The organism is Arthrobacter glacialis (genome assembly GCF_002909415.1).
Taxonomy (GTDB): domain Bacteria; phylum Actinomycetota; class Actinomycetes; order Actinomycetales; family Micrococcaceae; genus Specibacter; species Specibacter glacialis.
Genome location: NZ_PPXB01000010.1, coordinates 1 through 56415, shown reverse-complemented (window position 1 = coordinate 56415; position 56415 = coordinate 1). Strand labels below are relative to the sequence as shown.

Genomic DNA, 56415 nt, shown 5'->3' with positions numbered 1-56415 from the left:
GCTCGATGAACTTGCTGCGCTGATCACCGCCGCCGGTGGCGGAACGTTGGCGTTGTTCTCCTCAAGGCGAGCAGCCGAGGATGCTGCGGAGAAACTGCGCAAGAAGCTTTCCGTCAAGATTCTTTGCCAAGGTGATTCCTCCATGGCCGGGCTCATCAAGGAATTCGCCGATGAACCCGACACCTGCCTGTTTGGCACCATGTCGCTGTGGCAAGGTGTTGACGTTCAGGGTGCCTCCTGCCGGCTGGTTGTCATCGACAGGATTCCGTTCCCGCGACCCGATGACCCCCTGGTGACAGCAAGGGCACGGGCTGTGGCACAAAGCGGCGGCGACGGATTCATCGCCATCTCCGCCACTCACGCAGCCGTGCGCCTGGCACAGGGCGTGGGGCGCCTGATCCGCTCAAGTGCCGACAGGGGAGTGGTGGCTGTACTCGATTCACGCCTGGCCAACGCCAGCTACGGCGGGTTCCTGCGCGCGGCCCTTCCGCCATTCTGGGCCACCAAGGACCGCGCCGTGGCTCTTGCCGCACTGAAGCGGCTCTCCGGGAAATAACGCCAAGGCCCAGGAACGGGTACTTTCCGGCTACGGTCACGCGAAAGGCACAGGCCCGGTATTTTCCGGCTGCTTCCCGACACGTCGGCCGCGGGCTGGGGCCACAAGAGCGAGGGACCCGCTGCGAGCTTGCGAGCGGTGGGAGCGCTTGGGGACTTTGGTGTCTCCTTGACGCAGCCTACGAAAATACCGGCGCCTGGGCCTTTCGCTGGTGTTGCTGGTGCGTGCGATGCGTGCACGCGTTGTTGGGAGCCGTCAGAGGCTGCGCAGTACTGATACAACCTTGCCCATGATGGTCGCGTGGTCGCCCAAGATGGGTTCGTAGCGCGTGTTCTGGGGCAAAAGCCAGGTGTGGCCGTCACGCTGGCGGAAGGTCTTCACCGTGGCTTCGTCCTCCAACAGGGCAGCCACAATGTCGCCGTTGTTGGCGGTGGGCTGTTGACGCACCACCACCCAGTCCCCATCGCAGATTGCCGCGTCGATCATTGAATCGCCTTGCACCTTAAGCATGAACAATTCTCCGCTGCCCACAATCTGGCGTGGCAACGGCATGATGTCATCCACGGACTGGTCGGCCAGTATGGGGCCACCAGCTGCAATGCGTCCCACAAGAGGAACAAATGCGGTGTCCGAGGAACTGCTCAGCTCAGCGAAGTTGAGTCCATTTGAGCTGCGCAACTTCGACGGGGCGCTGACCCCCTCAATCTCCACCTCGCCGTCGTCCAGAACCAGCGGGATCAAAACTTCCATGGCTCGGGGACGTTTGGGGTCACGACGCAAGTAGCCATGGCGCTCAAGCTGGGTCAACTGGTGCGTGACGCTGGAAAGGCTGGCCAGCCCCACGGAGTCGCCGATTTCACGCATGGAGGGTGGGTAGCCCTTGTCGGCAATGGAGCGCTGGATGCACTCGAGAATCTTTTTCTGCCGAACAGTGAGCCCCTTCATGCCAGCGCGACTGGGCGCTTGGGGGATGCGGTGCGGAGGTTCTTGAAGCGCCATGGTTCCGGGTCCTTTCGTGGCTGCCCTGAACAATGTCAGTGCCTGCTGGTGGACTGCATCTAGCGGCCAATCCTTGTAAACCAAGTTTAAGCCACAACAGGGGCAATATCAAACATTTGTTCTATCAACCCTTGGCAAGTGTCGTCTATAGGTGCTAAAACTGTACTAGTAGCAAATTCGAACATACGTTCTATCGAAGATATGAAGCATGGAATTTTGATCCAGTTGGCAGGTGTGGCCAAGGATCCAGATCCACGGTGAAAGGACGAGAAGTCATGAATGCAATGGTTATCTCTGCAGGAACTCTCAGCAGTACACCCAAGGCCTTGTTTGGCGGCGGCAATGTCAGTCCCCGGCACCATCAGGCGCAGCGGCAGGCCGCGCCTGCCAAGCTGACGTTGACGCGTCGAGGCCGGCTGGTGCTCCTTGGTGTCCCGGCCTTGGTGGCATCATCGATCCTGGTGTTCGTCGCCTTGGCGATTGTTTTCAGTACGTTGGCAAGCCCCGCCCATGCGGGCGTGGAACACCTGGCCGTCGACATGGACAGCTACGCCCATTCAGTGACAGTTCTCCAGGGCGACAGTCTGTGGAGCATCGCTGGCACCACCAATCCGAATCGTGACGTTCGTGAAGTGGTTCGGGAAATTGTTGCCCTGAATGAGTTGGGTACTGGTGTGCTTCAGGCAGGCCAGCGACTGTTCGTTCCCATCCCGAAGTAGAACACCTCCGGCTAGCAATCCTGCCAAGCTGGCTCCCGGAGCTCGGGCTGAAGTGTCCGCATGCTGTCACCGTTTCGGGATTTGGCATCCTTGTCAATTAAGCTGGAGCCATGGATCAGTTTGAACGTTTAGGTCAATTGCCACTCCGCGACGATCTGCGTGGACTGCATCCCTACGGCGCCCCGCAACTTGACGTTCCCATACTGTTGAACGTGAATGAAAATACCTTTGGCGTCCCGGCGGATGCCAAGGAAGCCATTCTGGCAGCCGTGGCAGCGGAACTTGAAGGCCTCAACAGGTACCCGGACAGGGAATTCACCACCCTTCGCCAGGAATTGGCGGCGTATTTGGGCCACGGCCTCAACGAAGACAACCTATGGGCCGCAAACGGTTCCAATGAAGTCCTGCAGCAAATCCTTCAGGCCTTTGGCGGTCCGGGACGCACCGCCATGGGATTCCCGCCCACATACTCCATGTACCCCCTGCTGGCCAGTGGCACAGGTACCGGCTATATCGCCGGATTGCGCGATCAGGACTACAGCTTGTCCGCGGCATCGGCGGCGGAACAGGTGAGTGCGGCCGCCCCGAACATCGTTTTCCTCTGTTCGCCGAACAACCCCACAGGAACGGCCCTCGGCCTTGAGGTGGTGGAGGCTGTTTATGAGGCAGGAGAAGCGTCACAGTGCATTGTCATTGTTGATGAAGCGTATGCAGAATTTGCCCACACAGGAACGCCCAGTGCCCTGAGCCTGCTTGAGGGCCGACCGCGCCTGGTGGTTTCACGGACCATGAGCAAGGCGTTTGCTTTGGCCGGCGCCCGCCTTGGCTATCTAGCGGCGGCGCCGGAAGTCGCTGACGCTCTCCGTTTGGTTCGGTTGCCCTATCACTTGTCGGCCATCACCCAGGCGACTGCCGTCGCGGCCCTGCGTACCTCAACATCCCTGTTGGCCAATGTGGAGGCTATTAAAGTCCAACGGGACAGGATAGTGACGGAACTGACAAATCTTGGCCTGACGCCGGCACCCTCGGATTCAAACTTTGTCTTCTTCGGCGGACTGGAAAATCCCCATGCAGTGTGGGAAGCCTTGTTGGCTGAGGGAGTGTTGATTCGCGACGTCGGAATTCCCGGGCACCTGCGCGTGACTGCCGGCACCGAAGCTGAAACAACGGCATTCCTCAGCGGCTTGCGCGCTATCCTGGCCAGCTAGTCACGCGTGAGGACAACGCTGCCAAACCGGGCACCGGAGGATTGGCAGCGGACTGTTTTGGGCATAATCATGCCTTCTCTCCTAAACTGGTGACATACAGTGAAAAGTTCGCGAGCCTAGCCCTGCCCTGCGCCTGCAGGGGCAAGAAGGCGCGGACAAAAACCAAAGGACTTGTGCAATGACTGAGAACAGCCCGCAGCCCGGCCAGGGACGCACAGCCCGTTTGGAGCGAGTAACCAGCGAGTCCAGCGTGCTGGTGGAAATCAACCTAGACGGTACCGGTGTTTCCACGATTGACACCTCAGTCCCGTTCTATGACCACATGCTGACGGCACTGTCCAAGCACTCGCTGATCGACATGAACATCAAGGCCACCGGTGACACGCACATTGACGCCCACCACACGGTGGAAGATGTGGCCATTTCCTTTGGTGAAGTTCTCAAGGAGGCCCTGGGAAACAAGGCGGGCATCCGCCGATTCGGCGAAGCCACCGTCCCGCTTGACGAGGCGTTGGCCAACGCAGTTGTCGATGTTTCCGGCCGCCCGTACCTGGTGCATGGCGGCGAGCCCGCAGGCCAGGAGTACCACTTGATCGGCGGTCACTTCACAGGTTCCCTGACCCGCCACGTCTTTGAAGCCATCACCTTGCACGCGCAAATCTGCCTGCACATGACTGTCATTGCCGGCCGCGATCCGCACCACATTGTTGAGGCACAGTTCAAGGCATTCGCCCGCGCCCTGCGTTCAGCCATTGAATCAGATCCCCGCGTCACAGGAATTCCATCCACGAAGGGCCTTTTGTGAGCTCCCAAGCCACCCCGTCAACAGTAGAAAACCAGCCCACAGTCACGGTCCTGGACTATGGTTCAGGCAATGTGCGCTCCGCCGTGCGGGCCCTTGAACGCGCCGGTGCCACGGTGAAACTCAGCGCCAAGCCCGAGGACGTGTTGACTGCCGATGGCCTGGTGGTTCCAGGCGTGGGTGCCTTTGGGTCTGTCATGAGCGAGCTCAAAAGCGTTGATGCGCTGCGAATGATCGGGCGCCGTGTGGCCGGAGGCCGTGCAGTGCTGGGCATTTGTGTGGGCATGCAGGTCCTTTTTGACGCAGGATTCGAACACGGTGTCCATGAAGAAGGCATGGGGGAGTGGCCCGGAACGGTTGAGCTCCTGCCAGCTCCTGTTGTCCCGCACATGGGCTGGAACACGGTTCAGGCAGCCGAAGGTTCCATGTTGTTTGAAGGTGTTGAAGACGAGCGCTTTTACTTTGTGCACTCCTACGGCGTGCAGAAATGGGACTTTGAGGTTCTCCAGCCCAAGATGCGCCCGCCCATGGTCACCTGGTCCGAGCACGGTGCGCCCTTCATTGCGGCCATTGAAAACGGCCCGCTGTGCGCAACCCAATTCCACCCGGAGAAGTCCGGCGATGCGGGTGCACGCCTGTTGCGCAATTGGGTCCTGTCACTAAACAAGGCGGCAAAATAATGTGGTCCTTGCTTTTGATGGGCCTGGCGGGGTTGCTCATTGGCGGCGCCTACACGTTTTACCAGCAGAAAACCGCTCGATGGATACCCATCAGTTTTGCCGTGTTGGCTGTCATGTCGCTGGTGGCCGCCTACATGTTCACTCAGTGAGTTCCGGCGTCTAGCCCGGCGCGCACACGCTCCACTCCACATTCGCAAGTACTAGTCACGTTGAGGACCCCATGACCACCCCCATTTTGGAATTGCTGCCCGCTGTCGACATTGTAGACGGACAGGCAGTTCGCCTGGTTCAGGGCGAGGCTGGCTCTGAAACCGGCTACGGTTCGCCTCTTGAGGCGGCCCTCAACTGGCAGAACGACGGCGCCGAGTGGGTTCACCTGGTGGACCTGGACGCAGCCTTTGGCCGCGGCTCCAACGTGCACTTGCTGCGCGAAATGGTGGCAGCCCTGGACATCAAGGTTGAGCTTTCCGGCGGACTCCGTGACGACGCCTCCTTGGAAGCTGCCTTGGAACTGGGTGTGGGCCGGGTGAACCTCGGCACGGCAGCACTGGAAAACCCCGAATGGACCGCCAGTGTCATCGAAAAGTTTGGTGACAAGATCGCCGTGGGCCTGGACGTCCGCGGCACCACCTTGGCAGGCCGCGGCTGGACCAGGGAAGGTGGCGACATCTGGGAAGTATTGGCCCGTTTGGAAGACGCCGGCTGTGCCCGGTACGTTGTCACGGACGTCACCAAGGACGGCACCCTGCGCGGCCCCAACGTTGAACTGCTGCGGGAAATGTGCACCCGCACCTCCAAGCCAGTGGTGGCCTCAGGAGGCATTTCCAGCCTTGAAGACCTGCGCGTCCTGCGCGAACTGGTGGGCGAAGGTGTTGAAGGCGCCATCATCGGCAAGGCTCTCTACTCCGGCCAGTTCACCTTGCCGCAGGCCCTAGACGTTGCAGGCCGCCGCTAATTCATGACTGAGATGCCCAAGAAACAGCTGCCTGGCCATATTGCCCAAGCCTTGGCCGGTGCCGGCGGATCCACGGATTCGGCCGGGCAGCCGTGGGCGGGGCGGGACCTGCCGGCGCAGGAAAAGTACCATAATTTTGACACCGACGACGGCGCCATGGACGCTGGTTTCGCCGCCGCCATGGAGGCGCTGGCCGACGGTGAGGGCACCGAGGCGCACGTCATTGCCGCCTTGGCGCAGGCCCGTGTCTTCATCCCCATTGTTGCCCAGCTCGCTGAGCAAACTGTGGGGGAGAACGGCCTGGTGACCGACAAAGAATCGGACATGGCCCTGGTGACCCTGCAAGGACCCGATGGTCGAGTGGTGTTGCCGGCGTTTACGCATGCCGAAGCTCTGACAAAATGGCACCCCGACGCTCGTCCCGTGGCTGTGTATGCAGCCCGCGCAGCGTTGTCAGCTGTGGCTGAGGAAGCACAGTTGATGGTGCTGGACCCCGGCTCGCCACGACCCTTTGTGATCCGCCGCCCGGCCATGTGGGCGCTTGCCCAGCAGCAAACATGGCTGCCCAGTTACGCTGACGCTGCAGTGCAAAACGTCTTGGCGCAATCTGTGTCGGCTCTTGGTAACAGTGCTGTGCTGGACATTTCCGCCAGCGTTGGCCAGGGCATAGAATCCCAGTGGGGCAATAAATCCACATCCCACAGCCAGTTGGTCAAGGGCGGTGGAACCGGCCCGGAACTGTGTGTCACCATCACGCTGCTGCCCGGGCTTGATCAGCATGCGGTGAACAGTCTGTTGGCCCAATTACAGGAGTATTGGGCTGCCAACGAGTACTTTGCCCACGCCGTTGATTCGATCCAAGTTCGTTTGCGCCACCCACACCCATGTACCTAAACCCTCCCAAGGCACCTTGACGCGCTCTTGTGATGGATCACAAGAGAGAAGTCACTACAGTGAATTTTGCCGCCTACCGCGAAGTCCTCGCGGTTGGATCCGTGCGCCGGCTGCTGATTATCGCCATGTTTGCGCGAATTCCCCACGCGGCGGCCGGTGTCCTGCTGACACTGCACGTGGTGCAATCCATGGAGCTCAGCTATGCCGCTGCAGGCTCCGTTGCCGCCGCCATCACCATAGGAATGGCCATCGGGGCGCCGTGGCGTGGCCGACTAGTGGATATTTATGGGCTGCGGCGAGCCCTGATTCCCTCTGTAGTGGCCGAGGCGGTCGTCTGGGGCACGGCGCCGTTCCTCAATTTTCAGCTGCTCGTGGTCGCGGCATTCATCGGCGGGCTCTTCGCTGTCCCCATTTTCTCGGTGGTCCGCCAGGCCCTGAGCGTCATGGTTCCCACCGAGCAGCGCCGCACTGCGTACGCACTTGATTCCATGGGCGGGGAAATTACCTTCATGATCGGTCCCGCCGCCGGCGTCATGTTAGCCACCAACAACACGGTGGTGGGTTTGATTATCATCGGCGTCAGTGCCTCCCTTGCGGGCATCTTCCTCATGTGGTTCAACCCGCCAACCCGGACGGGCCAAAAGGGCTCCTATGTGGCCGTCGACCGCGGCGGTGCCGAGCCGTTTGATGCTGTGGAAGATGCCAAAGCCCCCAATCTTTCCGGCAAGAACTTTGTCCTGCGCTTCTGGGGCACGTCCCGGCACAACCTTCGCTGGGTCAACATCGCCGTACTTGCCATTCTGGGCACCTCACTGGGTGCCGGACTGGTCCTGTCAGGGGTGAACGTGGGCATGGTTGCGCTGATGGAACACAACAACAGCACCAGCGACCTTAGCATTGTGTTCTTGTTCTGGTGCGGCGCCTCGATTCTGGGCGGCATCGTCTACGGTGCCCTCAAGAAATCCGTCAACCCCTTGTGGCTGCTCATGGCCATGGCGGTGCTTGTCATCCCCATGGGTTTCGCCACCAACGCATGGACATTGGGCCTGCTGTCCATCCTGCCAGGCTTGTTGTGCGCTCCGGTGCTGACCTCCAGCGCCGAGCATATTGCGGATCTAGTGACGGAGAAACGGCGCGGCGAGGCCATGGGCATGTACGGCTCCTCAATGACCATTGGCAGCGCCATGGGTTCCCCGTTTGCCGGCGCCATGATCGATGACATTGGCCCCTGGGCAGGTTTTGCGATAGTGGGTTTGATGTGTGCTGTTCTGGCCGTACTTGGCTTGATCGCCATGTCCATCTATCGCCGTCGAAGTGCATGCAGGGTGCGGCCGGTGACCGACGAACCACGCGTTGTCATGGGTGTTGAGCCAAGCCTGGAGAAGGGGGCCCCGGATGGATTGGCTACCGGCCGTCCTGGTAAGGCGACGGACGTTGATGACACACGCGGCCCCAGCAGCCGGGACGACTCCGAGGAACTGCTGGGTGAACCAGATGCCGTCTAGCGTTGAGCGCCCCATTAACGTCGAGCGGGCAGTAGTTGTTGATGTTTTAGAAAAACATCAACAACTACTGCCCGTTCGATGTGTAGAAGGCGTGGGGATTAGTTAACCGCTCCGGTGTACTTTTCGCCCGGACCCTTGCCCGGGGCGTCCTGAATGGTGGAGGCCTCACGGAACGCGAGTTGCAGTGAACGCAGGCCGTCACGCAACGGTCCGGCGTGCTGGCTGCCAATCTCCGGTGCGGCTGCCGTGACAAAACCGGCCAGCGCAGTGATCAGCTTGCGGGCTTCGTCCAGATCCTTGAGTTCTTCGGCGTCAGGTCCTGCTGCCAAGCCGCACTTAACTGCTGCTGCACTCATGAGGTGAACGGCCGCCGTCGTAATGACTTCGATGGCCGGAACTTCGGCGATGTCACGCACCGCGGAGGCAGTCTGTACGTCGTTGAGACCCTCTTCCGGGGCGGGCTGAAAAGTGTTGCGGGTGTCCGAATTATTATCTGAGCTACTCATACTGCTAAGCTTGTCATAGACCGACTCGATGCTGTTATTTCTTCTTGTCCAAACGACGCAAGTCACAGGCCAAAAAGAAGCAGTTGCTTCGAGTTTGCAAGTGGAGTCCTCTCCCACCTTTCGACCCAATTTTGGCGTTGTCTGGTTCAGGTCGGTGCTTCGCCCCTGGGGTGAAGTGAGGCAAACCCCTTTATTGTTGGGTTGCCGCACCGATTATTCGAGGCCTCCATTGCATCAGCAAATTGGGGGCCTTCTCCGTTGCTGATGGTACTCACCTTTTCTTATGCAACAGGAGCTACACATTAGCGAGCCACGCATCAATGATCGAATCCGCGTCCCAGAGGTGCGGTTGGTAGGGCCAGCAGGCGAACAGGTTGGGGTCGTCCGCATTGAGGATGCCCTTCGTCTTGCCGCTGAGTCAGACTTGGATCTGGTTGAGGTAGCGCCGACGGCTAAGCCGCCGGTGTGCAAACTGATGGACTTCGGTAAGTACAAGTACGAGGCCGCCGTCAAGGCCCGTGAAGCACGGAAGAACCAGACGAACACTGTTCTGAAGGAAATCCGCTTCCGCCTCAAGATCGACACCCATGACTACGAGACAAAGCGCGGACATGCGCTGAAGTTCCTCGGTGCCGGTGACAAGGTCAAGGCCATGATCCAGTTCCGTGGACGTGAGCAGCAGCGCCCCGAAATGGGCATCCGCTTGCTCCAGAAGTTCGCCGCAGATGTTGCCGAGGTCGGCATCATCGAGTCGAGCCCGCGCATTGACGGCCGCAACATGGTCATGGTCATTGGTCCGTTGAAGAACAAGGCTGAAGCGAAGGCTGAAGCCCGACGCAACCAGCAGCGTGCCGACGCCAAGGCTCACAACGAGGCAGTGGCCAACGGCACAGCCCGTGTTGATGTAGACCGCGACAACAAGGCACCCATGACTCAGTCCCTGGCTGATCTGCTGCCCGAGGGCCTCCGCTTGAACGAAGAGGTTCCCGCCGCCGAAGCAGTTCAGGCACCTGTTGCCGAAGCCGCTGACGCTGTTGTCGAGACCGCAGCCGTTGTTGAAGCACCGGCCGCAGTGGTGGCCCCCGCAGCAAGTGCGCCTGTAGCTGTGTCAGCTCCCGCCGTCGCACCTGTTGCAAAGGCTCCGGCCAAGTCTGCAGCTCCGAAGGCGGCCGCCGCTAAGGCTCCTGTTGCCAAGGCGCCCGCTGCAAAGGTTGCTGCCAAGGCTCCTGCAGCCAAGCCGACCGTCGCCCCCAAGCCTGTTGCTGCGCCGAAGCCGGTAGTTGCAAGGCCGATTCCGATGCCCAAGCCCATGGCTAAGCCGGTTATCGCCAAGCCTGCAGCCAAGCCTGCCGCGAAGACAGCAACAAAAACGGCCGCAAAGCCCGCCTCTGCAAAGAGCGAGCCTGCAGCCGAAACCCCCAGCTCAGCTGAATAAGGTTCCTCCTTTTCAGCGGTGAATACACCCACACAGTGACCCAACCAGTCGCTGCAAGAGAACCACAGGCAGCGCCGGTGGATACGTAAGGAGACAGGTCCTCATGCCTAAAATGAAGACACACAGTGGTGCAAAGAAGCGATTCAAGCTCACCGGTTCCGGTAAGCTCGTTCGCCAGCAGGCTAACCGCCGCCACTACTTGGAGCACAAGCCTTCCAGCTTGAAGCGTCGCCTGAAGGGTGACCTCCTGGTCGCCAAGGCTGATGTCCGCAACATCAAGAAGATGCTCGGCATCTAATTTCGCAAGTCAATCGGTGTGATTCCCAGTTCCGGGACTAACACCATTCATCAAAGCCTTCCCTGGCATGATTGGCTTGGGATCTTTAAACTTGAAGGAGTACGCACGTGGCACGTGTGAAGAGGGCTGTAAACGCCCACAAAAAGCGTCGGGTTATTCTTGAGCGCGCAAAGGGTTACCGCGGACAGCGTTCACGCTTGTACCGTAAGGCCAAAGAGCAGCTGCTGCACTCGTTTGTGTACAGCTACGGTGACCGCCGCAAGCGTAAGGGTGACTTCCGTCGCCTGTGGATCCAGCGTATCAACGCTGCGTCACGCGCCAACGGCCTGACCTACAACCGTTTGATCCAGGGCCTGAAGGCTGCTGCGATTGAAGTTGACCGTCGTATGCTGGCAGACCTGGCCGTCAACGACGCCGCTGCTTTCGCTGCACTGGTGAACATCGCCAAGGCTGCACTGCCTGCAGATACTTCTGCACCGGTAGCCAAGTAATTCCAGTTTTGCCTCAAGGCACTTTTTGAGTTCCTTGTTCCTGCTCAGTGACTGATAAAGTCCTAAGCATGATTGAATCCGGGCGCCCACCAGTAGAAGCAATGACCAATCCTCGAGCAGATCGGGTGCGGGACGTTGCCAAGCTGGTTGGGCGCTCGGGTCGTTTAAAGCGCCGCCAGTTCCTGGCCGAGGGTCCGCAGAGCGTCCGCGAGGCTTTGAAGGCACACAGTGAATGCCTGGCAGCCGGCGGAAGCCCCGTGGTTGAGGCCCTCTACGCCACGGTTGAATGCCTGAAGCGTTACCCGGAACTCCTGGAGGCGGCTTCCACGCCGGGAACCCGTTTGCAGGTTCGAATTGCCAGCGAAATGGTGCTCTCCGCCATGACAGACACCGTGACCCCGCAGGGCGTTGTGGCTGTTTGCAACTTTGTTGACGTCCCGCTGGACGCAGTGCTGGCGTCCAAGCCGAAGTTGATAGCCATGCTGTGCCAGGTCCGCGACCCGGGCAATGCCGGCACCGTGCTGCGCGCAGCAGACGCCGCCGGCGCCGACGCGGTAATCTTCTCGCACTCAAGTGTTGATATCTACAATCCCAAGGCTGTGCGGGCCACAGCTGGTTCGCTGTTCCACCTTCCCGTGGTGCTGGGTGCCGATGTGGCTGAGGTGGTGGCTGCTGCCAAGGCTGCGGGCGTTGGTGTGCTGGCTGCCGATGGTTACGGCCACCTGAACCTTGACCTGTTGCAGGATGAAAGTGCTGCCCGCGCCTTCGACCAACAAATTCCCGACTCCAGCTACGCCCTAGAGGATCCCACCCTGTGGCTCTTTGGTAATGAAGCCCAGGGCTTGGCAGGGGAGGAGAAGGCACTGGCTGACCACAGAGTGGCTGTGCCCGTGTATGGCGAGGCTGAGTCCTTGAATCTGGGCACGGCGGCAACCGTCTGCTTGTACGCCAGCGCCCGAGCCCAGCGCCGCGCGGGCTAACAGTCGGCGTGGCCCACGTCCGTTGGGGACCGGCGTTCGCCACCTCCAGGTGATGATGGCGGCGGTTGGTCTGGCGTGCAGCGGGCACACTCTGGGCTTTCCCGTAGTGGGCAAGGTGCCCGTGGAGGCTTAAGTTGCAGGCCTGCACGGAGGTGAGGGGAACCCACTGTCTCGCACTAACGTGGTACGAGGGCAATCGCCGCTGCATTAGTGGCCAATTTGTCCATTGCTGGCATGAGGTTCATTGCCCATGGCCGGGAACGCTTCGTCGCCGCCCTTATCGTCGCCATTGCCTTGGCGAGCCGCTCGAAGTATGCGGCCATCGTTCTGGCGTCAGCAAGACCATCCACCTTGAGACCATGCACGTCGGCTCTGAAGAACTGCTTGGCGCGGCGAAAATTGCTGTGGACGCCTCGGAGAACGTGGCTGGAATTGCTATGGCCATTGACGACGCCGAGAAGCGCGTGCGTGCCGCCGTCCCGATTGCGAAGGTCATCTACTTGGAGCCGACATCCACTCCTGCGCTCCCGCGGTGAAGCCCCAAGGTTCTTAAACAACTGGCCCGCAGAAAACGCCGAAAATTCAGCTTTTCAACCTCATTTTCGGCGTTTTCTGCGGGCCAGTTGGATTTGGGTTTGCTAGTTGTCCTTGTGGGCCTTGGCTCCTACTTTGTCCAGCAGGCCGCTGAGGAGGGCGATGGCCAAGCCCAGCACCGCCAATGCGGCACCCACCATGGCCGGGGCCGTGAAGCCCCAACCCCAGGTGATCACCAGGCCGCCCACAAAGGCTCCCAGGGCATTCGCCATGTTCAGGGCTGAGTGGTTCAACGAGGAAGCCAGTGTTGGGGCGCCCGGTGAAACGTCTAGCAAACGGGTTTGCAGGGACGGCACCAGCATGGCCCCGGAGGCGCCGATGACGAAGATCATGACCAAGGCCAGCCACTGAATGTGCACTGTCAGGGAGTAAATCATCAGTACTGCGGCAATGAACGCCATCATGGTGTAGATGCTTCCCATGACCGACCAGTCGGCCAGCCGTCCACCAACGTAGTTGCCAGCCACCATGCCCAGCCCGTACAGGCCAACAATGACCGGCAGGAAGTCGGAGGCGAAACCTGCAACGTCGGTCATGGTGTTGGCAACATAGGTGTACACGGCGAAGAAGCCGCCGAACCCAACAACACCCACTAACAGCGTCAACCACACCTGGCCACGACGCAGGGCGCTGAGTTCGTTGCGGAGGCTGGCGTCGGGATGGGCTTTTTGGTGCGGCACAAACATGGCCATGCAAATCATGGTGATGACACCAATGGCCCCCACCATGACGAAGAGCCAGCGCCACCCAAATTGCTGGCCCACAAACGTGGCCAGCGGCACGCCCAGCACGTTCGCCACGGACAGGCCCATCATGACCATGGAGATGGCGCGGCCGCGCTTGGTGGGTGCCACCAGGGAGGCTGCCAGCACCGCTGCCACACCGAAGAAGGCGCCGTGGGGCAAGCCGGCAATGAAGCGTGTGATCAGCAGTGTCGTGTAGTCCTGGGCCAGCACCGAGAGCAGGTTGCCCACAGTGAACAGGGCCATCAAGCCCAGGGCCAGGGCCTTGCGGGGCATTTTCGCCCCAATGGCCACCAGCACCGGCGCACCCACCACCACGCCCAGGGCGTAGGCGGAAATGACGTGTCCGGCTTCCGGCACACTGACGCCAACTCCTTCGGCAACATCGGGCAGCAGGCCCATCATGGCAAATTCGGTGGTGCCGATGCCAAACCCGCCAATGGCAAGGGAGAGAATGGCCAAAGCCACAGCGTTGGGTGTAATTGCCTTGGGGGGCCGGGCGTTTTTGATCAGTGTCATCTGGTAACTTTCGCAAAGTGGTTTTCCACGATTGCCGCGCTGCGCTGGGCGGCCGGGCCGGCGCCTGGTTGCTTCGGCGGCACGGTGAGGGCAGGTAAATGCCTCCACCAGTCTAGTTCGCCATACACTGGGGCGGTGACGATGAAAAAACAAATAGTAGGCGCAGCAGTGTTGGATTCGCTACGAGCCCCCCGGCAACTTTTGGTGGCCCGGCGCACCGCCCCGCCGGAATTTGCTGGCATGTGGGAGTTCCCTGGCGGCAAGATCGAGCCAGGTGAAAGCCCGCAGCAGGCCTTGCACCGCGAACTGGCTGAAGAGTTGGGTGTCAAGGTGCGCATCGGCGCTCAACTCGAAAGTCCAACGGAGGGTGGCTGGCCTCTGAACGCCAACGCCGCCATGAGAGTGTGGCTCGTTGAGGTGAGCGAAGGCACAGCCGAACCGTTGGAGGACCACGACCAGCTGCTGTGGCTGGAGCTGGATGACCCGCAACTTCTTGAATTGGCCTGGATCCCGGCGGATCTGCCCATTGTCCACGCGCTCCTGGCTTTCACTGCTGCATCCTAAAAGAATGGCTGCGGGTGTTGAATTCCGCCGCTGCTGTGCCAGACTAAGGTCTACCGAAGATCTCAAGGAGGTTGTGCCATGACGAGTGAAAACCACCACGAACCATCGCCCGCCGGTGCCAGTGACGAAACAAAGGAAAAGTTTCGCCAGGCCCTGGAAAACAAAAAGAACAAGCAGCACGGCAGTGTCGAAGCTACCAATGGTTCCAAGATCAGTGCATCCCACGGATCTGCGTCGCATAAACGCGAATTCCGCCGCAAGAGCGGATAAGCCAAGAGTTGCACCCCTGCACCACGCACCTGGTGCGTTTTAGAACAAGGTGGGGGTCAGTTCAGAAAAGGCGGGAGTCCCCACGGGGGCTCCCGTTTTTTTGTTGGACCCAACGCCCCTGAATCCGGTCGCCGGCAGACTGCCCGCCGGGTACTGGGCCTCTTCTTGCCGGGGATCATGAATGAAGCCCTGGGCGACAAAACCATGGCGGGCCTTGGCCTCATTCACACGGCCGGCCAACCACTGGCGGTACTCCTTGGAGGCATAGGCGCCAGAGCCATACAATCGTTGGTACCGGCCTACCAGGGCGGGGTGTTCACGGGCCAGCCAGTGCATGAACCATTCCCTGGTGCCGGGGCGCAAATACAAGGCGCCGGCGCTCAAACCGGTGGCACCAGCTCGGGCCAAGGCCGCAAAGAGGGAATCCAGGGCCTCGTCCGAGTCGGTGAGCCAGGGCAGGATGGGCATGGCCATGACGCCGCACGGCAAACCGGCGTCGCGCAGCTTGCTGATCAGCGCCAACCTGGCTTTGGGGGAGGGGGTCCCGGGCTCCAGAGTGTGGGCAAGGTCCTCATCCAGCAGTGCCAGGGAAATGCCCATGCCCACGCTGACCTGCTGGCCGGCCTCGCGCAGCACGCCAATGTCCCTGGCCAGTAGTGTTCCCTTGGTCAAAATGGAAAAGGGTGTCCCCGAATCAGCCAATGCCTTGATGATCCCGGGCATGAGCTTGTAGCGGCCCTCAGCCCGTTGGTAGGGATCGGTGTTGGTGCCCAGTGCCACATGGTCCCGCTGCCAGCTGGCCTTGGCCAGTTCCTTGCCCAGCACCTGCGCCACGTTGATCTTGACCACCACTTGCGAATCAAAATCCACGCCGGAATCAAAATCCAGGTAGGTGTGGCTCTTGCGCGCAAAGCAGTACACGCAGGCATGCGAACAGCCCCGATAGGGGTTCACTGTCCATTCGAAAGGCATGGAAGAGCTGGGCGGGACCTTATTGAGGGCAGACTTTGAAAGCACCTCGTGAAAAGTAATGCCAGCAAACTCTGGCGTCTGCACGCTTTTGACCAGGCCGGCCAAGGGTAGGAGCGGCTGTGTGCTTGGTGCTTCGCCCAGGGGAAGTGGCTGGTTGAGTTGCTGAGTTGTCCACCGCATGACCCAATTAGAACATATATTCTAATCTGCGGCAATGCCGCAGGCGCGAGGGGATTTGTTACCCGCCGGTAGCTATGTGCTGTGCATCACATTTGAATGGAGCTAGGCTGTCATCGTGGGGCGACGATGCCCCAGCCGGGCAGCTTCACCAAGAACACTGCCCAGCTTCAGTGAGAAGGAGCCGGAATGACCAACCTCGCCACCATTGTGAGTGCCTCAGCGCAGCGCAATCCAGCAGGTGTCGCCATCAAATTGGACGATATTGAGATCTCCTTCGGCGCGCTGGAAGTGCTCAGCGCCAAAGTGGCCGGGCTGCTTGCCGCGCGGGGAGTCAAGCCGGGGGACAGGGTGGCGCTCATCTCGCCGAACCTGCCGCAAATGCCCCCGCTGTATTACGGAATCCTGCGCTACGGGGCGGTGGTGGTTCCCCTGAACCCGCTGCTGAAATCCCGTGAGGTGGAATACCATCTCACCGACTCTGGCGCCACATTTGCCTTCGTCTGGGAAGGCGTCATGGGCGAGGTTCAAACAGCCGCGGCCAACACCGGCACACAGATCGTCCCCATTAACGCTGAACTCATGGGGCTGCTGGCCCAAACGGAGGCCAACTCCGAGATAGCGCCCGCGGACAAGGATGACACTGCCGTTATCCTCTACACCTCCGGCACCACGGGCAAACCCAAGGGTGCGGAATTGACGCACGAGAACCTGCGCAGCAATGCAGAACTGTCGACAAAGCTGTTCAGCATGACGTTCGAGGACGTGATCTTTGGCGGCCTGCCGTTCTTCCACGTATTTGGCCAGACCTGCGCCTTGAATGCTGCCGTCATGGCGGGGGCAACCGTAACCATCCTGCCCAAATTTGATCCGGTAAAGGCCCTGGAAATCATCCAGCGCGACAAGGTGACCATTTTTGAGGGTGTGCCCACCATGTACATCGCCCTGCTGCGGACGGCGGGGCGGGAGAACTATGATGTTTCCAGCCTGCGGGTGGCGGCCTCAGGCGGTTCAGCGCTTCCCATGGAAATCCTGCACGAATTTGAAAACACCTTCAGCGCCACGCTGCTGGAGGGCTATGGCCTCTCGGAGACCTCGCCGGTGATCTGCTTCAACCAAGTGGATGGGATTCGCAAGCCCGGCTCCATCGGCACAGTGGTGGACGGTGCGCAGTTGAAGGTGGTGGACGACGCCGGTCATGAGGTGGAAACAGGGGTTGTGGGCGAGATCGTGGCCTCCGGCGGCTACGTCATGAAAGGGTATTGGCGGAATCCGGAGGCAACGGCTGCAGCCATCAGGGACGGGTGGTTCTTCACGGGGGACTTGGGCCGCAAGGATGAGGACAGCGTGTTTTATATTGTTGACAGGAAAAAGGACATGATCCTGCGCGGCGGCTACAACGTGTATCCCAGAGAAGTGGAAGAAGTCCTCTACGAACACCCTGCCGTGGCCGAGGCTGCAGTGGTGGGCAAGGTCGACGACGTTCACGGCGAAGAGATTTACGCTGCGGTTTCGCTCAAGGACGGCGCCGCAGGTGCCGGTGACCTTGAGGCGCTCGCGGCCGACATCAGGGAATTCGTCAAGGCCCGAGTGGCCGCCTACAAGTATCCGCGCAAGGTGGTCATCATGGATGCCCTGCCCAAGGGGCCCACAGGAAAGATCCTCAAACGTGAGATCGTCATTTCCTAGCGCCAGCTAGCCACCAAAAGATACCTGGCGCGAGCCCTTTCCTAGGTCCGCGCCAGGATCCTTTTTCTCTAGGGGACTGGCCAAGAGTGCTTAGGCGAGCTGCCAGGTCACCTGCACAGCCATGGAAACATTGCTCTGGCCCGGTTCAATGGCCATGGAACTGTCCGTGCTCATGGCCGCGCGGGCCAGCATGGGTCTGGGTGCGCCGTCGTGTATGGCTCCTTCACACACGGAGCTGACAGGGCCCAGGGTCCGCCCGGCCAGCACGGCGTAAAGCTCTGCCGCCCGCAAGGCATCGGCCCAGGCAATGGCCCGGGCGGCGTCCTGCGCCGCTGAGGGGTTTGCCAAGACGGGCGTGAGGCCATTGAGGCGAACGCTGTTGTTGCCTGTATCCACTACGGCCGCGATGATGTCCTGGGCGCCCTGGTCGTAGCGCAAGGCGACGCTCAACGTGCTGGAAACCGTGTAGCCGGTCACCACCGAGCCGGTGCCCTCCTGCCAGCGCGTGTCCACCCGGACATCCAGCGATGAAGAGTTGATGACCTCCCGGGCCACTCCCAGCGACAGCAGCTTGGCGTTGACTGCGTTGAGGGCTTCGCTTGCCTTCGCGTAGGCTTCCCGCACTGTGGACTGCTGCGCTTCAATGCCGATGTTGATGTTGAAAAAGTCCGGCGCGGTTTGCACTGTGCCTTGGCCGGTGACGGTGATGGAGTTGAGGGACTCGGTCATGAGTGGTTCCTGTCCTTGGCGGGGTTGTTGGGGAGTGGTGATTTGAATAACGTAAAGCGTTGCAAATAGTTCCGCAGCGCCGGCAGCCGGGCAATGGTGGGCAGTTCGCGGTAACCGCCGAGTTCCAGCCCGGCGTTGCGCTCAAAGAAATTTCTGCTGCCGGGATCCCCGGTCCGCCACAGCGAGAAGGCGGCGCAGACGGCGTAGAGGGGCAGGAACGGCAGACCCATGCACCAGGCGTACTGGGTGGCGTGGCCGGATTCGTGGGCCAGCAAGTCGGGCCTGGAATTTATGAAGGCCCGGTCCGCGCGGTAGAAAATGACGTTGCCCACGGTAAAGGCGCCGGCCTTGGGTAGTTTGGGTCTGTAGTGGGTGCCCAGTATCAGCCCGTCCGGGCCCGGCTCCAGGGGTGTGCGGCTCAGTCCTGCCAGTAGCAACCCCGTAGCGGTGGACAGGTTCACGGCGTTTGCCAGCGCCCGCAGCCGCAGTGGTGCCCTCATGCGGTGGGATCCTTGTGGCGTGCACTTATTCTTCATGGGGCAAGCCTAACCACCGGGGTTTCGGCTGTCTGCATGATTGACAGGGCGTCCAATGCCGCAGAGACGCCGGGCTTGGCCTTGCCGCAGTGATCAGTGGGCCATTGGACATTCGCAGCTTCCCCAACAGTGTTGACAAGCCACAACTCTGGCGTCATCTCAAGGCGGAGGTTGCAGACCCCTTCTTCGCCGCGTTCACTGGGCTCGGCAAGTGCCGCCAACAAATCGGTGATGTCACCGTCGAGGTGGTCTTCGCGGATCACGTTGTGGACGGGATCCCACGTGCATTGAACCGCACGATAGGGATGGAGTCCCTCGGGCACGCTGCCATGCTTGTCAGGAACTTGTGCTTGTCCGCCCTCGTCAGCAGGGAATGGTGCCGTCGCGGAACAACCGTGGAAGTCCTGCAGGGCTGCCGGGTCCGGTTGGTAGTGGGAGGTGCCACTGCAGGCAGCGAGGAACAACGATGCCGCCAACACTGCGGCAACCATCCATGCGCGGATGAGGGTCCTAGGGCTGGGTGCAGTCCTGCCCAGGCTCACGGGCCACGCTCTGGTGCCGGTCCGGAGTCCGCCGCCAATATTTTGGTGTCGCTGAGGGTGAGTCCCCGCAACGCCTCGCGCAGCTCGGGTTTGGACATACCGCAAACATCCAACGGCCACACCACATTGGCGGCCTGACCTTCGGCGTTGACCAACCAGATTGACGGCAGGATTTCCCCTATGGCCAAACAGGCAATTCCTGCCTGGCTGTCGCTGGGTACTGCCAGGGCCGCCAACACCGCCGCGAAATCACCCGTAAACCACAACTGCTTCACGGTCCACCCAGTCACTTGGCCCTGCGCATCCAAGGCAGGGTCAGGGGGAAAGCACTCCACAAGCTTTACCGGCACAAAACCTGCAGGCACGCTGCCCGCAAGCACCGCAGCCGTGCTGGGGGAGCCCGTTAGGGGTGGGGAAGAGGAGCCGGGGCCATAGGGGACCTTGCTCACGGAGCGCTCGCAGTCCACCGCATCCACAACCGTTGCAGGGGCCGGGGTGTAGTGGGTGACGTCCGCCGGCATGGGGTTGCAGCCACCCAGCAACAGGGCACACAAGACCAGCGAACACAAGACCAGAGCAAGGGGAGGGCGCAGCGACCGGGGAGTGACCGGCCTCGTGCGTCCAGGGGAGAAGGCAAGGCGGAACTGCATGAGCGAAAGCGTAACAAGCGGGGCGCGGCTTTGGGTCTCGGAACGCTAAAGAGTCGGGGCCAATTGAGCAACAGGTGCGCGGCCCGCGCCGAATTCAACACGCGGGCGCAGTCAACTAGACTGGTTGCGGCGGGAGGAGCTACCCCGCCGCTTACTCGCACACGAGCTTAGGTAAAAACTGTAGATGTCAGAGATGCCCCAGAAGACGGCCGAAATGCCCGAATCAACCACCGAACCCACCACGGTCCCGGACCCGCTGGACGAAGCCGCCATTGGCGTTGCCGTTCAGAACGCGCTCGCAGCCATTGCCGCTGCCACCACGCTGGATGAGCTTAAAGCTGCCCGCCTGGCGCACTCAGGGGAGAAATCACCGCTGAGCCTGGCAAACCGCGTCATCGGCGGCCTTGCCAAGGAGTTTAAAGCTGCTGCCGGCAAGATTATGGGCGCCTCGCGCGGCCGTGTCGCCAAGGCCCTCGCCGCCCGCACCGAGGTGCTTGAGGCTGAGGACGCTGCCCGAATCCTGGTCGAGGAAACTGTGGATGTCACAGCAGCCCCGCGCCGCCGCCAGGCAGGTGCCCGCCACCCGCTGTCCACGCTTCAAGACCGCGTCTGCGACATCTTCGTGGGCATGGGCTGGGAGATCGCCGAAGGCCCCGAGTTGGAGTCCGAGTGGTTTAACTTTGACGCCCTGAACTTCAAGCCGGACCACCCGGCGCGCGAAATGCAGGACACCTTCTTTGTGGAGCCGCCCGAGGCCCACCTGCTGCTGCGCACCCACACCTCACCCGTGCAGGTGCGGTCCCTGTTGGAACGCGAACTTCCCGTGTACGTGCTGTGCCCCGGCAAGGTGTTCCGCACCGACGAGCTCGATGCCACGCACACCCCCGTATTCCATCAGTTCGAGGGCCTGGCCATCGACAAGAAGCTGTCCATGGCGGATCTGCGCGGGACGCTGGAGCACTTTGCCCGCCAAATGTTTGGCGAGGAAGCCAGCATCCGTCTGCGCCCGAACTTCTTCCCCTTCACCGAACCGTCGGCGGAACTGGACATTTGGCACCCCGGTGCCAAGGGCGGCCCGCGCTGGATCGAATGGGGCGGCTGCGGCATGGTCAACCCGAACGTGCTGCGTGCTGCCGGAATTGACCCGGATGAGTACTCAGGCTTCGCGTTTGGCATGGGCATTGAACGCACTCTCATGTTCCGCAACGAAGTTGGGGATATGCACGACATGATCGAGGGCGATGTACGTTTCAGCGAACACTTTGGGATGGAGATCTAAGCGGTGCGTATTCCACTGACTTGGCTGCGCGAGTATGCGCAGGTACCGGCAGGAGCAACTGCCGAAGATGTAATGACTGACCTGGTCAAGGTTGGTTTCGAAGAAGAAGACGTGCACCGTCCCCTGGATCAAATCAGCGGCCCCATTGTGGTTGGCCAGGTTTTGACCCTTGAGAAGGAACCGCAGTCCAACGGCAAGACCATCAACTGGTGCACAGTACGTGTGGTTCCCGAAGGTGCCGCACAGACCCTGGACATTGACGGCATCGACCCTTCGGGTGTGCAGGGCATTGTCTGCGGCGCCCACAACTTCGTGGTGGGGGACAAAGTTGTTGTCACCCTGCCCGGCGCCGTGCTGCCCGGAGATTTCCGCATCACCCCGCGGAACACCTACGGCCACGTCTCCGCCGGCATGATCGCCTCCGTGCGCGAGCTGGGCATTGGCGATGACCATGACGGCATCCTGGTGCTGTCCACCCTGGGCCTCGACCCGGAACTGGGCACCGACGCGCTGGCACTGCTGGGTCTTGATGATGAGGCCGCCGAGATCAATGTGACACCGGACCGCGGCTACGCGTTCAGCATCCGCGGCGTTGCCCGCGAATACGCGCACGCCACGGACAGCGTCTTCACCGACCCCGCCTCACTGGTTTCGGTCACCGCCTCCACAGGCGCCGGCCAGGCCGTTGCCATTGACGACGCTGCACCCATCTACGGCAAGCCCGGCTGCGATCGTTTTGTAGCGCGCACCGTGCGCGGCATCAACGCCGCTGCGCCCACCCCGCCGTGGATGTCGTCGCGCCTGCGCCTGGCAGGGATCCGCTCCATCTCGCTGCCCGTGGACATTTCCAACTACGTCATGCTGGAACTGGGGCAGCCGCTGCACTTCTACGACGCCGAAAAGGTTGCCGGCCAGATTGTAGTGCGCCGCGCAGCAGCCGGCGAAACGCTGGAGACCCTTGACGGCAAGGTCCGCAAGCTCGACGCCGAGGACCTGCTCATCACGGATGCATCCGGTCCTATCGGCATTGCCGGCGTCATGGGCGGAGCCTCCACCGAGGTCTCCTCCGGAACCAGCACCGTGCTGATTGAGGCTGCGCACTTCGAGGAAGTCTCCATTGCCCGCTCGCGCCGCCGCCACAAGCTGCCCTCCGAGGCATCCAAGCGTTTTGAACGCGGCGTTGACGTGGCCGTTGCCGACGTGGCAGCCCAGCGTGCAGTGAACCTGCTGGTTGAATTGGCTGGCGGCACGGAGGAGACCACTTCCACCGATGTGGCCACCTTCGCGGCCCCGGCGCCGGTGTTCCTGCCGTCCGGATTCACCTCGGCCCGCATCGGCATCGACTTCAGCCAGGCCCAGATCATCGGCTCGCTGAGCGACTTGGGCGCCGATGTGGAGAAGGTCGACGGCGGCTACGCCGTCACTGCCCCCACGTGGCGCTACGACCTGGTCACCAAAGAGGACCTGACCGAGGAAGTGGCCCGCCTGGTGGGCTATGACCTGATCCCGGCAACCCTGCCCACGGCACCTCCCGGACGTGGCTACTCACGCACGCAGCAGCAGCGCCGCCGCGTGGTCCAGGCCTTGGCGGACTCCGGCCTGACAGAGATTCTGGCATACCCGTTTGTGTCGAAGACGTCCAACGACACCTTCGGTGTGGCTGAAGCGGGTGCTGTTCGCGCGGCCGTGAAGCTGGCAAACCCGTTGAGCGAGGAGTTCGGCTTCCTGCGGACCTCGATCCTGCCGGGCTTGATTGAGATTGCCAAGCGCAACCACTCACGCGGTTTCCACGACGTGGCCTTGTTCGAGTCTGGCTTGGTATTCCTGCCTGGCAAGACCTTCGGCACCCCGTCCATCCCACCGCTGGGCGTCAGGCCCTCCGAGGACGTCCTGGATGCCCTCTACGACGGAATTCCGTACCAGCCGTTGACCATGGCCGCCATCTTCACCGGCAAGGACTCCCCGGCAGCTCCCGGCCACACTCCGCGGCACTGGGACTGGGCGGACGCACTTGATGCTGCCCGCCTGGTGGCCGACGTCGTTGGTGTGGAGCTTGTGGTTTCCCAAGGATCACACCAGGCGTTCCACCCGGGTCGTGCGGCTGTTTTGAGCCTGCGCAATGGCGACGTGGTGGGTTATGCCGGCGAGCTTCACCCGAAGCTGCTGGCCGAGCTGAACATGCCTGCCCGTTCCGTGGCCATGGAAATTAACGCCGAGATGGTCTTCGCGGCCGCGGCCGACGTCATTGTGGCCAAGCACATTTCCACGTTCCCCGTCGCAACGCAGGACGTTGCCTTGGTGGTTCCCGTGGAGGTTCCGGCACAGGCTGTGCTGGAAACCCTGCGCGAAGGCGCCGGCGAACTGCTGGAAGACGTTGCCTTGTTTGATGAGTACCAGGGCGCAGGCATTCCCGAAGGCAGCAAGTCCCTGGCCTTCGGCCTGCGGTTCCGCGCAGCCGACAGGACACTGACAGCCGATGAAGCCTCGGCTGCCCGTGCGGCTGCCGTGGAATTGGCTGCAGAGCGGTTCGGCGCCACCCAGCGCTAGTCCCCTCAGCAACTGACCCGCAGAAATCGACGAAAATCGCGTCAAAAACGCGCTTTTTCGTCGATTTCTGCGGGTCAGTTGCTTAATGCGCTGGGTGGGACGAGCAGATCATTTATCCGTGGTGCGCTGTCCAGCACCCCAGAATAGTGGTGGCCATTTCATAGGCGAAGCTGCTGGCTGTGACCTTGTGAGGTCCCACCGTTGCAGGGAACGCCGTGGCGTCAACGTGCAACGTCATATTGTCCTTGGCGAAAACCACGTTTCCGTCCTTAGCTTGGTAACCCGGCAGGCCCAGATTGGCCAATCCCTCAAGAGGAGGGGCATCAAGGGATCCTGCCAGCTGCTTGGCCAGGGCTGCGGCGTCGGCGTCGTTGGCGGATTCAGTCACGGTCATGACAAAACTGCCAACATCGAGTGGGTAAGTGCAGGAATAAGTGGTGCCGTCCCAATTTTCAGTCGTTGTGGGAATGGCCGGGAGCCCCAGTATCTCCATGACATTTTGTTTGGCTTCATCGGCGCACACCATGGTTGCTGCCACCGACGGCGCACCGGCCGTCACGGTCAGAACGCCTCGCATGTCCCCATCACCGCTATGGAATGGGTAGTTTCCTGACTTCTTGGGAGCAGCAAAGGTGGCCATGCCCCCTGCTGGAACTTTGACATTGAAGCTGCTGGAATCATCCGAGATAACTGTTTGGGCGTCGGTGTCCAAATTCATGACAGTTACCGTGGCGCCCGCAGCTAGGGGCTTGGGGTTGATGAATTTTCCGTCTTGAATGTGGATCATCGACTCCATGGACGAGGCTCCCGGCTCGGCCATGCCCGAGGACGTGGCCGTCGAAGGTGCGGAAGGTTCCTGTCCGGGCGAGGCGGAGTTGGCCCCCGCACTACACCCTGACAGGGTGAGTGCAGCGGCCACCGCCAAGACTCCGGCGAGACTGAATTTCTTGTTCATCATGGTCCAATCCAGAGTTCCAGGACTCCATTGCGGTGTTGCCGAAGTGGCTAACCGGCGTGGCTGGACACGAGATGCCCGTACACCACGGTGTTTTCGGTGAACTCGCCTGTGCTCGGCTCATAGCCGCCACAGGTGATGAGCCGAATTTCGGCTCGTTGGGTATTGCCGTAGACCGCCAGTGTGGGGAACGCGTCCTTTTTGAACACTTCGCTTCTGTCAACTGCGAAGACTGCCACGCTGCCATCGGCCCGGGTGACCGAAAATGTTTCGCCCTGGGTGAGTTCATGGAGCCGGTAAAAAACTCCTTCGGCAATGGTGGTGGTGTTCACATGCCCCAAAATGACCGAGGGGCCCAGTTCGCCGGGAGTGGGGGAGTGCTTGTACCAGCCGGCGGGGGAGCCGGCCGTTTCAGGCGGAACCTCGGCCTCGCCTTTGGCATCCCGGTCCAAAGACATCAAGTTTGTGGTTACAGCTATGTCCGGGATGGACAGTGACACGGGTGCCGATTCCTGCAGTATCTCTCCTTGGATCTTCGGCGGGGCTGCCTGGGTTGGGGCCTGGGCTGCGGGGATGGACGACGGCGGAGCTTGCGTCGGTGCGGCAGGCGCAGTTGGTGCGTTGACCGCGGACTGGGCGGCCGGCGTCGTTCCGGGGGAACTGGGGGCGGGTGCCTGCCCGCATCCGGCAACACCAACGGTGAGGGATGTCAGGAGCACCGCCGCCGTCGCGGACGCCATGAGGCGCCCGCGACGGCTGCTGGTGTTTACCATGGGGAATCGGCCGCCGCTACTTTACAGCGATCGTCTTTTTGCGGTTCATGGCCAAAGCTGCACCGGCTGCCAGCACCAATGCGCCGCCGCCAGCAAACCAGGCAACCTCAGGAGCGCTTGAGGCGTTGCTCGATTCCAGCTGCGTGGTCACACCTGTTCCGGGGGCACCGCCTGGCATGGCTGCCATTTGCGACACGGCCAACGTCCCGCACAAGGCAGGCGATGTGGCTGCCAACGGCAAGGACGGGACCAGGTCACTCTTGGCTGCCTGGCCTGCTGCCGACAATGTGGCCGGATCCAAACCGTGGACAACAACAACGGCCTTGCCAGCCTTCAACGACGCAATGGTTGCGGCGTTCGTGGTGAAGGTCCGCTCATACTTGTAGCTGGCCCCCATGCCACCAACAGCCAGATCCAGCCCGGCCTTGTCGCTGGTGTCACCGCTGGTGGAAAGGGTGGTGCCGATCTTGCCGTACGACGGCGCACCCTCAGTGGTGCTGATGACGCCGTCACCATTGGTGTCGGCGGCGGGTGCCGGGCAAACACCTGCCGCGTCAATGTGGATATGCTGCACGTGCGGGTAGGGTGCACCGTCGAAGGTGGCGGCCAGTCCGCTGACTTCCTGCGTCACGGTGGCCTGGTCTCCATGAAGGGAGATCCACACTGAGCCGGTGGCGTTGCTGCCGTTGATGGCCCCCAGACTGGTTTCATAGGTGGTGGTGTCTTCCGCATGGGCCATGGCGGCCCCGGCGGACATGGACAAAGCTGCCAGTGCGAGCACGGGCGCGATCAGTAATGCAGATTTCTTGTGCATGAGAATCCTCCTGATACAGGGTGGACGGTCCATCGTTGGGCTCGTCCACCATGTGATTCGGAGCACTGTTGGTTCTTGGATTGGAAAGAGTCTCATTTTTTTCGGGCCATGGGCCCGCCAGGGCGCACTCGGGCCCACGCGCCCTCCAAACTGACCCGCAGAAAAAGCCGAAAAAACGCGATTTCACGGTCGTTTTCGGCGTTTTCTGCGGGTTAGTTGCTTAAGGCTTTCGGGTGACCTTGCCGTGACCTGGGCAGACCCACCCAACATCCATCGCCTCCAGTGCGGCTGCCGTTTGAAGCGCTGTGGGCTTGTCCGTAATGATGAAGCCCGGAAATTGTTTCAGGGAGCCGTCTTGCCGCACCAAGGCTGCGTCGCCGATGAACAGGGAGTCTTCCCAGTGAAATGCATAGTGGCCGGCCGTGTGACCCGGCGCCGCAACGGCCGTGATGCCCATGGGGAAGCCGTCGGACTCGCCAATGTAGGAGACGGACTCCGGCAGCTGTGGCTTTCCGAACGCGGTGCTCAGTCGGCGAAAAAACGTGCGTGGCTTCAACTGGCCACTCAGCACCTGCGCATCGAGCCGGCTGATCCAAACTGTAGCCCCGGCCGCCGCGGCCACAGCTTTTGCCGCTCCTGCATGGTCCAGGTCGTAATGTGTGAGCAGCACGTGTCGAACAGCCGTCAGCAGGCCAGCCTCCCGAAGCTCGTTCACCACGCCGGCCGAGCCCGAAGCCATGCCTGGGTCGATGAGGACAAGCTGTTCCCCGGCAGCAACCACATAGCCGTTGGCTCCGCGGGACTTGCTGAGTTGAAAGGCTCCGTTTGAAAGTCTTTGCATGCTCGAATCCTATGTCCTGCGAAGGACAGCTCCTAAAATTCCTCGCCTTCGCCCACCACGGCCGAGGCAGGCCCCACGATGTGGGGATCGGGCACGCCCACCAGCTCATGGTCCTTGCCCGTGTAGTCAAACATGCTCAGCACATGGCGCATGGCAGCCAGCCGGGCCCTCTTCTTGTCATTGGACTTGACCACAGTCCACGGAGCGTGACGGGTGTCTGTGCGCTTAAACATGCGTTCCTTGGCAGCGGTGTAAGCATCCCACTTGTCCAGAGACGCCAGGTCCATGGGGGAGAGTTTCCACTGCCGAACGGGATCCACCTGACGGATGATGAAGCGGGTCCGTTGTTCGGCCTGCGTGACGGAAAACCAGAACTTGATGACGGTCACGCCGTCATTGACCAGCATGCGTTCAAACAACGGGGTCTGACGGATGAACTCGTCATATTGTTCCTTGGTGCAAAACCCCATGACACGTTCAACGCCTGTCCGGTTGTACCAGGACCTGTCAAACAAAACCATCTCCCCGGCGCTGGGCAGGTGAGCCACATACCGCTGGAAGTACCATTGGGACGACTCGCGCTGGCTGGGTTTTTCCAAGGCCACCACACGGGTGCCGCGCGGGTTCAGGTGTTCGGTGAACCGCTTGATGGTGCCGCCCTTGCCGGCTGCATCACGACCCTCGAATAAGATGACCACTCGCCGCCCGGTAGCCTTGATCCATTGCTGCAGCTTCAGCAGTTCAATTTGCAGCAGCCGTTTTTCAATGTCGTAGACATCCCTTTCCAGCCGTGCATCGTAGGGGTAGCCGTCGCGCCAGGTGTCCACCGGGGATCCATCCGGGGACAACAGAACAGGATCGTCGTCGTCGTTGTCAATAACGGTAAAACCGGTGAAATCCGGGGCGGGTCGAGTCATGGCCCGACCTTATCGAGACATTAAATACGGAAGATGAACAGAAGGTGGAGCCAACGTGAACGAGGCCGGAGTTGAGGTGCTTTTACACAAACACGTCCTGGTGCGTGCCTTCGAGCTGGCGGCCGTGGACCAGAGCCTGGCCGGGCAGCTGGACCCCGCCGAAAACGCCCGGGCCGCCACCATCGTGGATCCACCAACACGGCGTGATTTCATTGCCGGGCGCGCGGCACTGCGCCTCATGGCTGCCGAAGTGCTCGATGCCGCCCCGCACAACCTGGTTTCCGCCTACAGCTGCCCCGATTGCGGGCCCCATCCGCTGCGCTCGCACGGCCGGCCGGGATACTTGGTGAACGGTGTCACTGCTGACTTGTCGATCAGTTTTTCGCGCAGCCGTGGGTGGGCCTTGGCCGCCATGGTGCGCGCGGCAGAGGTGCCCCTCGGCGTGGATCTGCAAAACATCGCCCAGCTTGCCTTTGACGGGTTCGACGACGTGGCGCTGAGCCCCGCCGAAAAGTTACTTCTCAGCCGGGTCGCCCCCGAAGAGCGAAACGCATGGCGGGCGGCGGCGTGGGCGCGTAAGGAAGCGCTGGCCAAGTATTCCGGTCTGGGCCTGCGCACCGACCCCACCCTCATTAACGCGTTTCCAGGGAAGACAGGGGGGGTGCAGGGGTCAGAGGTGGACGTTCGGGATGTTGTGTCTGCGGAAGTGGGATTGCCACACGGATTCGCCGCCGCCGTGGCAGTGCGTACCAGAGCGTGAAAGGAAAACTCAGTGGAAGCCAGTAGTCCGGGTAGGGAGCAGGTTGAGAACGTCTTTGACCATGGCCAAGCCAGCTCCGGCCGGGCTGGAACGTCCACCGTGTACTGTGATGTCCCCGGCCTCAGGACAGGAGAAAGTCATGGCTTTTTCCGGACCAGTCAGGTGAAAGAGGGGGTCTTGGGAGCTGACGAGTTCCAACCGCACGGTGACCTTCATCGCCTGGTCAACTGATGCCGAGGCCACCGCACGAAGTCGTTGGCTCGAACTGGCCGATGCTCCTGCGACCCGGACCGAGTTCTCATCAATGGTTTCTGTGTCAACGTGAATCTTGGCCACGTCCCAGCCCCACAGCATGCCGGCGATCAATCGCGTCTTGGTGGCTGCGTCGGAGCCGCTGAGGTCGGCGCTCGTATTCGACTCGGCAATGCCGAGTCGTTGAGCCTCCTTGACGGCATCCTCGAGGCTGTCGCCCCGTCCCATTCGATCCAGCACAAACGTTGATGTTCCGTTCGGACAGGCACGGATCGCGCGAGCGTTCAGGCCATTAACACCAATGCGAGCCAGATCAGCAGCCGGCAATGCGGCGCCCGTGGCTCCGGAGATTCGGATGCGGCTGCCACCAGTTTGGGCCGCTGCTTCGAGTTCCCGCCAGTGTGTGAGGAGGTGATTTTTCGTTGCCGACACAACGTGCACGCCTCGGCCAAGTGCCGTGATTGACTCTTCGAGTGCCCGCGGGTGGGCTTCGAGGGAAGACGGGATGGCCTGGACCAGGATCAAAGCCCCAGTTCGTTGAAGAAACTCTGCGATGGGTGTTAGTGGATGCCACTGAGCCCGTTCCGGCACCTTGGCATCCGGGCCCAACATGACTTCATCGGCGCGTCCCCGGATGCCCGCAACGTAGAAATCCTGGTGGTGGTTGGCGCGGAGCCTGTTGAAGAATTCCTGGCCAACAGGACCAAACCCGGAAAGCACGACCGGTACGGGGCAAGGGGGTTCTAAAACGTTGGTTGCAGGCATGTCTACCACCGTAGCCTGATTCCCGCAGGTCGAAGGCGTGGCTTCGGGTGTTGCGGTTAGCGTCGGGGCAGTGGCGGCAGCTGCTGCTGGTACAGCCACGGGGTGAGGATGGCTGCGGCTGAGAATCCTGTCACCTCGGCACACACCTGATCGGCCAAGGAGACAAAGGCTGCCGTGGACACCGAGCCGTGGCGGTGCTCCGCCACCCAGCGCTGGAGCAGGGCAAAAAAGTTCTCCTGACCTGCCGCAGCGTGGAGGGCCTCCAGGGCCAGGGCGCCTCGCTTGTACACGCGGTCATCAAACATCAGCGCTGAACCGGGATCGCCCACAGCCAGGTCCATGGGCTCGGTTCGCAACTTCGCGTGGGCCGCCGTGGCCCGTTCGGCCACGGTCATGGACCCGCTTTCTTCGGACCATAGCCACTCGGCATAGCAGGCGAATCCTTCGTGCAGCCAGATATCACGCCACGACTCCAGGGTGAGCGAGTTCCCAAACCACTGGTGGGACAGTTCGTGGGCGATGAGCCGCTGGGATTCCCAGCCAGTGTCCAGATGGTTGCGGCCCAGGATGGACAGGGATTGCGCCTCGAGCGGGATTTCCAGCGCGTCCGCCGTAACCACCACGGTGTAGGTCTCAAAGGGGTAGGGGCCAAAACGCTGTGTGAAGACGTCCACCATTTCTCGCTGCCTGCTCAGGGCGGTGGCTGCCTTCGCCTGAAGCTGTTTCGGCACGGCCACCGTGATGGGCAACTGTGACTGGGTTTCCGGGGCGGGGAGGGCGAGCAACTTATACCGGCCAATCTGCACGGTGGCCAAGTAGGTGGCCATCGGGGCGGACTGTTCGTATACCCACGTTTCGCGGCTGGACTTCTTGGTGCGTGACAGGAGCACACCGTTGCACACGGCCGTGTAGTCCGCGTCGGTGGTCACGCTAAAACGATAGGAAGCCTTGTTGTCCGGCCTGTCATTGCACGGGAACCACGTGGGCGCTCCGGTGGGCTGGCCGGCAACCAAGACGCCGTCGTCCAGCTCTTCCCACCCCACCTCACCCCACGCGCCGTCGTCTGCTGCGGGAATGCCGCTGTACCGGATGTCCAGAGTGAACCCTGCTCCAGCCTCTACCAGGGAGGGGAGCTGTAACCGCAGTTTCCCCTGGCGGTGGGAATGCTTGAGCACGCGAACGCCATCCACGGAGGCCTTGTCCATGCCCAGGCCCACGAGGTCCAGTTCCACCGTGTCGAGAGCAACCAGGGCGCGGGCGGTGATGACGGCTCGCCCCTGCAACTGGTTCCCGGCGAGTCGGACTTCTAATTCCAACTCATAATGGTCCACCGCGTAGCTAGTGCTGCCGTGTCGGGGGATATAGGGGTCGGGGAGGGCCGGGATGTCCGGGGTCGCCGCATGCCGGGGGCGGTGCAGGAAATTCATGCTGGGTAAAGTATCCGAATCGGTTGGGGTCAGGCACGGTCCGCGAATTCCGGACCCTTCCAGGGGCTGATGGGGTTGCCCATCCAATAGCTGCTGGCGGGCACGCTTTCACCGCGCATCACCAGGGACGCCGGGCCCACAGTGCCGCTGGTGGCGATGGACGCCGCCGGCAGGATCACCCCATGGGGGCCCATGGTGGCTCCGGCCTCCAACGTAACTGTATCAATGGCCATGACCCTGTCGTGGAACAGGTGGGTCTGGATCACACAGCCACGGTTGACGGTGGAATTTTCGCCGAGCGAGACAAGATCGGCCTCCGGCAGCCAGTAGCTTTCACACCACGTGCCGTGGCCAATCTTTGCGCCCAGTGCGCGCAGCCACCACACCATGGCAGGCGTGCCCACGGCCGCCCGCGCAAACCAAGGCGCACTGACCAACTCTATAAACGTGTCCACTACCTCGTTGCGCCAGATGAAGGAGCTCCACAGCGGGTGCTCTCCGCGCTTGATCCGCCCTACCAGCAGCCATTTAGCAGCGACGGCGCTACCAGCCGCCACGGCGCCCGCCACCATGATGACGATGCCGCTCAGCAGGGCCGCGAGCCAGTAGCCGCCGGCAAGGGCCAGGGCGTCGAACGCGACAAGTACTGCGGCTGCGATAGCCACCGAGAGTACCGTGGGGATCAACCGGCAACTTTCCCACAGGGCCCGGGCCAGCTTGAGCCGCAGTGGCGGGGCGAAGGTCAGGGACTCATCGGTATTCAGGTTGGTGCGGCGCAGGCGGACGGGCGGGCTGCCCAGCCATGAGGTGCCGGCCTTTGCTTTAGCTGGTGCCGCCGAAAGCACGGCCACGAGTGAGTTGCGCGGCATGGTCCGCCCGGCCGCCGCCATGCCTGAGTTGCCCAGAAAGGAGCGCTTGCCCACCTTTGCTGGTGCGATGTGGATGTAGCCCCCGCCCAGTTCATAGGAGGCGATCATGGTGTCATCGGCCAAGAAGGCGCCGGAGCCGATGGTTGTCATCTTCGGCAACAACAGCACCGTGGAGGCTTCCACGTTCTTGCCGACTTTCGCGCCCAACAGGCGCAGCCACACGGGGGTGAAGAGGCTGGCATAGATGGGGAATAGTAGATCCCGGGCCATGTCCAGGACCCTTTCGGTGGCCCACACCTGCCACCCGATCCGGCTGCGGACCGGGTAGTGCCCCTCCCTCAGTCCCACGCCGAGCAGCCGCACCGTCACCAGAATCAGCACCAGCAGCGTCAGGAACCAGGCCAGGGCTGCCACGGGAACCGCCCACAACAGGGTGGGCAGGGATGCGGACAATGACGGTTGGCCGGCGATGGCAGCCAATACCGTCGACACAGCCGCGGCTGCCGCCACAAAGGGCAGCAGGGAGAGCAGTGCGGAGGCGCCGGCAAAGGGCAGGTCAGCGCGCCACGTGGTGGCGGTGCGCAGATCCGGCCAGGAGTGCTTGGCCTTGCCGGTTCGTTCCGCCGGGGAGCCGGAAACCGTGACCCCGGGCTTAACTTTGCCGCGCACCGCGGAGCCAGGGGCCACCTGTGCTCCGGCGCCGATGCGTGCACCGGGCATCAGCGTGCTGCGGGCTCCGACCACAGCCCCGGCGCCAATGGAAATTTCGCCAATGTGCACCCAGTCGCCATCGATCCACCAGCCGGAAAGATCCACCTCCGGTTCAATGGAGCAACCGTCAGCCAGGCTCAGCAGGCCGGTGACCGGTGGCACCGAATGCAGGTCAACGTTTTTTCCCATCGTCACACCCAAGGCTCGGGCATAGTAGGGCACCCATGGTGCACTGGCCAGTGAAACGGCAGCTGACATGTCGGCAATTTGTTCGGACAGCCACAGCTGCAGATGTACTTTGCCGGAGCGCGGATAACTGCCTGGCTGGATCCCGCGGAGCAGCAGCCTGGCTGCGACCACCGAAATGCCCATCCGGCCCCAGGGTGATACAAACACCGCCCATGACGCTGCCACCCACCACCAGGAAATGATCGGCGCGCCAGGCAGGATGCCCTGCCACGCTGCGATATTGTTCAACGCCATCAAGTACGTGAGCCAGCGCATTCCCACCAGGACATGAAGCGGCACACCCATGAGCGTCTGAAAAACCTGTGAGCTGCGCCGGGTCCGCCCCACAGTGCGGTTGACGATTTCGCCCGCATCAGCGACGGGGACAGAGCCCAAGACCAGTTCCAGAAGGGCCCCGATTCGAGGATGTGAATAGACATCGGCAACCGTGATGCGCGGATACCGCTTGCGCAGGGCCGACACCAGCTGGGCGGCAGCCAGGCTGCCACCTCCGCTGGCGAAAAAATCAGTGTCGAGCGAGGATGGCGAGCCGCCCAGCACAGCCTGCCATTGTTCAAGGACCCACTGCGCCTCTGGTGCCAACGTCCCGGCGAGGGAACCGTCGTCGTCAGAGGGGTGTTCCAGAGGCCAGGGCAGAGCCTTGCGGTCCACTTTTCCGCTGGTTTTGGTGGGTAGGGAATCGGTGAATGTCAGCAGCGGGATCAAGGCCGCTGGCAGCGATTCGGCCAGCAAGGAGCGCAGCGCGCCCGCATCAGGGGTGGTTCCGGTGGCCGGGACCAGGTAACCGACCAGTAGCTGGCTGCCGCCCGCCGTTTCCTGGACAGCGGCGGCGGCGCCGGAAATCTCAGGCAGTGCCTGCAGTGCCGCGTCAATTTCGCCGAGTTCAATGCGCCGCCCGCCGAGCTTCACCTGGTCATCGGCACGGCCCATGAAGACCAGCCCGGCGCTTTCCAGCCTGACCAAGTCACCGCTGCGGTAGGCGCGGTCCCAGCCAAACGCGGGCATGGGCGCGTACTTTTCGGCATCCTTGGCCGGGTCCAGATAGCGGGCCAGGCCAACGCCGGCAATAATCAATTCGCCGACTTCGCCCTCGGCCACGGGTGCTCCGGCGGAGTCGACAACTGCCAGATCCCAGCCGTTCAGCGGCAGCCCGATCCGAACAGGCCCGGGGCCGCCCAGCGGTGCAGCGCACGCAACCACTGTTGCCTCGGTGGGTCCGTAGGTGTTCCAGACTTCGCGGCCGCGGACAGCCAGGCGGGTGGCCAGCTCCGGCGGGCAGGCTTCGCCGCCAAAGATGAGCAGGCGCACGGATTCCAGCGCTTCCGCAGGCCACAAGGCTGCCAGCGTCGGAACGGTGGAGACAACAGTGATGCCATGGGAAATCAGCCACGGGCCCAGGTCCATGCCCGAACGGACCAAGGAACGCGGTGCGGGGACCAGCGCCGCGCCGTAGCGCCAGGCAAGCCACATCTCCTCACAAGAGGCATCGAAGGCAACTGACAGTCCAGCCAGGACCCGGTCTTCGGGGCCGATCGGCTCGGCCTGCAGGAAAATGCGGGCTTCGGCATCGACGAACGCGGCGGCTGAGCGGTTGCTGACCGCCACACCTTTCGGGGTGCCGGTGGAGCCTGAGGTGAAGATGATCCAGGCATCATCGCTCGGGACGGGTTCGCGCGTTTCGGCAAAGGGGGCCGGGCGTTCACCGGACATGGTCAGGGCTTGGCCGGTCTGCGGGTCTCCGAGCACGGCGGCCACCTTGGCTTCGCCGAAAACCAGTGCCGCCCGTTCCTCCGGATCATCTGCATCCACCGGAACATAGGCGGCACCAATGGACAGGATCGCTAATATTGCCAGATAAAGCGCCGAGGTGCCGGAAGGAATCCGCACTCCTATGCGGTCCCCGGCGCCCAAGCCAGCCTGAGTCAATTCCCCGGCCTTGTTTCGTACAGCGTGCAGGAAGTCTTCGTAGCTCAGGGCTTTCGTGCCGTCATCCAACGCAGTGGCATCGGGGTGCAGTTCTGCTGTGGCCTGAACGATGTCCCACAGGGTCCTGGGTTCCGGTGCCAAGTCATGTCCGGGCATTTGTGCGGCAAATTGGCTGGACTGTACATCTTCGCTGGATGCGGGTACTTGAATCTGAGGGATATTCGTTGAGGCAGAGTTCACTGGCTTACCGTGCCCCACTAAGATGAACGGAAGTTGAATAGCAGGCAACATGTTGCTGGGTGTGAGTCGCCAAATTGCACCCCAGGACAGGGGTCGCGGACGTTAACCTGCTCATGGCTCCAGTATCACCTTGCCTGTGGTGCGGCGGCCTTGGAGTGCCGCGTGTGCAGCGCCCGCCTCGGCGAGCGGGAAGCGGGCGCCGATCCGGGCGCTCAGATGACCTGAGGCCGCGGCGTTGAACACCTCGGTTGCCCGCCAGGAGCGCTCTTGTGGGTTGCGGAGGTAGTCGGCAAGTTTGGGTCGAACAACCGTCAGTGAACCGCCGGCGTTGAGCCGCTGCAAATCAAAGGGCGGCACCTGCCCGGAAGAGCCACCAAAAAGCACCAGCGTTCCCCTGGTGCGCAAGGACGCCAGCGAGCCGTCGAACGTGTCCTTGCCTACGCCGTCGAACACCACATCCACGCCATCCCCATCGGTGAGCTCGCGGACCTGCTCGGCAAAGTTCTCATATCCCAGCACCTCATCGGCGCCGGCCACTCGGGAGAGCTCTTCCTTCTCTTCCGTGGAAACGGTGGTGATGACTCGGGCCTCGCGCTCCTTCAGCAGCTGGGTCAGCAGCAAACCAACGCCGCCGGCACCAGCGTGGAGCAGGACGCTTTGGCCCGGCTCCACGCGGTAGGTGGAGTTCATCAGGTAATGGGCCGTCATGCCCTGCAACGGCAAGGCCGCAGCCACGTCCAGCGGCACGCCAGCTGGGACATGCAAGGCCTTGAGGGCGGGCACAATGGCAAATTCGGCGTAGCAGGCACTGCCTTCGGCCGTGGCAATGCGGTCGCCCACGGCAAAACCATGGACGCCTGACCCCACGGCAACAACCGTTCCGGCGGCTTCGGCGCCAGGGGTAAAGGGAAACGGCACGGGATAGATGCCCTGACGCTGGTAGCTCTCAATGAAGTTCACACCAACGGCCGCCACCTTGACCAGCAGCTCGCCCGACCCGGGGACGGGCATGGGAACGTGCGTCAGCACCAAAACCTCCGGGCCGCCCGGGGCTGAAGCGACAATGGCATTGCAGTGCTCGGTCATGATGAACTCCCAATCGGTTATTGGCGGTTTCGCAAGAAAGCAATTCCTCCATGATCATCATAGAACCGACTGCTGAAAGGGAAATCAAATGACATGCATAAATATCGGTGATAGTGAATAATTCTGCTGTATAGTCGACATATGACAATTTCTGTAGCCGTCTCAGGAGCCAGCGGATATGCCGGGGGAGAGGTGCTGCGCCTACTGGCCAGCCACCCCGATGTGAGCATTGGGGCCATCACGGCTCACAGCAACGCAGGTGCCCGGCTGGGTTCTCTGGCCCCCCATCTGCACGCCCTGGCCGACCGCATCCTGGTGGACACAACAGTTGAGAACCTCTCAGGGCACGACGTCGTCTTCCTGGCACTGCCGCACGGCGCCTCCGCGGCCATCGCGGCGCAGCTTCCCGCCGACACCTTGGTGATCGACGCCGGAGCCGACCACCGTCTGGAAGATTCCACAGCGTGGGAAAAGTTCTACGGGTCTGCCCACGCCGGCACCTGGCCCTACGGCCTGCCCGAACTGCCCGGCCACCGGGAAAGGATCCGCGGATCCAAGCGCATTGCCGTTCCCGGCTGCTACCCCACGAGCTCCCTGCTGGCCCTGATGCCCGGCTTCGCCGCCAACGCACTGGCCCCTGATGACGTGGTCATTGTTGCAGCCTCGGGCACCTCGGGTGCGGGAAAGGCAGCCAAGATCAACTTGATCGGCTCGGAAGTCATGGGTTCCATGAGCCCCTATGGCGTGGGTGGCGGGCACCGGCACACCCCTGAAATTGAGCAGGGCCTTTCCGCCGCATCCGGACTGGATGTGCGCGTTTCCTTCACACCCACCCTGGCGCCCATGAGCCGCGGCATCCTCACCACCGCCACGGCAAAGGTCTCCGCAGAGATCGCGGCCCTTGAAGACCCCGCCTCGGCATTACGCCAAATCTGGGTGGAAGCCTACGAGGATGAACCCTTTGTGCATGTCCTCCCGGAGGGACAGTGGCCCTCCACCAAGTCCGTGCAGGGCTCCAACTATGCGGCCATGCAAATCGCCTACGACGCCCACGTCAACCGCGTGATTGTCTGCTGCGCCATTGACAACTTGACCAAAGGCACCGCCGGCGGCGCAGTACAGTCCATGAACATCGCCCTCGGCCTGGCCGAAACCACGGGCTTGACCTTCCAAGGAGTAGCACCATGAGCGTGACAACTGCACGAGGATTCCGCGCAGCCGGCGTTACTGCCGGGCTGAAGACGTCCGGCAACCCGGACCTGGCTCTGGTCATCAATGACGGTCCCGAGCGCACCGCCGCAGCCGTCTTCACCACCAACCGTGTAGCGGCCGCGCCCATCCACTGGTCCCGCCAGGTCCTGCGCGACGGCCGGGTTGATGCCGTGGTGCTGAACTCCGGTGGCGCCAACGCCTGCACTGGCCCCGAGGGCTTCCAAAACACGCACGCCACCGCCGAGAAAGTCGCGGATATTCTGGGCATCTCCGCCACCGACGTTGCCGTCTGCTCCACCGGATTGATCGGGGAGCAGCTGCCCATGGACAAGATCCTGCCCGGCGTTGAAGCCGCCGCGGCTGCCCTGGTCTCCGACGGCGGAGCTGCCGCCGCCACTGCGATCATGACCACAGACACCGTCCCCAAGCAGGCAGCGTGGACCTCCGAACCCAATGCCGAGGGGCTGAGCTACAGTATTGGCGGCATGGCCAAGGGAGCCGGTATGTTGGCGCCCGGACTGGCCACCATGCTGGTTGTTATCACCACCGACGCCGCGGTTGAGGCTGAAGGGCTCGACGCCGCACTGCGCGACGCCGTCCGTGTCACCTTCAACCGTGCCGACTCCGACGGTTGCATGTCCACCAATGACACCGTTCTCCTCATGGCCTCCGGTGCCTCCACGGCCTTCCCGGACATGGATGAATTCACCGCCGGCCTGACCCAGGTGTGCGCCACCCTAGCCCGCGACTTGATTGCCGATGCCGAGGGCGCAAGCCACGACATCGCCATCACCACCACCAACGCGGACAGCGAACGCGACGCCGAAGTGGTCTCCCGTTCAGTGGCCCGCTCCAACCTGTTCAAGGCAGCCATCTTCGGCAACGACCCCAACTGGGGCCGCGTCCTGGCCTCCGTGGGCACCACCGACGCCGTCTTCGACCCGGACAAGATCAACGTCAGCATCAACGGCATCCAGATCTGCCGCAACGGCTGCATTGGCGACTCCCGCGACCTGGTGGATCTCAGCGGCCGTGAAGTCACCGTGGAGATCGATCTCAACGCAGGCCTGGCCTCCGCCACGATCTGGACCAACGACCTCACGCACGCGTACGTCGAAGAAAACAGCGCCTACTCCTCGTAAGCGCTTGGCCGTCGGCTGTTGTTGGGCTCGGCGGCGGACCGGCATTCCCTCGGCGACTATCCGACCGACGGCCGCGGGCGGCCTTACGGTCTCCTTTACGTCGCCTACAAAAAACGCCGGCTCCGCCACCTAGAATGCACGGTCGCCTTGGGTGCCACGAGAGTTGGGAACGCCGCGGCGGTCCGCCGGGAGGCGGCGCCACACATAGGCAGTACACAACAGGATTGAAGGAAAACATGATGGGTTCGGTGGCTACAGCGCAGGGCAAGGCTGGCACTTTGATTGAGGCCTTGCCGTGGATTCAGCAGTTTGCTGACACGGTGGTGGTTGTCAAGTACGGCGGCAACGCCATGATCAACGATGAGCTGCGCCGTGCCTTCGCCGAGGATATTGTGTTCATGCACCATGTGGGAATCAAGCCCGTGGTGGTTCACGGTGGTGGGCCGCAGATCAACGCCATGCTCAAGCGCCTGGATATCAAGAGCGAGTTCAAGGGCGGGCTGCGCGTCACCACACCTGAGGCCATGGAAGTTGTCAGGATGGTTCTGACAGGCCAGGTGGGCCGCGAACTGGTGGGCCTGATCAACGAGCACGGCGCCTATGCCGTGGGACTCTCCGGCGAGGACGGCGCGTTGTTGCAGGCTGAGCGGACGGGCACCATTGTGGACGGCCTGCCCGTTGACTTGGGTCTGGTGGGCGAGGTGGTGGGGGTAAACCCCGGCGCCATCTTGGACCTGCTGGAGGCCGGCCGGATCCCGGTGATTTCCACCGTTGCCCCCGAGCTGGGGGACCCCTCAACCGTACTTAACGTCAACGCAGACACGGCCGCGGCAGCCCTGGCCATCGCCTTGCAGGCCTCGCGCCTGGTGATCCTGACCGACGTCAAAGGTCTCTATGCGAACTGGCCGGACAAGTCCTCGCTGCTCAGCGAGCTCAGCGCCAACGACCTGCGTGAGATGCTGCCCCGGCTGGAATCGGGCATGATCCCCAAGATGGGTGCCTGCCTGGCGGCCGTGGACGGAGGAGTGGAACGCGCGGCAGTGGTGGACGGGCGCAGCGCCCACTCGGTGCTGCTGGAACTGATGACATTTGAAGGCAACGGGACCCAAATTTTCCCGGATGAGGATGAGAAATAATGACTGAGGACAAGCAGACAGCAGATCTGCGCAACGCAAACGCTGCGGCCGTCACCGGCACCGGGACCAGCGCCCAGTGGCTGGCCCGCTACAGCGACTCCCTCATGGGCGTCTTTGGCAGCCCCCAGCGGGTGCTGGTGCGCGGCGCCGGCGCCCTGGTCTGGGACGCCGACGGCAAGGAATACCTGGACCTGCTCGGCGGCATCGCCGTCAACGCGCTGGGCCACGCCCACCCCTTTGTCACCTCGGTCATCACCAGCCAGCTTGCCACACTGGGCCACGTCTCCAACTTCTTCACCAGCCCCACCCAGATTGCCCTGGCTGAAAAGCTGCTCCAACTGAGCCAGGCGCCGGAGGGTTCCAAGGTCTTCTTCGCCAACTCCGGCACCGAGGCCAACGAGGCAGCGTTCAAGCTGGCCCGCGCCCATGGCGGTGCGGCCCGCCCCACCATTTTGGCGCTCGAGGGCGGCTTCCACGGCCGCACCATGGGAGCTTTGGCCATGACGGCCAAGCAGGCGTACCGGGAACCGTTTGAGCCCATGCCGGCAGGTGTGCGCCATATTGCCTTTGACGACGTTGACGCCCTGCGCGATGCCATGGATGGGACGGTTGCCGCGCTGGTTATCGAACCCATCCAGGGCGAGGCCGGCGTCCGCCCGCTCTCCGCCGAGTACTTGCAGGCTGCCCGGGAACTGACACGCGAACACGGTGCGCTGTTGATTCTGGACGAGGTCCAGACAGGTGTTGGCCGCACGGGCGATTGGTTCGCCGGCATCGCCGCGGGCATCACCCCCGACGCCATGACCCTGGCCAAAGGTTTGGGTGGCGGGTTCCCCATCGGTGCCATCATCACCTTCGGCGAAGGCCCCTCACAGCTCCTCAGCGCCGGCCAGCACGGCACAACCTTTGGCGGGAACCCCGTGGCAACCGCCGCGGCCCTGGCCACCTTGCACGTATTGGAGTCCGCGCAGGTGCTGGCCAATGTGCGCACTGTCAGCGAAATCTTCGCCCAGGGCATTGCCCCGGTCGACGGCGTCACTGAGGTCCGCGCCTTTGGCCTGCTGATCGGTTTTGACCTGGCAGCACCAGTGGCTGCCGGTGTTGTCAGTGCCGCGCTTGATGCTGGATTCATTGTCAACGCCCCGCGCCCCAACACCGTCCGTTTGGCCCCGCCACTGAACTTGACCGCCGAGCAGGCCCAGTCATTCATCGCAGCACTGCCGTCGCTGATTGCCACAGCTGTGGCAGCGGCGAATCTGGAAGGAAACTAACCATGACCAGGCATTTCCTCATCGACACTGACCTGAGCCCGGCCGAACAGGCTGAGGTGTTGGAGCTGGCTGCGCTTCTAAAGAAGGCACCGTATTCCAAAAACACGTTTGCAGGTGCTGGATCCGGCGCCCAAACGGTGGCAGTGATCTTTGACAAGACTTCCACCCGCACCCGCGTCTCCTTTGCCGCCGGCATTGCGGCTCTGGGCGGAAACCCTCTGATCATCAACCCGGGTGAGGCCCAGATTGGTCACAAGGAATCCGTGAGCGACACCGCCAAGGTCCTTGAGCGCATGGTTTCCACCATCGTGTGGCGCACCTACAGCCAGGCCGGGCTGGAGGAAATGGCCGCCAACTCCAAGGTGCCCGTCATCAACGCCCTCTCCGATGACTACCACCCGTGCCAGCTTCTCGCTGACCTGCTCACCATCAAGGAGCACAAGGGAAACCTGGCGGGGCTGACCATGACCTACCTGGGGGACAGTGCCAACAACATGGCCAACTCCTACCTGCTGGCAGGGGTCACGGCGGGCATGCACGTGCGCATCACCGGACCGGCAGGGTATTTGCCGGCCGACGCCGTCGTGCAGGCCGCCCAGGAATGTGCCCTGCTCACCGGCGGCTCGGTCCTGATCACCACAGATGTGGCCTCGGCCGTTGCCGGTGCCGACGTGCTGGTCACTGACACGTGGGTTTCCATGGGGCAGGAGGATGAAAAGGCCCAGCGCCTGGAGCTGTTCAAGGATTACGCGCTCGACGACGCAGCGCTGGCCCAGGCGGCGCCCGACGCCATTGTGCTGCATTGCCTGCCCGCCTACCGAGGCTATGAGATCGCGGCCTCCGTCATCGACGGGCCGCAGTCAGTGGTGTGGGATGAGGCGGAGAACCGCCTGCACGCCCAAAAGGCCCTCATGGTCTGGCTGGTGGAAAAGTCCGCCGCCGAAGCCGCCAACAGCGAGGCCGGCAGCTAGCCATGTCCAAATCAACGGCTCCCGGGGCAGGAATGCCGGCCACCAAAATTGCCCGGCAGGCACGCGTGCAGGCCTTGCTGACCAACCGTGCCGTGCGTTCACAGGCGGAGTTGGCCAGTTTGCTGGCCGACGACGGTTTGGTGGTGGGCCAGGCAACGCTGTCGCGTGACCTCGTGGAGTTGCGGGCCGTGCGGGTGCGCGGCAAGGACGGGGCCTTGATTTATGCGCTGCCCCCGGAGGGCGGGGACCGCAGCGTGCATTCGGCGTCATCGCAGGAGCTGCTGGACACCCGCCTGATCCGCCTGTGCGGGGAGCTGCTGGTGACGGCGGAGTCCTCGGGCAACATTGCCGTGCTGCGGACCCCGCCGGGAGCCGCAAACTTCCTGGCGCTGGCCATTGACCATTCGGTCATGCCGGCCATACTTGGCACCATCGCCGGGGACGACACCGTCATGGTCATCACCCGGGACCCCCTGGGCGGGGCGGACGTGGCCGAGCGGTTCCTGCAGTTCGCTGCGGAATCCGGTTCCGGAGCGTAGGGCGGGCAACACCGCTGGTTGAGCTTGTCGAGACTCAGGTTTCGACAAGCTCAACCACCGACCAAGCTCAACCACCGAGCCAACTAGCCGCGCTGCACCGTGGCGACCCATTCCTCAATGCCCGCGGCGGTGATGGGGAGCGCATCGGAGATGACCTCGGAGCCTGTGGGCGTAATGAGGACGTTGTCCTCCAGCCGGACGCCGATGCCGCGCAACTCGGGCGGCAGGGTCAGGTCGTGTTCGTGGAAGTACAGGCCCGGCTCCACGGCCAGCACCATTCCGGGCGCCATGGTGGCACCTTGGTAGTCGTCGTGGCTGGACTGGGCGCAGTCGTGCACGTCAAGGCCCAGGTGGTGGCCCACCCCGCACACCAGGTAACGGCGGTGGTGCTGGCCGGCGGGAGACAGGGCCTCATCCACGGAGACCGGCAGCAGCCCCCAATCGTTGAGGCCGTTGGCGATGACCTCCATGCTGGCATGGTGGAAGTCGGTCCACGGCCGTCCCGGCCCCACGGCGGCCAGACCCGCCCGGTGCGATTTTTCCACCAGGTCGTGGACCTGGCGCTGGATGGGGCTGAACGTGCCGGACCCTGGGAACGTGCGCGTCACGTCCGCTGTGTAAAAGCTGTTGGCCTCCACCCCCATGTCCAGCAGCAGCACCTTGTCCTCCAGGACGGTTCCGTCGCAGCGCACCCAGTGCAGGGTGGGTGCGTGCTTGCCGCTGCCAACGATCGTGGCGTAGCCGACGCCGTTCCCGTGCGTGCGGGCGTGCCTGTCAAAGGTGCCCTGCAGCCAGCGTTCCCCGCCGGCCTTGACGGCTGCGGGGATTTCACCCACGACGGCGGCAAAGCCGGACACTGTGTGGTCCACGGCCTCGCGCAGCTGGGCAATTTCCCAGTCGTCCTTGATCATGCGCAGGACTGCCAGGGCACGTCCCAGGTCGCCGCCGGCATCGATCCCGTGGCGGCTGCGCACATCGGAGTCGATGATGCCGGCGGCAAGGGTGCCCGAGCCGGCCCGCATGGCGGCGGTGATGCCGGCGTCGAGCTCGGTCAGGGGCTGCACTTGCAGGGACAGGGCCTGCGCCCAGTCGGAAAAGTCGGGAGCCGAGCCCACCCACATCTCACCGTGGGCTGCGTTGGCGAAGAATTGCGGGTCGCCGGGATAAAACGGCGCCGGAATGAACAGGGTTGCGTCGTGGGATGTGCCGGAGGGGGCCATGACCAGGACGGCACCCTCGATCGCGGCGCCGCTGAGCCAGTAGAAATCCGAATCCGGCCGGAAGTCGTAGTAGGTGTCGTTGGCGCGCACGGGAGCGGTGCCGGCGCCTATTACCAGGGTCTGGCCGGGGAACTGTTCGGAGAGGCGGGAGCGGTGGTGCCCGGCAGCTGTGGCGGCGCCTGCCACCACGGGCGGGGTCCTGTCGGGTGTGCCCCAGCCCTGGCCCATGTACTCGATGAAGGCCGGCACCTTGGCCAGTTTCGGCGGGCGCCGGTCCTCCAGGCCCGGGACCGGCACGGCGGGGGCGGGTGGTGCAATATGTTCTGTCATTGTGGAATTTCCTCTACCGGTCGCGGCTGGTGGCGGCCCCATGCCACAATGGCATGAGGTTGCGTCTTTTGCCTCCATCTTCCCCCGGAATTTGCTTGCATCGCCAGTTCGCCGGCTGCCCGCTTGCGGGGCGGGGGCGGCGCCAATGACGGGCGGGGCGGCGCGCTGTGAATATCTTTTAGTGAGAATGCATAACCATGCATTATGCTTTGAAGTAACGCGAAACAACACTCTGACGAGTTGTACAAAATAGGGAGACACGAACGTGACTGAACGCATTGTATTGGCCTACTCCGGCGGCCTCGACACCTCCGTAGCCATCGGCTGGATCGGCGAAGCAACAGGGGCCGAAGTTATCGCCGTTGCTGTTGACGTTGGACAGGGTGGCGAGTCCCTGGAGGACATCCGCCAGCGCGCCCTGGGCTGCGGCGCCGTGGAAGCCTACGTTGCAGATGCTCGCGACGAATTCGCCAATGAGTACGCCATGCCCACCTTGAAGGCCAACGCCCTCTACCAGGGTCACTACCCCTTGGTTTCGGCCATCTCTCGCCCCGTGATCGTCAAGCACCTGGTCAAGGCCGCCCGCGAGTTCGGCGCCACCACGGTAGCCCACGGCTGCACCGGCAAGGGCAACGACCAGGTCCGCTTTGAAGTGGGCATCCAGACTCTGGGCCCGGACCTGAAGTGCATTGCACCGGTCCGTGACTTGGCCCTGACCCGCGACAAGGCCATTGCCTACGCCGAGGCCAACAACCTGCCGATCGAAACCACCAAGAAGAACCCGTACTCCATTGACCAGAACGTCTGGGGCCGCGCCGTCGAAACCGGCTACCTTGAAGACATCTGGAACGCCCCCACCAAGGACATTTACGACTACACGGCCACCCCGGAATTCCCGCCGGCACCGGACGAGGTCATCATCTCCTTCCACCAGGGTGTCCCCGTTGCCATTGATGGCATCAAGGTTTCCCCGCTGCAGGCCATCCAGGAACTGAACCGCCGCGCCGGCGCACAAGGTGTTGGCCGGATCGACGTCGTTGAGGACCGCCTGGTAGGCATCAAGAGCCGCGAAATCTACGAGGCCCCTGGCGCCATGGCCCTGATCACCGCGCACAAGCACCTCGAGGACATCACGCTTGAGCGTGAGCAGGCCCGTTTCAAGGCAACCGTGAGCCAGCGCTGGGCCGAGCTGGTCTACGACGGCCAGTGGTTCTCCCCGCTGAAGCGTTCCTTGGACGCCTTCATCGAAGATACCCAGAAGTACGTGTCCGGTGACATCCGCATGACCCTGCACGGTGGCCAGGCCATCGTCAACGGCCGCCGTTCCGAGACGTCCCTTTACGACTTTGACCTGGCCACCTACGACACCGGCGATACCTTCGACCAGTCACAGGCCAAGGGCTTCATCGAGCTGTGGGGCATGTCCTCCAAGGTTGCCTCAACCCGCGACCAGCGCGTCCTGGGTCTGTAACCATGGCCCATGGTACGAACGAGGGTGCGCTGTGGGGCGGCCGTTTTCAGGGCGGCCCCGCAGACGCCCTGGCGGCACTGAGCAAGTCAACACACTTTGACTGGCGCCTGGCACTGTATGACATTGCCGGCTCCAAGGCCCATGCCCGTGTTTTGAACACGGCAGGCCTGCTCGACGCCGATGAACTGGCGGGCATGCTCAAGGCGCTCGAGGAGCTCGAAGCCGATGTGAAGTCCGGCGCCTACGGCCCGGCCGACTCCGATGAGGACGTGCACGGCTCCCTGGAACGCGGCCTGATTGAGCGTGCGGGAACGGCTCTGGGCGGCAAGCTCCGCGCCGGCCGTTCACGCAACGACCAGATTGCTACGCTGGGGCGCATGTACCTCCGCGACCACGCCAGAATCATTGCTGCAGGGGTTCTCTCCGTGGTTGATGCCCTGGTGGAGCAGGCCAAGGCACACCACGGTGTTGCCATGCCGGGGCGCACGCATCTCCAGCACGCCCAGCCCATCCTGCTGAGCCACCATTTGCTGGCCCACGCCTGGGCGCTGTTGCGTGATGTGCAGCGCCTGGTCGACTGGGACAAGCGCGCAGCGGTTTCGCCTTACGGTTCAGGCGCTTTGGCGGGGTCCTCGCTGGGACTTGACCCGAACGCCGTCGCACTTGAGCTTGGCTTTGACTCGGCAGCCTGGAACTCCATTGATGGCACCGCCTCCCGCGACGTCTTTGCCGAGTTCGCATGGGTCTGCGCCATGATCGGCGTGGACTTGTCCCGGATCTCCGAGGAAGTCATCCTGTGGGCCACCAAGGAATTCTCCTTTGTGACCTTGCATGATTCCTACTCCACGGGATCCTCGATCATGCCGCAGAAGAAGAACCCGGATGTGGCTGAGCTGGCCCGCGGCAAGGCGGGGCGCCTCATTGGCGACCTGACTGGCCTGCTGGCAACTCTCAAGGGCTTGCCCCTTGCGTACAACAGGGATCTGCAGGAGGACAAGGAGCCCGTCTTTGACGCCGCTGACACCCTTGAGCTCTTGCTCCCTGCCGTGTCGGGCATGATGGCCACATTGGTGTTCAACACCGAGCGCATGGAGTCACTGGCGCCGCAGGGCTTTGCCTTGGCAACCGACATTGCCGAATGGCTTGTCCGCCAGGGTGTGCCGTTCCGCGATGCCCACGAACTCTCCGGCGCTGCTGTGAAGCTTGCCGAGGGCCGTGGCGTGGAGCTGTGGGACCTCAGCGATGCCGAGTATGCAGGCATTTCTGCGCACCTCACACCCGAGGTTCGGACTGTCCTGAGCACCAACGGTTCGCTGAACAGCCGCAATGCCCAGGGCGGCACCGCCCCCTCGGCCGTGTTGGCGCAGCTGGCGGCCCTTGAGGGGCAGCTGGGCGAGGTCAGGGCCTTCCTGGCCTGACCGGCGTCGCACTTCTCAACAGAGCATGAGGAAATGCCCGTATCCATGGTGGATGCGGGCATTTCCTGCTTTATCGCATTTCGGCCTCCCACACCTCGCAAGCTCGGCGCGGGACCCTCGGCCGCTATCGCACAGCAGCCTCCCACACCTCGCAAGCTCGGCGCGGGACCCTCGGCCGCTATGCTGGGGGGCATGACTGATATTTCTAATGCGCAGCTCATGGACCGTCTCAAAGCTGCGGCGGACACGGTGAGCGCAAAGTTGGTGGACTTGAGCGACGACGACGTCCTGGTCCCCACCGATTTGCCCGGGTGGACCCGCGGCCACGTTTTGGCGCATATTGCCCATGTTTCCAATGCCGTGGCACGCCAGGTTGAGTACGCCCTGCGCGGTGAGCTCATTGATTTTTACGACGGCGGCCAGGGCGGGCGGACGCAGGCCATCGAGATGAACGCCGGGCATTCAGCAGAACTGCACCGGGAGTACATCGCCGCCGGGTTCACGCGAGCCCTGGGCGTGCTTGACGGCCTGGACAACGCCCAGTGGGATTTGCCCATCAGCTACCGCAACGGCGTGGTGCGTGACGGCGCCTTGGCGTACTGGCGTGAACTGGTCATCCACTTGGCCGATCTGCAGTTGGGACGCGGGCCCGAGACCTGGTCCAAGGAGTTCTGCCTGTACCTGATCGATTTCCTCAGCGCCAGGGTGCCCGACTCGATCCAGTTGAAGCTGCTGCCGCTGGCGTTGCCGCCCATGACCGTGGGGACGGGTTCGAACACCGTGTCCGTCTCCGGCATGCTGACGGACATCACCGCCTGGCTGTCCGGGCGCACACCCACCATGGGTTCGCTGCGTGCAGAAGCTGCCGCGGATTCAGTGGAACTGCCGGTGCTGCTGCCCTGGCCCTCGGCGTTCCCCGCCAAATAGCCCCACCCTGCTGCCTCGCGAACGGGCAGTAGTTGTTGATGTTTTCCGAAAACATCAACAACTACTGCCCGTTCGATTTTTACGCAGCGGAAGTTGCCTGTGGATAACCGAGAATCGGCCACTTTCCTGCGAAACAATTGGATATGCGCCGAATCCAGCTGCCGCAGCACCTGTACGGAAGATCGTTCACTACCCGCGCTTCCTCCGAAGCAGGGCTGTCCCCGGCGCGCACCCGTGCAAACGATTTGATCCGTGTCTCGAGAGGCATCCTGGTCCCCGCCGGTGTGCCGCTTCAGGGCGCCGCAGCCCTGGCGGCCTACACCGAGGCCAATCCGCTGAGCGTTCTGAGTCACCTATCGGCCGCGCAGCTGTGGAGGATTCCACTGCCGCCCGGGCCCGCCAACGACTGGCGCATCCATCTGGCCAATCCACCCACGGTGGGCGCTCCCAGAAGGGTCAATGTGGTGGGGCACCGGCTGGCGCTTGCCGACGGTGAAATCTGGGAGCTCGACGGCGTCCGTCTCACCAGTCCGGCGCGAACGTGGTTGGACCTCGCCGCATGCCTGTCCCTGAAGGATCTGGTGGCGGCCGGTGATTTTCTGGTGTGCAGCCACGGGCCTGATTTTCCCGTGCCACGGGAGGCGATGTGCCGCGTGGCCGAGCTGGTTCAGGTGGTTGCCCGGCATCACGGCGGTAGGGGCCTGCGCAACGCCCGGCTTGCCCTGGAATTGATTCGCGTTGGCGCCGATTCGCCGCCGGAGACCCTCATGCGACTGGCCCTGGTGGATGCAGGTTTGCCGGAGCCGGAGCTGAATGTTGTGGTGCGCGATCCGGCGGGCCGGCCGCTGATATGGCCCGACGGCGCCTACCGCCAGTACCGGATCAGCCTGCAATACGACGGCGGCCACCACAACACCCCGGACCAGTACTTGCGCGATATCCGCCGTCTGGAGACCAGCCGAGCCCTTGGATGGGAAGAAATCCGAGTATCCCTTGACGACCTCCGTGGCGACAAGCCTGCGGTGGTTCGAAAGGTTGCCGACGCCTTACGCGCCCGGGGCTGGCGCCCCCGCTGACCCTCGCCTGCCGAACGGGCAGTAGTTGTTGATGTTGACGCGAAACATCAACAACTACTGCCCGTTCGGCAGGCTGGCGGCACGCCACAGGTGCAAGGTTGCGTAGGACCGCCACGGCCGCAACGGTTCTGCCATGCGCGCCAGCTCGGCCGCCTTGATGGTGCGGGCTTGAGCGAGAGTGTCTCCGCGCAGCAGCCCGTAGCCGTTGCGGACGGCAGAGTCGCCGGGCAGGAAAATGTCGTTGCTGGCGAGCACCCGCATCGCCACATAGCCCACCGTCCAAGGGCCGATGCCGGGGATGGGGAGCAACTTCTCGGCTAAGGAATCCTGCGTATCCACGGGGCCGAGCTGCAGAGAACCCTCTGCCAGCATCCGGGCCACGGCAACGATGGAGTCGATCCGGCGTTGCGGGCCGCGCAGGATGTCCCTGCCACCGGCCGCTAGCTCAGGTGGCGTGGGGAAGAAATGGGTCATTGAACCATGCGGCAGGCGGCTTGGTGTGCTTAGTGCCACCAGCTGGTTGAGAGCCGTGCGTGCTGCTGCCACGGTGATCTGCTGGCCCACCATTGCCCGTATCAAGATTTCCGCCGGGTCCACACAGCCGGGAAGCCGGATCCCGGGCAGCAAGGCAATCCGCCCAGCCAGCAAGGGATGGGTGCCCAAAGCCGCATCGGCGGCCAGAGGGTCGTGGTCCAGGTTGAACAAATGCCGCACCTTGCTGAGCAAGATGGGTGCGTCCGCGGGATCCTCGAGCGCATGGTCCAGCCACAAGGCACTGCCATCCCACGCAACATGGAACCAGCCGTGGCCGCCGGGCAACAGCAAGGTACGCGCGTAACTGCAGGAATCGGCCTCCTCAACGCCCGCCACGGCGCGGGCTGCCAGGAAGTCAAAGATGCCCGGCTCAAACGGGGGAGTGAATTCCAATGCAACGGCCATAAAAACATCCTCCCATGCCAATTCGCCGGCGGCGGCACCCTGCTAGCGTGGGTCCATGAGCACGCCCATGGACCTCCTTGAACTCCTCCAAAGACCTGCCACGGAGGTGGCGCCCTACCTGCTGGGCGCCTTGGTGAGGCATGAAAGTCCGCAAGGGCCCGTCGTCGTCCGGCTGAGCGAGGTGGAAGCCTATTTGGGCCCGGCGGATTCAGCAGATCCGGACCCGGGGGCGCACAGTTACCGGGGCAAGACCAACCGCAACGCCGTCATGTTCGGCCCGCCCGGACACCTCTACGTGTACTTCACGTACGGCATGCACTTTTGCGCCAACCTGGTGTGCTGCCCGGAGGGGACATCCTCCGGATGCCTCATGCGGGCAGGTGAAATCGTTGAGGGCCTGGAGTTGGCACGCTCGCGCCGCCCCACCGCCAAGAACGACGCCGAGCTGGCGCGGGGCCCAGCCCGGCTCGCCAAAGCCATGGGATTTGGTCGCGAACACAACGGTTTGGGTGCGCTCCAGGGCGAAGTCTCGGTGACCTTGCCGGACACGCCCGCCAAAAATGTCATGTCCGGCCCGCGGGTGGGCATCAGCGGGCCCGGAGGCACCGCTGACTACCCGTGGCGGTTCTGGATCGACGGCGATCCCACCGTCTCGGCGTTCAAGCCGGGAGTGGTGCGCACTCCGCGTCGGCCCGCGCCAATTGCTCCGAGAACTCAATAAGTTCCGTCACCTCAGGCAGCAGATCCGCGGGGGTGAGCCGGTGAACCAGGCCCGAGCGCGACGCCGGCCACTCGTGTTCCAGCAGTGAGTACACGCTGGTGTCAACGCGGGAGCCGTCATGGCCGTGCCGGTATCCGCGCAGCACACCTTCCAACGTGGCGCCCAGCTTCACAATGGCGGCGGCGCTGCGAACGTTGCGCACATCGCAGCGCAACGTGACCCGGTGCACCAGAAGTTCCTCAAAGGCAAAGGTCAGCAGCGCCAGTTTCGAGGACGCATTGACGTTGCGGCCCCAGTAGTTGCGGCCAAAAAATGTCATGCCCAATTCAACCCGTGACTGCTCCGGCACAAAGTCGTAGAGGCTGGTGGTACCCGCCACGGTGCCGGTCTCATCATCAATCACGGCAAAGGCAATGATGGAAGGATCGGCAATCCGGGTGGCAAAGAGCCTTTCCAGGGCACGCTTGGACGTTGGCCGTTCCGAGGCCATCCCTGCCCACATGTCTACATCAATGTAGGGGTACAAATCTGCCGCGTGACGACGCCGTAACGGCACAAGCCGGACACCGTGTCCGGGGAGTGAAATGTTGTGTTGCACGGAAGATATATAAGCACCTTTTTGGGCATCCGAAAAGCCCCTCTTTTCAAGGCTGTACCGTAGAGCTGTGAACCAGAATTTCAACACCCCTGCCCAGAGCCCCAAAAACCCCGAAAACACGGGAGTTGCAGCCACTATCAACGGCCTCTGCGCCACCGTCGTGGACTACCCTTCGGAGGGAATTGTTTTCAAAGATTTAACCCCCGTGTTTGCTGACGGTGCGGCCCTGAAAGAGGTGGTGGATGCCATCGTGGAAAAATTCGCCGGGACGTTCGACGCCGTGGCCGGAGTGGAGGCCCGCGGCTTCCTGCTGGCAGCTGCCGCAGCCTACGCCACAGGAACCGGTGTCATCACCATCCGCAAGGCCGGAAAACTGCCCCGCGAGGTGTACGCGCAGAACTATTCACTTGAGTACGGTGAGGCGACCTTGGAACTGCACCAAGATGACGTTCCTGCTGGCACGCGTGTGTTAATTCTCGACGACGTGCTCGCTACGGGAGGCACGCTGGGCGCCGCTGCTGCCTTGCTTGAGCGCACAGGTGCCCACGTGGCCGGCATCGGCGTGGTGCTCGAAATTGATGCCCTGCCGGGCCGGGCAAATCTGGCAGTCCACAACGTGGTGTCCCTGCTGCACGTCTAACCCACCCCCAAAAAAGGTGCAGGGCCGGCCGTGCTGGCAAGCCCGTACTAGAGCCCGTACTAGAAAAAAACTGTGCGTTTCTGCTCACAGCTGCCAGCACCGGAGCGTCCCACGGGATAGACTAGACGGTCCGCCTTTTGGCGGTATGCCTTACATTTCAGGAGTCTTGCATGTATGACCACGAGTTGGCCCAGGAACGTAACTATGTTGACGGTCTCTACTCCCGCTTGGACGAACTTCGAGCCGAAAAAGTAGAGCAATTGGCGGACGTGCGCCGTGCCAAATCCATGGGCACGCACCAGAACCGCTCCGAACGCGACGCTTTTGCCACGCTCTATGAGAACCGTCTGGCGCAGCTGAACGCAGTGGATGACAAGCTGGTGTTTGGCCGCCTCGACCTGGAATCGGGCGAGAACCGCTACATTGGCCGCATTGGGCTCTCCACTGCGGATCTGCGCCAGCTCATGGTTGACTGGCGTGCTCCTGAAGCCGGCACTTTCTACCAGGCCACTGCCTTTGAGCGCATGGGCGTGCGCCGACGTCGTCATCTCATCCTCCAAGGCCGCAACGTCAAGGCCATCGAGGACGACGTCCTGGACCACACCATGCTGGTCGACGGCGAGCACCTCCAGGGTGAAGGGGCCCTCCTGGCTGCCTTGAATTCCAAGCGCACGGGCCGCATGAATGACATTGTTGGCACCATCCAGTCCGAGCAGGACAGGATTATCCGTTCACCACTGAGCGGCGCCTTGGTAGTTCAGGGCGGACCGGGCACGGGCAAGACGGCCGTGGCCCTGCACCGTGCCGCGTACCTGCTCTACACGCACCGCGAACGTCTCCAATCGGCCGGCGTGCTGCTGGTGGGCCCCTCCAACGCGTTCATGAAATACATTGAGCGCGTGCTGCCGTCCCTGGGTGAAACCGGTGTAGTCATGGCCAGCCTTGGTCAGTTGCTGCCCGGCATCACCGCCACGGCTCCCGAGACTCCCGAGGTTTCGCTGCTCAAGGGCCGGATCGAGATGACCCAGGTCATTGCCAACGCCGTGGCCAACCGCCAGCGCCTGCCGCACCAGGATGTGAGGCTCGACGTCGAAGGCACCCGTTTGGTGCTCACCGTGCGCCAGGTGCGCCGCGCCAGGGACAGGGCCCGCGCCTTGGGCAAGCCGCACAACGAGGCGCGCGTAACATTCGTCAAGACGCTCCTGGGCGAGTTGACCACCCAACTGCGCGAGCACATCGAGGAAAACAGTGCCGGCAACACGGCCGACAGGTCCTACCTGGCCGACGATGTGCGCGGTTCACGCGACGTCCGGGTCATGCTGAACCTGTGCTGGATGCCCATGAGCCCGCAAAAGCTTGTCCGCGACATGTTCAGCAAGCCCGAAATCCTCAAGGCCGTCACCCCCAACCTCACGGATGCAGAGCGGGCTTTGTTGGCGCGCCCGGCCAATGCGCCATGGAGCGAGTCCGATATTCCGCTGCTCGATGAGGCCGCGGAATTGCTTGGAGACCTGGATGAGACGGGCGGCCGGGCCGAGGCCGCCGCGGATGCACAGCGCAAGCGTGATCTCGTTAACGCTGAAAAGGCCATCTCCAACATGAACCAGCAGTTGGAAGATTCGGGTGTGGATGGCATGCTGACTGCCGAGCAGCTGGCCGACTTCAACGTGGTGGAGGGGGAGCGCCTGAGCAATGCTGAGCGTGCCCTGACCGATCGGACCTGGGCGTACGGCCATGTGGTGGTTGACGAGGCCCAGGAGCTCTCGCCCATGCAATGGCGTCTGTTGGTGCGCCGTTGCCCCGTGAAATCCTTCACCATTGTGGGCGACATTGCCCAGACAAGTTCTGCAGCAGGTGCCATTTCCTGGCAGCAGGCGCTGACCCCGTTCATGGGGGAACGCTGGAACTTGGAAGAACTCAGCGTCAACTACCGCACGCCCATCCAGATCGCCGAGGCAGCGGTGCGGATGGCGAACGCTGCCGGCCAGATTGTGTCAGCCCCCAAGGCCGTGCGCGACGGCGAATGGGAACCTTTGGTTGACCTGGTCTCACCTGACGCTGTGGTGGCGCAGGTCGTAGCCGTCATGGAGGAAGAGTCCACGGCAGTTGCCGGTGGCCTGGTGGCCGTCATTGCCCCCACATCCCTGGTCGCAGAAACCGCCGCCGCGTTGCGCGCCGTGTACGGGCACCGCGTGGGCCACGGAGCAGGTTCCGTGGAACAGAACATTGTGGTCATTGATCCTCATGAGGCCAAGGGCCTGGAATTTGATGGTGTGGTGATTGTGGAACCGGCGGCACTGCTGGCTGGTGCCGGCGGCCGCGTTGGTGACCTTTATGTGGCCATGACGCGCCCCACCCAGCGCCTTCGCCTGATCAGCTCCGAGCCATTGCCAGTAGGAATCGAAAAGTAGCAACGGCCTCTACGCCTGCGGGACCCGTGCTTGAAGCGCGGGTCCCGCAATCATTAAAGGACTGCTGCGCTGTCCTGTGCAGGCACGGCGGGACTCACGGCGGGCACGAATCGAAAGAAACGCCGTCGTACTGGTAATTTTGGAGCGTGTCTTTGCAAACTGAACTCCGCGCCCCCGAGAACGACTCCAGCTTCGCCAATGTTTGGCAGGAGCTCAAGTGGCGAGGCCTGGTCCAGGTCTCCACCGACGAGGCAGCCCTTGAAGAGCTGCTCGCCGGCGAGCCGATCACGTACTATTGTGGCTTCGACCCCACCGCCCCCAGCCTGCACCTGGGCAATCTGGTCCAGCTGCTGACCATGCGTCGCATGCAGTTGGCCGGTCACAAGCCGCTGGGTTTGGTGGGCGGTTCCACTGGTTTGGTGGGGGATCCGCGTCCCACGGCGGAACGCACCATGAACTCGAAAGAGACGGTCTCCGAGTGGGTTGGCTACCTGCAGGGCCAGGTGCAGCGCTTCCTGTCCTTCGAGGGTGAGAATGCGGCCCGCATGGTCAACAACCTCGACTGGACGGCGCCCATGAGCGCCATCGATTTCCTGCGCGACATTGGCAAGTACTTCCGGGTCGGCACCATGATCAAAAAGGACATTGTTGCCTCACGCCTGAACTCGGACGAGGGCATCAGCTACGCCGAATTCAGCTACCAGATCCTGCAGGGCATGGACTACCTGGAACTGTTCCGCCAGTACGGCTGTGTTCTGCAGCAGGGTGGCTCCGATCAGTGGGGCAACCTGACCAGCGGCACAGACCTGATCCGCAAGGTTGAAGGCGCCTCCGTCCACGCGCTGGGCACACCGTTGATCACCAACTCCGATGGCACCAAGTTCGGCAAGAGCGAGGGCAACGCCATCTGGCTCGACGCCGCCATGTGCAGCCCGTTCGACATGTACCAGTTCTGGCTCAACACCGCAGATGCTGATGTGGTGGACCGTCTGAAGGTGTTCACCTTCCTTAGCCGCAAGGAAATCGCTTCCATTGCCGATGCTGTTGCGCAGAAGCCGCAGGCCCGCGAAGGCCAGCGCACCCTTGCCTTCCAGGTGACGTCCCTGGTGCATGGCGTGGACGCCACCTTAAAGGTTATTGCCGCATCCGCTGCCTTGTTCGGCCAGGGCGAGTTGGCCGAACTGGATCTTGCAACCTTGGAATCGGCAACTCGTGAATTGCCGCGCGCAGCTGCTCCGGCTGCCGGCTTGGGCATTGTTGAACTGCTGGTTGCTTCAGGACTGTCCAAGACGAATTCAGAAGCCCGCCGCACAGTGGGGGAGGGTGGTGCCTACGTGAACAATGCCAAGGTCACCGATCTTGATGCTGTTCTTGGTGCATCCGAGGCATTGCATGGCAAGTACCTGCTGGTGCGCCGCGGCAAGCGCACCCTAGCCATGGTGGAACTCGCAAGCTGACGTTCACCGAACGTTTCACAGGGCCCACGCCCGCAGGGTTCCCTGGCCGAGGTACGAGGCTAGGGTGCGGGTGGGGATGCCCGCCCCCGATTTGCATTGGGGGCGGGCACCAGTGTATTGTTCTATCTGTTGCTTGCACAAGGTTGAGCCGCTTCGAGAGAAGCACCGACTCCCATCTTGCAGGAAACCAAACCAAAAAATTCTTGAACAATACATTCGTCTCTTCGATTCGAATTGTTTATTGAAATATAGGTTTGCAGAATTAATAAAGTGACCACCCGCACAAAATGCGGATTGGACAAATGAATTCTGATGAAATAACATTGAAACATCACGTCGACGAAAACAAATTGTGAAAAACAGTTTGGAATTACTCGAATTGTAATTGTTGTTTGAGAACTCAATAGTGTGCCAAGTTTTATTGATACCAATTTATTTATATTGAATTGGTTATTTGGTTTTGTTGTTGCCGCCCCTGTGGTGATGACGGAACCGTTTAGCTGGTTTCGAAT

General features: G+C 62.5%; 55 protein-coding genes (1 of these 55 only partly in view). 34 read left to right on the top strand and 21 right to left on the bottom strand.

Annotation, left to right across the window (positions count from 1 at the left end):
• Positions 1-556 carry the 3' portion of an ATP-dependent DNA helicase gene (locus tag CVS28_RS12985; protein WP_103481789.1) on the top strand. It extends 1472 nt beyond the left edge of the window, so 556 of the gene's 2028 nt are visible here — the last part of the coding sequence; its start codon lies off the left edge, out of view; the stop codon is at positions 554-556.
• A 255-nt stretch (positions 557-811) separates the two neighbouring features.
• Here the strand turns inward: CVS28_RS12985 and lexA are convergent, their stop codons facing one another.
• Positions 812-1555, bottom strand: a complete 744-nt coding sequence (lexA, locus tag CVS28_RS12980; protein ID WP_103466410.1) for a transcriptional repressor LexA — start codon at positions 1553-1555, stop codon at positions 812-814.
• Between the two features lie 275 nt (positions 1556-1830).
• Between lexA and CVS28_RS12975 the strand changes: the two genes are divergently transcribed.
• The 8 genes from CVS28_RS12975 (at position 1831) to CVS28_RS12945 (ending at position 8318) form a co-directional block, all read left to right on the top strand.
• Positions 1831-2274 carry a LysM peptidoglycan-binding domain-containing protein gene (locus tag CVS28_RS12975; protein WP_243399880.1) on the top strand — a complete coding sequence of 148 codons (444 nt, stop codon included), beginning with the start codon at positions 1831-1833 and terminating at the stop codon, positions 2272-2274.
• Between the two features lie 110 nt (positions 2275-2384).
• Complete coding sequence (locus CVS28_RS12970; protein ID WP_103481788.1) at positions 2385-3482, top strand: histidinol-phosphate transaminase; 1098 nt, start codon at positions 2385-2387, stop codon at positions 3480-3482.
• A 178-nt stretch (positions 3483-3660) separates the two neighbouring features.
• A complete protein-coding gene (gene hisB / locus CVS28_RS12965; protein WP_103466414.1) occupies positions 3661-4287 on the top strand; it encodes an imidazoleglycerol-phosphate dehydratase HisB in 627 nt (208 codons plus the stop codon).
• Positions 4284-4964 (top strand): imidazole glycerol phosphate synthase subunit HisH, encoded by a 681-nt coding sequence (gene hisH / locus CVS28_RS12960; RefSeq protein WP_243399879.1) that lies wholly within the window; start codon positions 4284-4286, stop codon positions 4962-4964. The genes hisB and hisH overlap by 4 nt, the downstream gene beginning before the upstream one ends.
• On the top strand, positions 4964-5113 hold the full coding sequence (locus CVS28_RS19750; protein ID WP_165788152.1) for a hypothetical protein: 150 nt from the start codon (positions 4964-4966) through the stop codon (positions 5111-5113). Before hisH ends, CVS28_RS19750 begins: the two co-directional genes overlap by 1 nt.
• A 71-nt stretch (positions 5114-5184) precedes the next feature.
• Positions 5185-5919, top strand: a complete 735-nt coding sequence (priA, locus tag CVS28_RS12955; RefSeq protein WP_103481786.1) for a bifunctional 1-(5-phosphoribosyl)-5-((5-phosphoribosylamino)methylideneamino)imidazole-4-carboxamide isomerase/phosphoribosylanthranilate isomerase PriA — start codon at positions 5185-5187, stop codon at positions 5917-5919.
• Between the two features lie 3 nt (positions 5920-5922).
• Complete coding sequence (locus tag CVS28_RS12950) at positions 5923-6813, top strand: SseB family protein (protein WP_103481785.1); 891 nt, start codon at positions 5923-5925, stop codon at positions 6811-6813.
• A 32-nt stretch (positions 6814-6845) separates the two neighbouring features.
• Positions 6846-8318, top strand: coding sequence for an MFS transporter (locus CVS28_RS12945; protein WP_341476409.1), 1473 nt, complete (start codon positions 6846-6848; stop codon positions 8316-8318).
• A gap of 98 nt (positions 8319-8416) precedes the next feature.
• Here CVS28_RS12945 and CVS28_RS12940 read toward each other — a convergent pair whose 3' ends face one another.
• Entirely contained in the window at positions 8417-8824 is a 408-nt protein-coding gene (locus CVS28_RS12940) for a DUF1844 domain-containing protein (RefSeq protein ID WP_103466424.1), read from the bottom strand.
• A 283-nt stretch (positions 8825-9107) separates the two neighbouring features.
• Between CVS28_RS12940 and infC the strand changes: the two genes are divergently transcribed.
• From infC to CVS28_RS19745, 5 genes are all read left to right on the top strand, one after another.
• The gene (gene infC, locus CVS28_RS12935; RefSeq protein ID WP_103481783.1) at positions 9108-10259 is read left to right on the top strand and encodes a translation initiation factor IF-3; all 1152 of its coding nucleotides are present in this window, start codon (positions 9108-9110) and stop codon (positions 10257-10259) included.
• A 103-nt stretch (positions 10260-10362) separates the two neighbouring features.
• A complete protein-coding gene (gene rpmI / locus CVS28_RS12930; RefSeq protein WP_103466427.1) occupies positions 10363-10557 on the top strand; it encodes a 50S ribosomal protein L35 in 195 nt (64 codons plus the stop codon).
• A 107-nt stretch (positions 10558-10664) separates the two neighbouring features.
• Complete coding sequence (gene rplT, locus CVS28_RS12925) at positions 10665-11048, top strand: 50S ribosomal protein L20 (RefSeq protein WP_103466429.1); 384 nt, start codon at positions 10665-10667, stop codon at positions 11046-11048.
• Positions 11049-11116: 68 nt separating this feature from the next.
• Positions 11117-12028: a TrmH family RNA methyltransferase gene (locus tag CVS28_RS12920; protein ID WP_103466430.1), complete on the top strand. Its 912-nt coding sequence runs from the start codon at positions 11117-11119 to the stop codon at positions 12026-12028.
• Between the two features lie 359 nt (positions 12029-12387).
• Positions 12388-12564 (top strand): hypothetical protein, encoded by a 177-nt coding sequence (locus tag CVS28_RS19745; RefSeq protein ID WP_165788151.1) that lies wholly within the window; start codon positions 12388-12390, stop codon positions 12562-12564.
• Between the two features lie 102 nt (positions 12565-12666).
• Here the strand turns inward: CVS28_RS19745 and CVS28_RS12910 are convergent, their stop codons facing one another.
• Positions 12667-13884: an MFS transporter gene (locus CVS28_RS12910; RefSeq protein WP_103481782.1), complete on the bottom strand. Its 1218-nt coding sequence runs from the start codon at positions 13882-13884 to the stop codon at positions 12667-12669.
• A gap of 141 nt (positions 13885-14025) precedes the next feature.
• Here CVS28_RS12910 and CVS28_RS12905 point away from each other — a divergent pair, with 141 nt between their 5' ends.
• The gene (locus tag CVS28_RS12905; RefSeq protein WP_103481781.1) at positions 14026-14448 is read left to right on the top strand and encodes a (deoxy)nucleoside triphosphate pyrophosphohydrolase; all 423 of its coding nucleotides are present in this window, start codon (positions 14026-14028) and stop codon (positions 14446-14448) included.
• A gap of 78 nt (positions 14449-14526) precedes the next feature.
• On the top strand, positions 14527-14718 hold the full coding sequence (locus CVS28_RS12900; RefSeq protein WP_103466436.1) for a DUF5302 domain-containing protein: 192 nt from the start codon (positions 14527-14529) through the stop codon (positions 14716-14718).
• A 39-nt stretch (positions 14719-14757) separates the two neighbouring features.
• Here the strand turns inward: CVS28_RS12900 and CVS28_RS12895 are convergent, their stop codons facing one another.
• Positions 14758-15870 carry an Rv2578c family radical SAM protein gene (locus tag CVS28_RS12895; protein ID WP_103466438.1) on the bottom strand — a complete coding sequence of 371 codons (1113 nt, stop codon included), beginning with the start codon at positions 15868-15870 and terminating at the stop codon, positions 14758-14760.
• Positions 15871-16056: 186 nt separating this feature from the next.
• On the opposite strand from CVS28_RS12895, the gene CVS28_RS12890 reads away from it, so the two are divergent.
• Entirely contained in the window at positions 16057-17556 is a 1500-nt protein-coding gene (locus CVS28_RS12890) for a long-chain-fatty-acid--CoA ligase (protein ID WP_103481780.1), read from the top strand.
• Between the two features lie 90 nt (positions 17557-17646).
• Here CVS28_RS12890 and CVS28_RS12885 read toward each other — a convergent pair whose 3' ends face one another.
• Genes CVS28_RS12885 through CVS28_RS12870 form a run of 4 tightly spaced genes read right to left on the bottom strand, consistent with a single transcriptional unit; the run spans position 17647 to position 20013 of the window.
• The gene (locus CVS28_RS12885) at positions 17647-18285 is read right to left on the bottom strand and encodes an SIMPL domain-containing protein (RefSeq protein ID WP_103481779.1); all 639 of its coding nucleotides are present in this window, start codon (positions 18283-18285) and stop codon (positions 17647-17649) included.
• Positions 18282-18785, bottom strand: a complete 504-nt coding sequence (locus tag CVS28_RS12880; protein ID WP_243399878.1) for a hypothetical protein — start codon at positions 18783-18785, stop codon at positions 18282-18284. Before CVS28_RS12880 ends, CVS28_RS12885 begins: the two co-directional genes overlap by 4 nt.
• A 32-nt stretch (positions 18786-18817) precedes the next feature.
• Positions 18818-19363, bottom strand: coding sequence for a hypothetical protein (locus CVS28_RS12875; RefSeq protein WP_133159133.1), 546 nt, complete (start codon positions 19361-19363; stop codon positions 18818-18820).
• Entirely contained in the window at positions 19360-20013 is a 654-nt protein-coding gene (locus CVS28_RS12870; RefSeq protein ID WP_133159132.1) for a hypothetical protein, read from the bottom strand. The genes CVS28_RS12875 and CVS28_RS12870 overlap by 4 nt, the downstream gene beginning before the upstream one ends.
• Before the next feature lie 193 nt (positions 20014-20206).
• Between CVS28_RS12870 and pheS the strand changes: the two genes are divergently transcribed.
• Both pheS and pheT read left to right on the top strand, forming a co-directional pair.
• Entirely contained in the window at positions 20207-21292 is a 1086-nt protein-coding gene (pheS, locus tag CVS28_RS12865) for a phenylalanine--tRNA ligase subunit alpha (protein ID WP_243399889.1), read from the top strand.
• A 3-nt stretch (positions 21293-21295) separates the two neighbouring features.
• Positions 21296-23839 carry a phenylalanine--tRNA ligase subunit beta gene (gene pheT / locus CVS28_RS12860; protein WP_103481776.1) on the top strand — a complete coding sequence of 848 codons (2544 nt, stop codon included), beginning with the start codon at positions 21296-21298 and terminating at the stop codon, positions 23837-23839.
• A 112-nt stretch (positions 23840-23951) separates the two neighbouring features.
• Here the strand turns inward: pheT and CVS28_RS12855 are convergent, their stop codons facing one another.
• From CVS28_RS12855 to ppk2, 5 genes are all read right to left on the bottom strand, one after another.
• Positions 23952-24797, bottom strand: a complete 846-nt coding sequence (locus tag CVS28_RS12855; RefSeq protein ID WP_103481775.1) for a cupredoxin domain-containing protein — start codon at positions 24795-24797, stop codon at positions 23952-23954.
• Positions 24798-24844: 47 nt separating this feature from the next.
• Positions 24845-25567 (bottom strand): class F sortase, encoded by a 723-nt coding sequence (locus CVS28_RS19440; protein WP_133159131.1) that lies wholly within the window; start codon positions 25565-25567, stop codon positions 24845-24847.
• 16 nt (positions 25568-25583) lie between these two features.
• The gene (locus tag CVS28_RS12845) at positions 25584-26381 is read right to left on the bottom strand and encodes a hypothetical protein (RefSeq protein ID WP_243399877.1); all 798 of its coding nucleotides are present in this window, start codon (positions 26379-26381) and stop codon (positions 25584-25586) included.
• Positions 26382-26601: 220 nt separating this feature from the next.
• Positions 26602-27222 (bottom strand): MBL fold metallo-hydrolase, encoded by a 621-nt coding sequence (locus CVS28_RS12840; protein ID WP_103481774.1) that lies wholly within the window; start codon positions 27220-27222, stop codon positions 26602-26604.
• 32 nt (positions 27223-27254) lie between these two features.
• Positions 27255-28139 carry a polyphosphate kinase 2 gene (gene ppk2, locus CVS28_RS12835; protein ID WP_103481773.1) on the bottom strand — a complete coding sequence of 295 codons (885 nt, stop codon included), beginning with the start codon at positions 28137-28139 and terminating at the stop codon, positions 27255-27257.
• A gap of 55 nt (positions 28140-28194) precedes the next feature.
• Between ppk2 and CVS28_RS12830 the strand changes: the two genes are divergently transcribed.
• Complete coding sequence (locus tag CVS28_RS12830; protein WP_103481772.1) at positions 28195-28899, top strand: 4'-phosphopantetheinyl transferase family protein; 705 nt, start codon at positions 28195-28197, stop codon at positions 28897-28899.
• Positions 28900-28908: 9 nt separating this feature from the next.
• Here CVS28_RS12830 and CVS28_RS12825 read toward each other — a convergent pair whose 3' ends face one another.
• The 4 genes from CVS28_RS12825 to CVS28_RS12810 form a co-directional block, all read right to left on the bottom strand.
• Entirely contained in the window at positions 28909-29916 is a 1008-nt protein-coding gene (locus tag CVS28_RS12825; protein ID WP_103481771.1) for a homoserine dehydrogenase, read from the bottom strand.
• Positions 29917-29972: 56 nt separating this feature from the next.
• Positions 29973-31343: a M1 family metallopeptidase gene (locus tag CVS28_RS12820; RefSeq protein WP_103481770.1), complete on the bottom strand. Its 1371-nt coding sequence runs from the start codon at positions 31341-31343 to the stop codon at positions 29973-29975.
• 29 nt (positions 31344-31372) lie between these two features.
• The gene (locus CVS28_RS12815) at positions 31373-35254 is read right to left on the bottom strand and encodes a Pls/PosA family non-ribosomal peptide synthetase (protein WP_103481769.1); all 3882 of its coding nucleotides are present in this window, start codon (positions 35252-35254) and stop codon (positions 31373-31375) included.
• 195 nt (positions 35255-35449) lie between these two features.
• Complete coding sequence (locus tag CVS28_RS12810) at positions 35450-36424, bottom strand: quinone oxidoreductase family protein (protein ID WP_103481768.1); 975 nt, start codon at positions 36422-36424, stop codon at positions 35450-35452.
• Positions 36425-36565: 141 nt separating this feature from the next.
• Between CVS28_RS12810 and argC the strand changes: the two genes are divergently transcribed.
• From argC to CVS28_RS12780, 6 genes are all read left to right on the top strand, one after another.
• Positions 36566-37612 carry an N-acetyl-gamma-glutamyl-phosphate reductase gene (argC, locus tag CVS28_RS12805; protein WP_103466461.1) on the top strand — a complete coding sequence of 349 codons (1047 nt, stop codon included), beginning with the start codon at positions 36566-36568 and terminating at the stop codon, positions 37610-37612.
• Positions 37609-38778 carry a bifunctional glutamate N-acetyltransferase/amino-acid acetyltransferase ArgJ gene (gene argJ / locus CVS28_RS12800; protein ID WP_103481767.1) on the top strand — a complete coding sequence of 390 codons (1170 nt, stop codon included), beginning with the start codon at positions 37609-37611 and terminating at the stop codon, positions 38776-38778. Before argC ends, argJ begins: the two co-directional genes overlap by 4 nt.
• A 239-nt stretch (positions 38779-39017) precedes the next feature.
• Positions 39018-39914, top strand: a complete 897-nt coding sequence (gene argB / locus CVS28_RS12795) for an acetylglutamate kinase (protein WP_103481766.1) — start codon at positions 39018-39020, stop codon at positions 39912-39914.
• The gene (locus CVS28_RS12790; protein ID WP_103466466.1) at positions 39914-41185 is read left to right on the top strand and encodes an acetylornithine transaminase; all 1272 of its coding nucleotides are present in this window, start codon (positions 39914-39916) and stop codon (positions 41183-41185) included. The genes argB and CVS28_RS12790 overlap by 1 nt, the downstream gene beginning before the upstream one ends.
• Positions 41186-41187: 2 nt before the next feature.
• Complete coding sequence (gene argF, locus CVS28_RS12785) at positions 41188-42156, top strand: ornithine carbamoyltransferase (protein WP_103481765.1); 969 nt, start codon at positions 41188-41190, stop codon at positions 42154-42156.
• Positions 42157-42158: 2 nt separating this feature from the next.
• Complete coding sequence (locus CVS28_RS12780) at positions 42159-42695, top strand: arginine repressor (RefSeq protein WP_103466470.1); 537 nt, start codon at positions 42159-42161, stop codon at positions 42693-42695.
• An 83-nt stretch (positions 42696-42778) separates the two neighbouring features.
• Here the strand turns inward: CVS28_RS12780 and CVS28_RS12775 are convergent, their stop codons facing one another.
• Positions 42779-44245: an aminopeptidase P family protein gene (locus tag CVS28_RS12775; protein WP_103481764.1), complete on the bottom strand. Its 1467-nt coding sequence runs from the start codon at positions 44243-44245 to the stop codon at positions 42779-42781.
• Positions 44246-44510: 265 nt separating this feature from the next.
• Between CVS28_RS12775 and CVS28_RS12770 the strand changes: the two genes are divergently transcribed.
• The 4 genes from CVS28_RS12770 (at position 44511) to CVS28_RS12755 (ending at position 49137) form a co-directional block, all read left to right on the top strand.
• Positions 44511-45716, top strand: coding sequence for an argininosuccinate synthase (locus CVS28_RS12770; RefSeq protein WP_103466472.1), 1206 nt, complete (start codon positions 44511-44513; stop codon positions 45714-45716).
• A gap of 2 nt (positions 45717-45718) precedes the next feature.
• A complete protein-coding gene (gene argH / locus CVS28_RS12765) occupies positions 45719-47134 on the top strand; it encodes an argininosuccinate lyase (RefSeq protein WP_103481763.1) in 1416 nt (471 codons plus the stop codon).
• A 192-nt stretch (positions 47135-47326) separates the two neighbouring features.
• Entirely contained in the window at positions 47327-48061 is a 735-nt protein-coding gene (locus CVS28_RS12760) for a maleylpyruvate isomerase family mycothiol-dependent enzyme (RefSeq protein ID WP_103481762.1), read from the top strand.
• Positions 48062-48204: 143 nt separating this feature from the next.
• Complete coding sequence (locus tag CVS28_RS12755) at positions 48205-49137, top strand: hypothetical protein (protein WP_103481761.1); 933 nt, start codon at positions 48205-48207, stop codon at positions 49135-49137.
• A gap of 54 nt (positions 49138-49191) precedes the next feature.
• Here the strand turns inward: CVS28_RS12755 and CVS28_RS12750 are convergent, their stop codons facing one another.
• Positions 49192-50076, bottom strand: a complete 885-nt coding sequence (locus CVS28_RS12750) for a DNA-3-methyladenine glycosylase family protein (RefSeq protein ID WP_103481760.1) — start codon at positions 50074-50076, stop codon at positions 49192-49194.
• 55 nt (positions 50077-50131) lie between these two features.
• Between CVS28_RS12750 and CVS28_RS12745 the strand changes: the two genes are divergently transcribed.
• Positions 50132-50797 carry a DNA-3-methyladenine glycosylase gene (locus tag CVS28_RS12745; protein ID WP_103466476.1) on the top strand — a complete coding sequence of 222 codons (666 nt, stop codon included), beginning with the start codon at positions 50132-50134 and terminating at the stop codon, positions 50795-50797.
• Here the strand turns inward: CVS28_RS12745 and CVS28_RS12740 are convergent.
• Positions 50736-51395 (bottom strand): GNAT family N-acetyltransferase, encoded by a 660-nt coding sequence (locus tag CVS28_RS12740; protein ID WP_165788150.1) that lies wholly within the window; start codon positions 51393-51395, stop codon positions 50736-50738. The two genes, CVS28_RS12745 and CVS28_RS12740, sit on opposite strands and share 62 nt — an antisense overlap.
• A gap of 136 nt (positions 51396-51531) precedes the next feature.
• Between CVS28_RS12740 and CVS28_RS12735 the strand changes: the two genes are divergently transcribed.
• The 3 genes from CVS28_RS12735 to tyrS all read left to right on the top strand — a co-directional run bounded on the left by CVS28_RS12735 (position 51532) and on the right by tyrS (position 55903).
• Positions 51532-52035, top strand: coding sequence for an adenine phosphoribosyltransferase (locus tag CVS28_RS12735; protein WP_103481840.1), 504 nt, complete (start codon positions 51532-51534; stop codon positions 52033-52035).
• Positions 52036-52205: 170 nt separating this feature from the next.
• Entirely contained in the window at positions 52206-54446 is a 2241-nt protein-coding gene (locus tag CVS28_RS12730) for a HelD family protein (RefSeq protein ID WP_103481758.1), read from the top strand.
• 146 nt (positions 54447-54592) lie between these two features.
• Entirely contained in the window at positions 54593-55903 is a 1311-nt protein-coding gene (tyrS, locus tag CVS28_RS12725) for a tyrosine--tRNA ligase (RefSeq protein ID WP_103481757.1), read from the top strand.
• Positions 55904-56025: 122 nt separating this feature from the next.
• Here the strand turns inward: tyrS and CVS28_RS19945 are convergent.
• The coding region (locus CVS28_RS19945) for a hypothetical protein (RefSeq protein ID WP_207797206.1) at positions 56026-56415 on the bottom strand (390 nt) is incomplete at its 5' end.

What these genes read in the sequence shown, in the direction of transcription:
- lexA (WP_103466410.1), bottom strand. Translation starts at nt 1,555, where the DNA reads ATGGCGCTTCAAGAACCTCCGCACCGCATCCCCCAAGCGCCCAGTCGC.
- CVS28_RS12975 (WP_243399880.1), top strand. Translation starts at nt 1,831, where the DNA reads ATGAATGCAATGGTTATCTCTGCAGGAACTCTCAGCAGTACACCCAAG.
- CVS28_RS12970 (WP_103481788.1), top strand. Translation starts at nt 2,385, where the DNA reads ATGGATCAGTTTGAACGTTTAGGTCAATTGCCACTCCGCGACGATCTG.
- hisB (WP_103466414.1), top strand. Translation starts at nt 3,661, where the DNA reads ATGACTGAGAACAGCCCGCAGCCCGGCCAGGGACGCACAGCCCGTTTG.
- CVS28_RS19750 (WP_165788152.1), top strand. Translation starts at nt 4,964, where the DNA reads ATGTGGTCCTTGCTTTTGATGGGCCTGGCGGGGTTGCTCATTGGCGGC.
- priA (WP_103481786.1), top strand. Translation starts at nt 5,185, where the DNA reads ATGACCACCCCCATTTTGGAATTGCTGCCCGCTGTCGACATTGTAGAC.
- CVS28_RS12950 (WP_103481785.1), top strand. Translation starts at nt 5,923, where the DNA reads ATGACTGAGATGCCCAAGAAACAGCTGCCTGGCCATATTGCCCAAGCC.
- CVS28_RS12945 (WP_341476409.1), top strand. Translation starts at nt 6,846, where the DNA reads ATGGATCACAAGAGAGAAGTCACTACAGTGAATTTTGCCGCCTACCGC.
- CVS28_RS12940 (WP_103466424.1), bottom strand. Translation starts at nt 8,824, where the DNA reads ATGAGTAGCTCAGATAATAATTCGGACACCCGCAACACTTTTCAGCCC.
- infC (WP_103481783.1), top strand. Translation starts at nt 9,108, where the DNA reads ATGCAACAGGAGCTACACATTAGCGAGCCACGCATCAATGATCGAATC.
- rpmI (WP_103466427.1), top strand. Translation starts at nt 10,363, where the DNA reads ATGCCTAAAATGAAGACACACAGTGGTGCAAAGAAGCGATTCAAGCTC.
- CVS28_RS12920 (WP_103466430.1), top strand. Translation starts at nt 11,117, where the DNA reads ATGATTGAATCCGGGCGCCCACCAGTAGAAGCAATGACCAATCCTCGA.
- CVS28_RS19745 (WP_165788151.1), top strand. Translation starts at nt 12,388, where the DNA reads ATGCACGTCGGCTCTGAAGAACTGCTTGGCGCGGCGAAAATTGCTGTG.
- CVS28_RS12910 (WP_103481782.1), bottom strand. Translation starts at nt 13,884, where the DNA reads ATGACACTGATCAAAAACGCCCGGCCCCCCAAGGCAATTACACCCAAC.
- CVS28_RS12905 (WP_103481781.1), top strand. Translation starts at nt 14,026, where the DNA reads ATGAAAAAACAAATAGTAGGCGCAGCAGTGTTGGATTCGCTACGAGCC.
- CVS28_RS12900 (WP_103466436.1), top strand. Translation starts at nt 14,527, where the DNA reads ATGACGAGTGAAAACCACCACGAACCATCGCCCGCCGGTGCCAGTGAC.
- CVS28_RS12895 (WP_103466438.1), bottom strand. Translation starts at nt 15,870, where the DNA reads ATGCGGTGGACAACTCAGCAACTCAACCAGCCACTTCCCCTGGGCGAA.
- CVS28_RS12890 (WP_103481780.1), top strand. Translation starts at nt 16,057, where the DNA reads ATGACCAACCTCGCCACCATTGTGAGTGCCTCAGCGCAGCGCAATCCA.
- CVS28_RS12885 (WP_103481779.1), bottom strand. Translation starts at nt 18,285, where the DNA reads ATGACCGAGTCCCTCAACTCCATCACCGTCACCGGCCAAGGCACAGTG.
- CVS28_RS12880 (WP_243399878.1), bottom strand. Translation starts at nt 18,785, where the DNA reads ATGAGGGCACCACTGCGGCTGCGGGCGCTGGCAAACGCCGTGAACCTG.
- CVS28_RS12870 (WP_133159132.1), bottom strand. Translation starts at nt 20,013, where the DNA reads ATGCAGTTCCGCCTTGCCTTCTCCCCTGGACGCACGAGGCCGGTCACT.
- pheS (WP_243399889.1), top strand. Translation starts at nt 20,207, where the DNA reads ATGCCCCAGAAGACGGCCGAAATGCCCGAATCAACCACCGAACCCACC.
- CVS28_RS12855 (WP_103481775.1), bottom strand. Translation starts at nt 24,797, where the DNA reads ATGATGAACAAGAAATTCAGTCTCGCCGGAGTCTTGGCGGTGGCCGCT.
- CVS28_RS19440 (WP_133159131.1), bottom strand. Translation starts at nt 25,567, where the DNA reads ATGGTAAACACCAGCAGCCGTCGCGGGCGCCTCATGGCGTCCGCGACG.
- CVS28_RS12845 (WP_243399877.1), bottom strand. Translation starts at nt 26,381, where the DNA reads ATGCACAAGAAATCTGCATTACTGATCGCGCCCGTGCTCGCACTGGCA.
- CVS28_RS12840 (WP_103481774.1), bottom strand. Translation starts at nt 27,222, where the DNA reads ATGCAAAGACTTTCAAACGGAGCCTTTCAACTCAGCAAGTCCCGCGGA.
- ppk2 (WP_103481773.1), bottom strand. Translation starts at nt 28,139, where the DNA reads ATGACTCGACCCGCCCCGGATTTCACCGGTTTTACCGTTATTGACAAC.
- CVS28_RS12825 (WP_103481771.1), bottom strand. Translation starts at nt 29,916, where the DNA reads ATGCCTGCAACCAACGTTTTAGAACCCCCTTGCCCCGTACCGGTCGTG.
- CVS28_RS12820 (WP_103481770.1), bottom strand. Translation starts at nt 31,343, where the DNA reads ATGAATTTCCTGCACCGCCCCCGGCATGCGGCGACCCCGGACATCCCG.
- CVS28_RS12815 (WP_103481769.1), bottom strand. Translation starts at nt 35,254, where the DNA reads ATGCCCGGACATGACTTGGCACCGGAACCCAGGACCCTGTGGGACATC.
- CVS28_RS12810 (WP_103481768.1), bottom strand. Translation starts at nt 36,424, where the DNA reads ATGACCGAGCACTGCAATGCCATTGTCGCTTCAGCCCCGGGCGGCCCG.
- argC (WP_103466461.1), top strand. Translation starts at nt 36,566, where the DNA reads ATGACAATTTCTGTAGCCGTCTCAGGAGCCAGCGGATATGCCGGGGGA.
- argJ (WP_103481767.1), top strand. Translation starts at nt 37,609, where the DNA reads ATGAGCGTGACAACTGCACGAGGATTCCGCGCAGCCGGCGTTACTGCC.
- argB (WP_103481766.1), top strand. Translation starts at nt 39,018, where the DNA reads ATGGGTTCGGTGGCTACAGCGCAGGGCAAGGCTGGCACTTTGATTGAG.
- CVS28_RS12790 (WP_103466466.1), top strand. Translation starts at nt 39,914, where the DNA reads ATGACTGAGGACAAGCAGACAGCAGATCTGCGCAACGCAAACGCTGCG.
- argF (WP_103481765.1), top strand. Translation starts at nt 41,188, where the DNA reads ATGACCAGGCATTTCCTCATCGACACTGACCTGAGCCCGGCCGAACAG.
- CVS28_RS12780 (WP_103466470.1), top strand. Translation starts at nt 42,159, where the DNA reads ATGTCCAAATCAACGGCTCCCGGGGCAGGAATGCCGGCCACCAAAATT.
- CVS28_RS12775 (WP_103481764.1), bottom strand. Translation starts at nt 44,245, where the DNA reads ATGACAGAACATATTGCACCACCCGCCCCCGCCGTGCCGGTCCCGGGC.
- argH (WP_103481763.1), top strand. Translation starts at nt 45,719, where the DNA reads ATGGCCCATGGTACGAACGAGGGTGCGCTGTGGGGCGGCCGTTTTCAG.
- CVS28_RS12760 (WP_103481762.1), top strand. Translation starts at nt 47,327, where the DNA reads ATGACTGATATTTCTAATGCGCAGCTCATGGACCGTCTCAAAGCTGCG.
- CVS28_RS12755 (WP_103481761.1), top strand. Translation starts at nt 48,205, where the DNA reads ATGCGCCGAATCCAGCTGCCGCAGCACCTGTACGGAAGATCGTTCACT.
- CVS28_RS12750 (WP_103481760.1), bottom strand. Translation starts at nt 50,076, where the DNA reads ATGGCCGTTGCATTGGAATTCACTCCCCCGTTTGAGCCGGGCATCTTT.
- CVS28_RS12745 (WP_103466476.1), top strand. Translation starts at nt 50,132, where the DNA reads ATGAGCACGCCCATGGACCTCCTTGAACTCCTCCAAAGACCTGCCACG.
- CVS28_RS12730 (WP_103481758.1), top strand. Translation starts at nt 52,206, where the DNA reads ATGTATGACCACGAGTTGGCCCAGGAACGTAACTATGTTGACGGTCTC.